Origin of the sequence: Pseudomonas frederiksbergensis (genome assembly GCF_017114915.1) — a bacterium.
GTDB lineage: Bacteria > Pseudomonadota > Gammaproteobacteria > Pseudomonadales > Pseudomonadaceae > Aquipseudomonas > Aquipseudomonas frederiksbergensis_I.
The window spans coordinates 1-54699 of record NZ_JAAUOE010000033.1 but is presented as its reverse complement, the minus strand read 5'-3'; the positions used below and the strand labels follow the sequence as shown (position 1 = coordinate 54699).

The window sequence follows — 54699 nt, the reverse complement described above, 5'->3', positions numbered from 1 at the left end:
CAACAAACAAGGCCAGAACCGAGGGGCTCTGACCTATAAAAAATTTTCGGGATATTTGCAAATGAAAATGCTCGGCAAAACATTTCGAGGCCTCAACGACAGGGCAGCCATTGCCGACCTCCCTCACCCTCCAGCCCCCGATTGATGAGCATGGCTGATCAGCTCACTGCTTGCTGGTGGCCGCAGCATCGTTGCGCATGGACAGCGCAATCCGTTCGGCGGTGCCAATCGGGATTTCACCGACCACGGTCACCATCATTTCGCCTTGCGGAGTGGTCAAGCGACGAGAGACAGCGACTGTTGGCCCCAGCTGGGTACGCGTGTCGGTGACTGTTGCCCCGTTCAATGGCTCCAGGAACACCGAGAATCGGGCCAGACCGTCGTCGAACATCAGACTGTTGACCTGGACTTTGGTATCCGGATCTTTGTGAGAGGTGCTACTGGTCAACTCGAAACCTGGTGGCAACCAGTCCGAATGCCAGACCTGCGCCGTTTTGATGGCGGAAGCCTTGTCACTATCGAGGTTAATGGGTTTGCAATCGGAACCCGCTTGCAAATCACTGTCGGAAGGCACCTCGGCAGTATCCAGCCGGGTGAACTGGAACCGTTCCAGCAGTTGCCCTTTGTCATTGAGCAACAATGACTTCAACGGCAGGCCGGTTTCTTTGTCCAGATGCAGCTCAAAACCATAGCGGTGCTGATCGCGAGGCGTCAACGAGACGATCACCGCCGCACGCCCGGCCACACGCGACTTGCCGATGACGGTAAGGTCATACCAGTTCTTTAGTTTTTGTGGATCGAGTGCACGAGCGGCGGAGTTGGGTGAGTCCCCCAGCCCTGCTATCAGCGTGCCGCTGACGCATTGAGTATGCCCATCAATGCGTACGACTTCCTGAGCCGAGCCGTCGAGCTGGAGCAAACGCTCGCGGACTTTGCCATCCTGGACGCGGTGCCAGATGTTGTGGGTAGAGAAACTACCGTTACGCTCGTAGACGAAGGTACCGTGAAAGCTCTGCGTTTGCTCGGCCTGTCCCAGACGCTTCAGCCAGTCCTGGGCCTCATCGGCGTGGGCTGGAACAACAAACCAGCCACTGAGCAGAAGCGTAAGTAGAGGTATGGCGCGCATGATCCTCCTTAACGGTTTTCCAGGCTCGCTGCACGCGCGTAAGGCAGAGCGCTCTCAGTACCTTTCAGTGCAGCCTGTTGAGCATGTTGGCGCAAGTAACCTGGCAGACGCTGATCGTGCCAGCCTGGCTGACCTTGCAATACGCCATTGGCCATGGGACCAGTGGCTTGCGAACTCTCATTGTAGCCTGCCAATACGGCAGGGCCCTTGACTTGAGGAGCGGCCAGACCTGGTTGACTCGATTGCTGAGCCAGTTCGACACCCGCGATCTCGTCCTGGTTGTACAGACGAACACCCGCCAGCACGGCAACGGTCACCGAAGCAGCGACAGCCAGACGACCCAGGCTGCGCCATGGACCACGGGAGGCTTTTGCCGGTACGGCTTCATCAGCCAGCGCAGCAGAGACTGCCGCAGCAATGTCCAGACGAGGAAGCAGCAGATCCTTGTGCATGACTGCACGGGCGATCTGGTAACGAGCCCAGGTTTCGCGGGTTTCAACATCGTCGAAGGCATTCAACACCCGACGCAATTCCAGTTCGTCCGCTTCGTTATCCATCACTGCGGACAGCGATTCCTGCAGGGCTTCACGACTCATGGCGTTCCTCTCTTGGCTGTCGCCGCTGTCTCAGTTTTCCTGCAACAACGGCTGCAGGGCTTTATCGATGGCCTCCCGGGCGCGGAAAATCCGGGAGCGCACGGTACCCACCGGACACTGCATGACGCTGGCAATGTCCTCGTAACTCAGACCATCGAATTCACGTAAAGTTAAAGCCGTACGCAAATCTTCTGGCAGTTGCTGAATGGTTCGATGGACGGTGCCTTCGATCTCATCCCGCAACAATGCACGTTCTGGCGACTCGAGATCCTTGAGGCCATGATCGCCATCGTAGAACTCTGCATCCTCGGAACTGACATCGCTATCCGGCGGCCGGCGGCCGCGTGAAACCAGATAGTTTTTCGCCGTGTTGATGGCGATACGGTAAAGCCACGTATAAAACGCGCTGTCTCCGCGAAAATTACCAAGTGCACGGTATGCCTTGATAAAGGCTTCCTGTGCGACATCCTGGGCTTCATGGGTGTCGTGCACGAAACGCACGATCAACCCGAGAATTTTGTGCTGGTATTTCAGCACGAGCAGATCGAAAGCTCGCTTGTCGCCGCGTTGAACGCGCTCGACCAGCTGCTGATCCTCTTCCTGGGTTAGCATGAACACTCCTCGATAAGCTCGGAGGAGGCTTGCATCACTGAACGACCAGACTTGCAAACATAGACTCGGGCTTCTCGCAAAAGTTCTCCCCCTCCAAGCAAGTTTCCTGCGGGCTCTGATTTGGCACGCACGAAAAGCGCAGCGCGGATTTACCCGGCTGCGCGAATAATCTTGTCATCGGATTCCGTCAGCAAGGACCCAACCGCAAGTCCCGCACCGAAGCCGACACTGTCCCTTGTTTTCAGGCACCGTCTATGATCTTGGGCCTTTGGCAAAAGTTCCATATTTATAGCCGCCCGAAACCGACATTGTGCAACCGCGCAAGGAAAAAGACTGTTAAATCCACGATACAGTCGCCTTGTTGCCCAAGCACCCAAAAAAACTTCCGACGAAGCGTCCAGTCTTTTCCGTCACAGTAGTTTCACAATGCCATGTGGGCCCGACTATTGTGCCGCTCCCCCCCTCTATATACTAGTGGGCTGTGTGGCTGTCTTGACTCGCCGATCCAGCTGTCTTGCGCCACCCCCGACCCGGGTCGCTTTGAGCGGAATCCTGAAATGAGCCAACAGTTTCAACACGATGTTCTGGTAATTGGCAGCGGTGCTGCCGGCTTGAGCCTTGCGCTGACCTTGCCCGGTCATTTGCGCATCGCCGTATTGAGCAAAGGCGACCTCGCCAATGGCTCAACCTTCTGGGCCCAGGGCGGTGTCGCCGCCGTTCTGGATGACACCGATACTGTCGAATCCCATGTCGATGACACCCTCAACGCCGGTGGCGGCCTGTGCCATGAAGACGCGGTGCGCTTTACCGTCGAGCACAGCAGGGAGGCGATTCAATGGCTGATCGACCAAGGTGTGCCCTTTACCCGCGATGAACAGTCCGCCACCGAAGATGGCGGTTTCGAGTTTCACCTGACCCGCGAAGGCGGTCACAGCCATCGGCGCATCATCCACGCCGCCGACGCGACGGGAGCGGCGATCTTCAGAACCCTGCTCGATCAGGCCATGCAGCGACCCAACATCGAATTGCTGGAGCAGCGGGTTGCAATCGATCTGATCACCGAAAAACGCCTGGGCCTTGAAGGCGACCGTTGCCTCGGCGCCTATGTCCTCAACCGCAGTACCGGTGAAGTCGACACTTACGGCGCGCGCTTCGTGATCCTCGCATCGGGCGGCGCGGCGAAGGTCTACCTCTATACCAGCAACCCTGATGGCGCCTGCGGTGATGGCATCGCCATGGCCTGGCGTTCGGGCTGCCGGGTGGCGAATCTGGAGTTCAACCAGTTCCATCCCACCTGCCTTTATCACCCGCAAGCCAAGAGTTTCCTGATCACCGAAGCCCTGCGTGGCGAAGGCGGACACCTGAAGCTGCCCAATGGCGAACGCTTCATGCAACGCTTCGACCCGCGGGCCGAACTGGCACCACGGGACATCGTCGCCCGCGCCATCGACCATGAGATGAAGCGCCTGGGTATCGATTGCGTTTACCTGGACATCAGCCACAAGCCCGATGACTTCATCAAGACTCACTTCCCGACGGTCTATGAACGCTGCCTGGAATTCTCCATCGACATCACCAGACAACCGATTCCGGTGGTGCCGGCGGCGCACTACACCTGCGGCGGCGTGATGGTCGATCAGCGGGGCCGCACCGACGTGCCGGGCCTGTATGCAATTGGTGAAACCAGCTTCACCGGCCTGCATGGCGCCAACCGCATGGCGAGCAACTCGCTGCTGGAATGTTTCGTTTACGCCCGTTCGGCGGCGGCGGACATTCTTGAGCAGTTGCCAGACGTATCGATTCCGACCGCCCTGCCCGTCTGGGATGCGAGCCAGGTCACCGATTCCGACGAAGACGTGATCATCGCGCACAACTGGGACGAACTGCGGCGATTCATGTGGGACTACGTGGGCATCGTGCGCACCAACAAGCGCCTGCAACGGGCCCAGCACCGCGTACAGTTGTTGCTGGACGAAATCGACGAGTTCTACAGCAACTACAAGGTCAGTCGGGATTTGATCGAGTTGCGTAACCTGGCGCAGGTGGCCGACCTGATGATCCGTTCAGCCATGGAACGCAAGGAAAGTCGCGGCCTGCATTACACGCTCGACTACCCGAACCTGCTGCCGGTCGCCCTGGATACTATTCTGGTGCCACCCACCTACGCCGACTGAACTTGAGCCGAACCCGCAGGCGTCGGTGTAAATCCGCCGCCTGCGAATCCCGCGGTACGCATATCGTCCGGATACGTCGCTCATCCCGCAAACGAAAACGCAGTACCACAATCAATGGCAACGCCAGGCTGTCCGGTCGTAACTGCACGGGTTGCCAGCCCAGCACCTGATTCCACAACTGCCAGCCATCGGCATCGCGACGCAAGCCGCGAAAGGCCTGCGGGTGAGTCAGCAAAATCTGTCGCGGCAATACCCAAACGCTGTGAGTCACACATAGCGCAACGCCGAGCAGGCGGGCCCAGAGCGGGATAGAGAGAAAAAACAGCGAACCCAACGCGAACAGCTGGGCGAGAAGATAGGCCGCCAGCAACTGCCGTGAGGCATGCCAGCGGCATTCGAACACGTTACTTGGGCTGGACACGATCCAGGATCATGCGAACCATGCGCTGAAGCTCCGGATCTTCCGATTCGGTGCGTTCCATGAACCAGCCGAACATGTCCTGATCCTCGCACTCCAGCAGGCGGACATACAGCGCGCGATCTACTTCGTTCAGATTCGCGTAAACCTCTTTCACGAACGGCACCAGCAGCACGTCAAGTTCCAGCATGCCGCGACGGCTGTGCCAAAAGAGGCGGTTCAGTTCAACGTTATCGACCATGGAGCGCTCCTCAAATAGACGGTAAGTATACAGCCCCAAGGCCGGTCGAACAGTCGGCTTTGGTCGCCCCCGACGATCCTTTGTGAACTACCCATTTCAAGGGCGCCCCCTTATGATGTCCCTCGGACTCTTTACCCTGCGATGACCCATGGCCGATTCTGCTTTTTTCTGCACCCTGTCTCACGAAGGCGTTCTCGCGGTACGCGGCGCGGATGCCAGCCAATTCCTGCAAGGCCAATTGACTTGCAATCTCAATTATCTGAGTGATACCCAGGCCAGCCTTGGCGCGCGCTGCACGCAGAAAGGCCGGATGCAGTCGAGCTTCCGCATTCTGCTCGAAGGTGACGGTGTGCTCATGGCGATGGCCTGCGAACTGCTGGAGCCGCAACTGGCGGACCTGAAAAAGTACGCTGTGTTCTCCAAATCGAAACTGACCGACGAAAGTGCCGGCTGGGTTCGTTTTGGCCTTGAGCATGGCGATGCGGCACTGGCCAGCCTGGGCCTGGCGCTACCGGCAGACACCGACAGCGTCGTTCGTAATGACGGCCTGATCGCCCTTCGCGTCTCGTCTGACCGCGCTGAACTGTGGGTGGGTGCCGATCAAGCCGACACCGTCAAGGGCAAGCTGTCCGCCCTGTTGGCCGAAGGCGATCTGAATCAATGGTTGCTGGGCCAGATCCGCGCCGGGATCGGTCAGGTCATGCCAAGCACCCGCGAGCTGTTCATCCCGCAGATGCTCAATCTGCAAGCCGTCGGTGGCGTGAGCTTCAAGAAGGGTTGCTACACCGGCCAGGAAATCGTCGCGCGCATGCAGTACCTGGGCAAACTCAAGCGCCGGTTGTATCGCCTGCAACTTGCGGCCAGCGAGTTGCCGGAACCCGGTACTCAACTATTCTCCCCGACTCACGGCAGCTCGATCGGTGAAGTGGTGCTGGCCGCCCGCGCCGGGCAAAACATTGAACTACTGGCCGTGTTGCAAGCCGAAGCCGCAGAAGATGGCAACCTGCACCTTGGCGCACTTGAAGGTCCGGGCCTGCATTTGCTCGACCTGCCTTACCAACTGGATCGTGATCGCGAAATCCAGCGTTAACAGCAGCATTTGTCGCAATACCCTAGAGAAAAGAAATGAGTGAGCTGGCGGATAAGGTCCAACAGGATTTGGTTGAGGCCATCGATAACGATGACCTGGTTCTGCCAACATTACCGGAAGTGGCCCTGCAGATTCGCAAGGCCGCCGAAGACCCGGAAATCAGTGTCAGCACCCTGAGCAAAGTGATCGGCCGCGATACCGCGCTGTCGGCGCGCCTGATCAAAGTGGTCAATAGCCCGCTGCTGCGTGCGACCCAGGAAGTGACTGACTTGCACACGGCCATCACCCGGCTGGGCGTCAATTACAGCAGCAACCTGGCCATCGGCCTGGTGATGGAACAGATCTTCAATGCCCGTTCCGAAGTGGTGGAACAGAAAATGCGCGAGGTCTGGCGCAAAAGCCTGGAAATCGCCGGCGTCAGCTATGCGTTGTGCCGCAGTTACACACAACTCAAGCCTGATCAAGCGGCGCTCGGCGGGCTGGTGCATCAGATTGGCGTGCTGCCGATCCTGACCTACGCCGAAGATCACTATGAATTGCTGTCTGACCCGGTCAGCCTCAACCATGTGATCGACCGCATTCATCCGCTGCTCGGCGACAAGCTGCTCAGGGTCTGGGAATTCCCGGAAATGCTGGTGCAATTGCCGGGGCTGTATCTGGATTTCCAGCGGCAATCGGAGCGGGTCGATTATGTCGATCTGGTACAAGTGGCCAGCCTGTACTGCCACAAGGACAGCGAGCATCCCCTGGCCCGTATCGACCCGTTCACCGTGCCGGCCTTCAAGAAGCTGGGAGTCGATCCGCAGGACGAGGCGATGTGCAAGGATCTGGAAGAATCGCGGTCGATGTTTTACTGATCATTGTGGCGAGGGGGCTTGCCCCCGTTCGGCTGCGAAGCAGTCGAAAAAACTGTTATGTACGATTTGCCAGACGGAACGCTGGGGACCGCTTCGCGCTCCAACGGGGGCAAGCCCCCTCGCCACAACAAGCCCCTCGCCACAGGGCGGTGTTTAGTCTCCTGCGATAAAACTCACCCGAACCTTCAACCCCGCCCGCTCGCCATCGTGCAGGCTGACCTGCGCCAGATGGGCGCGGCAGATTTCGCCGACAATCGCCAGGCCTAGTCCCGACCCGGCCACCTGCTGGTTGCGCCGGTAAAAGCGCTCGAACACCCGATCCCGCTCTTCAAGGGGAATCCCCGGGCCATCGTCCTCGACCTCCAGCACCGCCGGTGCCGTGACCCGCAGGATCACATTGCCACCCGGCGGCGTGTGGGCCAGCGCATTGTCCACCAGATTGCTCAACAGTTCGTTCAACAGCGTCGGCTCGCCGCGCAGCCACACCGGCTCGTCGGCTTCCAGCGCCAGCGCCACGCCACGTGCGTGGGCCAGCGGCGCCATGGCCATGCCCAGATCACGAGCCAACTGACTGAGGTCGAGCAACTGTGCACCGCCCTCGGCAATGGCCCGGGCGCCATTCTCGACCCGGGCCAGCGAGAGCAATTGATTGGCCAGATGGGTCAGGCGATCCGTGCCCTGGGCGGCGCTTTCCAGAGTGCTGCGCCAGGTTTCGGGGTCGTTCGAGCGCAAGCCCAGTTCGAGTCGTGCCTTGAGCGCCGCCAACGGCGTGCGCAACTCATGGGCGGCATCGGCGATGAATTGCGCCTGGCGTTCGAACTGCCCGCGCAAACGCTCGGTAAAGTGATTGAGCGCGCGCACCAGCGGCCCCAACTCGTGCTGCACTTCCACCAACGGCAAGGGCCGCAAGTCATCGGGCTGGCGCTCTTCCACCGCCGTGCGCAAACGCTCCAGCGGACGCAGCGCCGCACTGACCGCAAACCACACCAACAGCAACGCACCGATCGCCAGCATGCCCAAACGCAACAAGGTGTCGGCCATCAGGCTGCGCGCCATGCGGACCCGCGCCTCATCGGTTTCCGCCACACGGATTTCCGCCATGCCGTTCATGTTCGGCTCGCTGACCGCTTTGAGCAGGCTGACCACCCGCACGTTCTGCCCTTGATAAGTGGCGTTATAGAACCGCGCCAACGCCGGATAGTCATCGGTGCGTGGCGTTCCCGGTGGCGGTGCCGGCAGGTTTTCGTAGCCCGAAATCAGCTTCTGATTGATGTCGTTGACCAGGTAAAAAATCCGCCCGGCACTGTCGTAGGCGAATGTATCGAGAGCCACGTAGGGCACGTCGGCGCTGAGGCTGCCGTCGCGCTGGGACAGGCCGGCGGCGATGGTCCGCGCCGAGGCCAGCAAGGTCCGGTCATAAGCGGTGTCGGCGGCTTCGCGACCGTTCCAGTACGCGCTCAATCCACTGGCGAGCATCAACACCACCAGCAGCAACGCGAGGTTCCACAGCAACCGCCAACGCAGGCTGCTGAGCTTATGCATCGCGGCTTTCCAGCAAATAGCCAAGGCCGCGGAAGGTCACAATGGCCACCGGTTGGCCGTCGAGCTTCTTGCGCAAGCGGTGGACGTAGATTTCGATGGCATCGGGGCTGGCCTCCTCGTCCAGGCCGAAGACATGGGCCGCCAATTGCTCCTTGCTCATCACCCGACCGGGACGGGCGATCAGGGCTTCGAGCACCGCCTGCTCGCGGGAGGTCAGGGTCAACAATTCTTCGCCGAGGGTGAAGCGCCGGGTGTCCAGGTCATAGGCCAGCACACCGCAACGCTGCTGGCGTTCACCGCCGAGCACACTGCGGCGCAGCAAGGCTTTGACTCGCGCCTCGAGCTCAGTCAGTTCGAAAGGTTTGGCCAGGTAATCGTCGGCGCCGAGGTTCAGGCCATGGACCCGGTCCTTGACATCGCTGCGGGCGGTCAGCATCAGCACCGGCAGGTTCTTGCCCCGGGCCCGCAGGCGCGCCAGCACTTCGAAACCATCCATGCGCGGCAGGCCGACATCGAGAATCGCCATGGCGTATTCCTCGCTGCTCAAGGCCAGGTCGGCCGCCACACCGTCGTGCAGCACATCCACGGTCAGCCCGGTGCTCTTGAGCGCCTGGGCGACACTTTCGGCAAGCTGCAGATGGTCTTCGACGAGCAGAACACGCATGGATCTTTACCTCATTCAGGGATGGTCGACGCCATTCTTTGGCGCGGAGTTTACAGCCGCATCCGCCGCTGTGAAGCCCGAAAACCGTGAAAGTCAGCTGAAAGGTTAGTGAAAGGTTGGCCGGTTAGAGTCCAGCCACGGACAGTTTCGACTGCCGTTGCTGCCAACGAAAAACGCCTCGAAGCGTTTTCGTCTAATAAGAACAATAAACGGAGTACGTCACCATGCAGTCCATGCAGCTTCAGGCTTGCCCGCCTGCTCGTTTTCCCGTCTCAGTCCTACCACCCTCGCCGGCTTTTCGCCGTTCAGCCAGGCTGCCGTCCTCGAAGACAGTACGGCAACCTTCGAAACCCGCAACCTGTATTTCAACCACGACTGTCGCACCAGCGCCCAGTGCATCTGGGGCGAGCGATAGCGTTGCCCTTTGGTAATTCAGTACGTCCATAACAAAAACTCTTAAGGAGACTTGAATGAACCTATCAATGCGTAAAGTTGCTCTGGCCACCGGCATCATGCTGTTCGCCGGCCAATTGCTGGCCGAACCCAAACGCCCGGAATGCATCGCCCCGGCCTCGCCGGGCGGCGGTTTCGATCTCACCTGCAAATTGGCGCAAAGCGCGCTGGTCAACGAAAAACTGCTGACCAAACCGATGCGCGTGACCTACATGCCCGGCGGCGTCGGCGCGGTGGCGTACAACGCGGTGGTGGCTCAGCGCCCGGCCGATGCCGGTACGCTGGTGGCCTGGTCCAGCGGTTCGCTGCTGAACCTGGCCCAAGGCAAGTTCGGGCGGTTTGATGAAGGCGCGGTGCGCTGGCTGGCCGCAGTTGGAACAAGCTATGGCGCCATCGCGGTGAAAAGCGATTCGCCCTACAAGACCCTGGACGATCTGGTCAAAGCCCTGAAGAAAGATCCGAGCTCCGTGGTGATCGGCTCCGGCGGTACCGTCGGCAGTCAGGACTGGATGCAGACCGCCCTGATCGCCAAAGCGGCCGGGATCAACCCGCGCGACCTGCGTTACGTCGCCCTCGAAGGCGGCGGTGAAATCGCCACCGCCCTGCTTGGCGGCCACATCCAGGTCGGCAGCACCGACATCTCCGACTCCATGCCACACATTCAGAGTGGCGACATGCGTCTGCTCGCGGTGTTCTCCGAGAAGCGTCTGGACGAGCCGGAAATGAAAGACATTCCGACCGCTAAAGAGCAAGGCTACGACATCGTCTGGCCGGTGGTACGCGGTTTCTACCTCGGGCCAAAAGTCAGCGACGAAGATTACGCCTGGTGGAAAGACGCCTTCGACAAACTGCTGGCCTCCGAGGACTTCGCCAAGCTGCGCGATCAGCGTGAACTGTTCCCGTTCGCCATGACCGGCCCGGAGCTCGACACCTACGTGAAGAAGCAGGTCGCGGACTACAAAGTGCTGGCCAAAGAGTTCGGCCTGATCCAGTGATCGCCTCTGTCTAGCGGCTGCGGCCCCGGTTCTCGGGGTCGTGGCCCAGGAGTTTTCCATGCTCTTACAACGCATTTTTGCTTCGGTGCTGTTGCTGACCTGTGTCGGCCTGGCGCTGATGGCGTGGCCGTATCAAGCGGCTTTTTCCTACGAACCGGTCGGCCCTCGCGCCTTCCCTCTGCTGATGCTCGGCCTGATGGGCCTGGCCTTGCTGTACATGGTATTTCGGCCGGCGCCGATCGTGCACAGCGATGACGACCCGAAACTGGACCGCGAAACCCTGATCAAAATCGGCATCTGCGTGCTGCTGTTGCTGGTGTTCGCCGGGGCCTTCGAACCCCTTGGTTTCATCGTCGCCAGCATTCTGATCGGGGTCCCGATGGCACGCCTGTATGGCGGCCGCTGGCTGCCCAGCGCGGTGATCATCAGCCTGATGGCCATCGGTCTTTATCTGCTGTTCGACAAGTTGATGGACGTGCCACTGCCACTGGGCGTGCTCGACGTTCTGGAGAACTGATATGGATACTCTTGGCTATTTGGGTCAGGGCTTCGGCGTCGCGCTGAGCCCGTACAACCTGGTGACCGCATTGTGCGGCACCTTGATCGGCACCGTCGTCGGGCTGTTGCCGGGACTGGGGCCGATCAACGGCGTGGCGTTGCTGATTCCCATCGCGTTCGCCCTCGGCCTGCCACCGGAGTCGGCGCTGATCCTGCTGGCGGCGGTGTACCTGGGTTGCGAATACGGCGGCCGGATCAGCTCGATCCTGCTGAACATTCCGGGCGAAGCCTCCACCGTCATGACCACCCTCGACGGTTACCCGATGGCCCGCAAGGGTCTGGCCGGTGTAGCGCTGTCACTGTCGGCGTGGAGTTCGTTCATCGGTGCCTTCATCGCGACTTGCGGCATGGTGCTGTTCGCCCCGCTGCTGGCGAAATGGGCGATTGCCTTCGGACCGGCGGAGTATTTCGTGCTGATGGTGTTTGCGATTGTCTGTCTCGGCGGCATGGCCGGCGACCGACCGCTCAAGACCTTCATTGCAGCGCTGATCGGTCTGTTTCTGTCGAGCGTCGGGATCGACGCCAACAGCGGCGTATACCGTTTCACCGGGGATAACATTCATCTGACGGACGGCATTCAGTTCGTCGTGCTGGTGTTGGGCCTGTTCTCCATCAGCGAAATCCTCCTGCTGCTGGAAAAAACCCACCGTGGCCAGGAAGCGGTGAAAGCCACCGGGCGCATGATGTTCAACTTCAAGGAAGCCTCGGCGGTGTTCGTGGTGAACGTCCGTTGCGGTTTGCTGGGCTTTATCATGGGCGTGTTGCCGGGTGCCGGCGCGACGCTGGCCAGCGCGGTGGCCTACATGACCGAAAAACGTATCGCCGGTGCCAAGGGCACTTTCGGACAAGGCGATATGCGTGGCCTCGCGGCTCCGGAAACCGCCATCGGCGGCGCAGCCTGCGGTGCCCTGGTGCCGATGCTGACCCTCGGTGTTCCGGGCTCGGGGACCACGGCGGTGATGATCGGCGCATTGTCGCTGTACAACATCACCCCGGGCCCGCTGCTGTTCCAGCAACAACCGGACATCGTCTGGGGCCTGATCGCGTCGTTGTTCGTCGCCAACGTGATGCTGGTGATCCTCAACATCCCGATGATCCGCATCTTTACCCGCATCCTCGCCGTGCCGAACTGGGCACTGGTGCCGGTGATCGCGATCATCACCGGGATCGGCGTCTATGCAGTACACGCTACCACCTTCGACCTGTTCCTGATGATCGGCATCGGCATCTTCGGCTACATCCTGCGCAAGCTAGACTTCCCGTTGTCGCCAGTGCTGCTGGGCTTCATTCTCGGTGGGTTGATGGAACAGAATCTGCGTCGCGCCCTGTCGATTTCCAACGGTGCACTGGAGATCCTCTGGTCGAGCCCGATCACGTTCGGTTGCTGGGTGCTGACTGCAATCATGCTGCTGATGCCGCTACTGCGTATCTGGCGCAAACGTTCGGTCGCCCGACGCGTTATTGCCGATGTCTGATAGGACCCCCTTCAAAAGCTGGTGGGGAACACCGCTGGTCGGTCTGCTGGGCGGTTACCTCGCCAGCCAGATCGGCTGGCCACTGCCGTGGATGGTTGGCTCGTTGCTGGCGATCATCCTGATGCGCTGTCTGACTCCCTGGCAATTGGCGGAAATCCCTGGCGGGCGCAAGTGCGGCCAGTGGGTTGTCGGCATCGGCATCGGCCTGCACTTCACCCCGGTGGTGATGGAGCAGGTGCTGAGCCATTTCGGTCTGATCTTCTTCGGTGCATTGGTCACCAGCCTGTCCGCGGTGGTCGGGGTCTGGTTGATGCGGCGCACCGGTGAAGATCGCGCCACCGCGTTCTTTTCCAGCATGCCCGGCGGCTCCGGGGAGATGGTCAACCTCGGCGCCCGCAACGGCGCGGTGCTCAGCCGTGTCGCGGCGGGGCAGAGTTTGCGGGTGTTGGTGGTGGTACTTTGCGTGCCGGCGGCGTTCAAGTACCTGTTGGGCGACGGTGCGCCCGTCTTGCATGCAACAACCGTGGACTGGAGGTGGTTGGCGATTCTGTTCCCGGCCGGCGCCCTTGCCGCCTGGATCTGGCAGCGCCTGCGTCAACCCAACCCCTGGCTGTTCGGGCCGCTGCTGGTAAGTGCGACGGTGAGCATTGGTTGGGACCTGCACATCGGGTTGCCCAACGGCGGCAGTCAAATTGGCCAGTGGCTGATCGGCAGCGGATTGGGTTGCCACTTCAATCGGCAGTTCTTTCGGCGGGCACCGTCCTTCATGGGCCGGACCCTGCTTGGTACGGCGTTGACCATGTTGATCGCCACGCTGGCGGCGCTGGGGTTGAGTGCACTGACCCATCTGGATCTGCGCTCGCTGACGCTGGGCATGATGCCTGGCGGGATTGCCGAGATGAGCCTGACGGCGGAGACCCTGCAATTATCGGTACCGCTGGTGACGGCGATGCAGGTGATGCGATTGTTGTTTGTGTTGTTTCTGGCGGAGCCGTTGTTCAGGTATTGGAACCGGGAGCCCGATTCCGTCTGATCCGTGATCGTTCCCACGCTCTGCATGGGAACGATCATTTCAGCGCATCAAACCGGCGGCAACCGCCACTCGATCGGCGTCTCGCCATTCTGTTCCAGAAACTTGTTCGCCCGGCTGAAGTGCCCGCACCCAAGGAAGCCGCGATAGGCGGACAGCGGCGACGGGTGGACCGACGTCAGCACCAGGTGTTTAGTGGCGTCGATCAGTTTCTGCTTGCTCTGGGCATGCGCCCCCCACAACAGGAACACCAGATGTGGCTGGTGCTCGCTGACCACTTCGATAATCCGGTCGGTAAAGTGCTGCCAGCCCTTGCCCGCATGGGCGTTGGCATTCGCACGCTCCACGGTCATGGTGGTGTTGAGCATCAACACGCCCTGTTCCGCCCAACTCTGCAGGTAACCGTGATTGGGCATATCGATGTTCAGGTCGCGCTTCAACTCTTTATAGATATTCACCAGCGACGGCGGCGCCGGTACGCCCGGTTGCACCGAGAAGCACAACCCATGAGCCTGACCCGGGCCGTGGTAAGGATCCTGCCCGAGGATGACCACCTTGACCTTGTCCAGCGGCGTGGAGTTGAGCGCGTTGAAGATCAACGGTCCCGGCGGATAGATCTCCTTGCCCGCCGCGCGCTCCTGTTGCAGGAATGTGCGCAACTCTGCCATGTAGGGCTGATCGAATTCGGCACGCAGTGCCTCCTTCCAGCTCGGTTCGAGTTTGATACGGTCGTCAGCAGTCATGGTTACATCCGGCAAAAACAATGGGGCGAACCCTAGGAAAGCCCATCGCGCTTGTCAATTGATCTGACGCAGATCCGGCATTTTCCTATAGAGCGATCATACTGAACGCTCAAGTTCCCGATCGAGGTCACGATGAATCTGCACTTCGAAGAACTCACCGGCACCGATGGCGCACGCATCGGCATCGCCAGCCTGGATGCCGAAAAGTCCCTCAACGCCCTCTCCTTGCCGATGATTAACGCCTTGCGCGATCAACTGGACGCCTGGGCCAAGGAACCACAGATCGTTTGCGTGCTGTTGCGCGGCCATGGCGCCAAGGCTTTTTGCGCCGGGGGTGAGGTACGCAGTCTGGTGGAGGCGTGTCTCGCCCATCCCGGAGAAGTACCGCCGTTGGCTGCCCACTTCTTTGCGGCAGAATATCGCCTCGACTTCAGCCTGCATACCTACCCCAAACCGTTGATCTGCTGGGGTCATGGTTATGTGCTGGGCGGGGGCATGGGGCTGTTGCAAGGGGCGAGCATTCGAATTGTCACGCCAAGCAGCCGGTTGGCGATGCCGGAGATCGGCATTGGCTTATACCCGGACGTCGGCGCCAGCTGGTTTCTGTCGCGGCTGCCCGGCAAGCTCGGGTTGTTTCTCGGCCTGACCGGCGCCCGGATGAACGGTCGCGATGCAATCGATCTGGACCTCGCGGATCGCTTTTTGCTCGATCAACAACAGCAAGACCTGATCGAAGGTTTGCTGCAATTGAACTGGCAGGAACAGACCGCCATGCAACTCAACAGCCTGCTCAAGGCCTTGCAACAAGAAGCGCTCGTAAAAATGCCCGAAGCGCAGTGGCTGCCGCGACGCCAGCAGATCGACGAGTTGCTGGATGTCAGCGACGTTCGTTGTGCCTGGAAGGCCATCAGTGCGCTACGCGTTCATAAAGACCCGCTGCTCAGTCGTGCGGCCTGCACCATGATTGAAGGCTCGCCCCTGACCGCTCATCTGGTTTGGGAACAGATCGCCCGCGCCCGGCACCTGTCGCTAGCTCAAGTCTTTCAGATGGAATACACCATGAGCCTCAATTGCTGCCGTCATCCGGAATTCAGCGAGGGCGTGCGTGCGCGGTTGATCGACAAAGACCAGAAACCTCACTGGCACTGGCCGGATATCAACACGGTGCCGGAGGCGGCGGTGGAAGCGCATTTTCACAAGGTCTGGGAAGGTCGGCATCCGTTGGCGGATCTGTCGGAATACTGAAATCCGGGCACAAAAACGGCGCTTCATGCGCCGTTTTTCATGAGTGGCTTACCAGCGGCCGCCTCGGCCATCGTGATCGCCGCGACCGCGGTGATCGCCTCTTCCGTCACGATGATCCCGCCGACTGTGGCCTCGATAGCCATCGTCCCGGCCGCCTCTGTTCCGGCCGTCCCAACCGCCCCGGTTATGGCCGTCCCAACCCCTGCGGTCATGACGGTCCCATCCGTGATTCTGGTAACGGTAGTCATAATAGCGCGGTGCCGGTTGATAAACCCGCGGCTGGTAGTAATAACGCGGCGATGGCTGGTAATACCGTGCGGGGGGCGAGTAATACCGGCGCGGGGCCGTGTAATAACCACCATCGGAATAGTAGGCCCCGCCACCGGAGTAATACGGCGCTGGGGATGTGTAGACCTCGGAACGGTAGTAGCTGGCTCCTCCATCGGAATAGGGCACGCACGCACCAAGAGACAATCCTAATAGAGCAATCAGCAGAATTTGGTGGAGTTTTTTTTGACAGAGCATGGCGGCCTCCTGGACCGCGAGTGAGCCATACCAGCGACGCTGGCAGGCGACAGTCAATGGTTCGGCGACTGTCGAAATATCAGACCGTGAAATCGGGATCTGGTGCGTTTCCGCAACACGTTGAAACAAGTAGCCGATGAAAGGTTTTTCATCTTGCCCCAAAGAAAACGGCGCTCGCGCAAGCCGGACGCGCCGTTGTATTCGTGAGCCGGTTAACGGTGCCCGCGATGGTGTCCGCCGCGATGGTGATGACGGGGACCACCGAAGTAATAGTAGCGATAGCCACCGTAGAAGCGCGGACCGCCGTAGTAGTAAGGCGAGTAGTAATAACCGGGGTAGTAATAAGGTGCCGGATAAACATCGGCACCACCTACATAGTAGTAACACCCGGACAGACCCAAACCAAAAAACACACTGAGCAATATTTGGCGGAGCTTTTTTTGACAGAACATGGAGGCCTCCTGAAAGACCTGCAACAGCAGTCGAGTCACACCTGTTTGGACTTTCAAACCTGCACCGAGTGCCAGACCGCGTCGGCCTTCGGATCAGCGGCCAGCCGACGCCGGCTTGCGCACGGGTGCTTGTCGGCCGATCATGCGCAGCTCGGGCCAAGCAAACCGGCCATAACCGAATACCCTCCATGAATAAACCTGACCTCTGCCCGGCCTGCGGCGCCGCCAACGACTGCAGCCTGGCTGATCCGCGAACTGTCGATCGTGCCTGCTGGTGCTACGGCGTGAGCATCGATCCGGCGGTGCTCCAAGCGCTGCCCGCCGAGCTGCGCGACAAGTCCTGCCTGTGCCCGACCTGCGCCCGGGTCGAAACGCAGTTGCAAGCAGCCGTAGGGCCGATCACGTAAGATACGCAGCGCTCTCCCTCCGAACCCTCCCACCGAACTTTCCAACCGAACCCTGGCCATGCGTGTTGACCGTTTCCTCAGCAACCTGCCCCGCTTCAACCGTAAGCAGGTACGCCTGTTGCTGGTGGAAAAGCGCGTGAGAGTCGATGGAACCATCGTCAGCGACCCTCATGCCGAGGTGCTTGAGTTCAGCCGCGTGGAAGTCGACGACGAAGTGTTGCAGCTCGGTAAACCGGCCCGCTACTTCATGCTGCACAAACCGCCCGGCTGCGTCAGTGCCACCCGCGACCCACAACACCCGACGGTGCTCGACCTGATCCATGAACCGGACAAGAATGACCTGCACATCGCCGGTCGCCTGGACTTCAACACCACCGGCCTGATGCTGATCACCAACGATGGCAGCTGGTCGCGACGCCTGACCCAACCGCAGACCAAACTGCCCAAGGTCTATTACGTCGAAACAGAGCAGGACATCACCGCCGACTACGCGATCACGTTCGCCAAAGGCCTGTACTTCGCCTTCGAAGACCTCATCACCCAACCTGCCGAGCTGGTCGTACTCGGGGCAAAATCGGCGCGCCTGAGCATCGTCGAGGGCCGCTACCATCAGGTAAAACGGATGTTCGGCCACTTCGACAACAAGGTGTTGCGCCTGCACCGCGAACGCATGGGGCCGCTGCTGCTCGACGACGCGTTGAAGCCCGGCGAGTACCGGCCGCTGAGCGTCGAAGAGATCCGATTGATCTAAGCAGACGACCGCTCAGCAGAAGTTGTCGAAGAATTTTCGAAAGATACTTGCGCGATGACGTGACCCCTGCTTGAATCAGGACGTCGGCGCGAAACGTGACCGACGAGTCACCAAAACTACTCTAAGAAACTTTTTGCCGGCAGAGAACCCTCAGGTTCCGCCTTCCCCCGGCAAACTGCCCGCTTATAACAATACCCGTCGACCAGCGTGCAATGGATCGACATGGGCCTTCAAAAATTCCAGGCGTATGCCTACCTGTCACAAAGCTCGTGCAATCTGATTTGCGCGCATACCCGCTTGCCAGGAGTCTTATGTCATGAGGCCAGAAATCGCTGTGCTGGATATACAGGGTCAGTATCGGGTTTACACGGAGTTCTATCGCGCAGACGCCGCAGAAAAGACCATCATTCTGGTCAACGGCTCGATGTCCACGACTGCGTCGTTTGCCCAAACCGTGAAAAACCTTTATCCGCAGTTCAATGTGGTGTGCTACGACCAGCCCTACGCGGGCAAGTCCAAGGCCCACAACCTGCATGAGAAAATGCTGACCAAGGAAATCGAAGGGCAGATCCTCCTGGAGCTGATCGACCACTTCGCCGCCGAACACGTGCTGTCGTTTTCCTTTGGTGGCGCCGCCACGCTCGTCGCCCTCGCCCAACGGCCACGGCGCATCGAAAAGGCTGTGATCAGTTCGTTCTCGCCGGTGGTCAACGAGCACATGCTCGACTACCTTCAGCGCGGTGTCGATTACCTCGGCAATCGTGATGGTGACCGCGTCGGCCATCTGGTGAACAGCACCATCGGCAAACACCTGCCTTCGCTGTTCAAACGCTTCAACCACCGTCACGTCAGTTCGTTGGCCGAACACGAATACGGGCAGATGCATTTCCACATCAGCGACGTGCTCAACAGCGACCGTAACTGCTATCTGAACACGGCAAAGAAAATCAACGTGCCGGTGCTGTTCATGAACGGCGAATGGGACGAGTACACCGCCGCCGAAGATGCCAGGCTGTTCGCTGGCCATGTGGAGCGCAGCACCTTCACCACCCTTCAGGCCACCGGCCACTTTCTCGACATGGAACATAAAACTGCGTGCCAAGACAGCCGCAATGCACTGCTGGGCTTCCTGAAACCGACGCAACACGAAAGCCGACCGCGCTACCACTACGTCCAGGACCACCATGCATTGGCAATCTGAAACAGAGTCATCGCGAGCAAGCCCCGCCCTACTGTGTTGAACGCACTCCTGTAGGCGCGAGGCTTGCCCGCGAATGATCGTCAACGCGGTCCCTGCTTGTGTTTCACCCGGCGCTAAAGCCATCGCGCATAAAGAAAAACTTCAAATCCGCGCCCACATCTGGTACAAAGTCAGCCGCTCTGAGCGGGTGTCGTATAATGGCATTACTCCAGCTTCCCAAGCTGATAACGAGGGTTCGATTCCCTTCACCCGCTCCACTGATTTCAAGGCCTGTAGCTGTGTTCAGCCTGTACCGCACCCCGCTGGGGGCCGTATTGGGGGACGTTTGATCTAAACCAGTCGCAAACAGCTGCACAGCCTGACCCCAGCCCCCGTATAGGTGCCAATCCTAAAATCTGTGGGGGTCTGAAAAAAAAGTAATATTAGTAATATCCCCTCCGAAAATCGGCTACACCCCTTGCGAATCAAGGCGTCCAGCCGTTTCAGGAAAAGGCGATCTTTTAGCGATAAGAAGGCGATAGTATTACCTTTCTATAAAGCTATATTTCTATTCCTTAAAACCCAATGAATCCGGGGGTTTGGCGGAAATATTACTTTTCATATCGCTTCATATTACTTTGCCATGTAATATCTAAACGCCTTTAAAACCGGGGCTTCCAGACCCATTGGCACCCCTGTATAGCTGATATCGCTCTTTTTGAAACGACCACCACCAACTTAAGAATCAATCTCAATAAAGCGATGATTTTCATGAGGTTGGGTATGTAGCTTTCGAAGAGTGTGCCTACACTGGCAGTGCTATCCCTGTAGACACGCGAGTCCAACGCTACCGATCGAATCGCTACTCTCGCATCACTACCTTCCAGTGAGATATTCGTACGTGCCTAACATTGCCTCCATATACGCAGAGCTCTCCCCTCTTGTGTCCCCCCTATGGGAAAACATCAAGGGATTTGCGAATTCTGCCTTCACCACTTCGTTAGCCGGGGCTTTCGCCGGTGCAATAGCGGCGCAACGCATCGCGGAAAAAGGCAAATTTCGAGAGGAGTTAGTAAAAGAATTTCATCACACAAATGCAGTGATCGTGCTCGCAATAGCGACCGCGAGTGTCGCATTGGCTCTAAAAAAGCAGCACATCAAGGGCTTAAAGGAGGCCTATGATGAAGATCAAAGAAATTATCAAGCGCACAGAGAGAAAATTCTTAACCGTCAGATTGCAGCAAACACACCTTTGGTAATAAACCCTAACCTTTTGTATTTACAGGAAATATCACCTCCTATAGCGACTATTCAAGAAATCGTCTTGAGCCGCCTGTCTACCTTGGGACGGGCTATTTCCACTGTAACCGCACTCACTGATGCCGTGGCAAACTTGAATGGAGCCTTATCCATGCGAAACGAGCTTCTTGAGGTTTTTAAGAACAAACAGTTTCCGGAGGGAGCTACCCTTGAGCATATGTACCTAGGCTTACGCTATGGAGAAGGACATACAAACCAAGAGTACGGGGGATCCATACAAGCCATTTCGACGTACACCGATGACGTAATTTTCTTCTGTATTAAGCTCTGCGAGGACGTGCGAGACCACGGCGAAATTCTCAACCAACGCTTTAAATCGCGCTTGAGGGGAGATCCGCCAGAAATTTCAAGATTCGACTTTGAAGGGGCGCGTCAGGAAGGATGGATCCCGAAAGACGAGGATTACGAAAAATGGCTATCTGGTTTCGTCTCTGTCCCCCGGAATGCACCCAATTGGTGGCAGCGCATAAATCCGAGGAATTGGTTCAACTGAACATGCTTTTGCCCGGTGATTAAGCTTCTCCACCCACGCTTGGAAATCGCTGATTGCACTGACTCAACTTTTGAAATACCTCCGGTCACCTGAAAGGCTTGCAGAGCATGGCCTCCAAGGTATTTTGATATGTAGTGGAACTGCCTGAATTCGCTTCAGATGCAAGCGGTTCAGAAACTCAAAACACACGTTATTTGGCGTTTTCGAATTTTCCACTCAATGGAACCAGGCACTCCAGCGTTATCCCTTCCGTGACAGCCCCCTGCGCCGCTGTGCAACCGCGCTGCATTTCCTTTCAAAACTTTGCACTCTGTGAAATTGCCGATCGCCTGCAGAGCCCCATGGCCCGCCTGGGCTGCGGGTTCGTTTGCACTACATCCGGATTTGCACAAAAAAAGGACACAAGGCCCGTCGGCGGGAGGGGGATAAGTGCTTTTTTCGAAGTTTTTTTCTTGGCCAAACGATTTTCGTCGGCAGCGCGTTTCGCTGCCCCGTAGGTTCTTCATCGGACTGATGTAGCCAAACCATGCACCACCGATATACTGTTTATACATACAGTTTTTTTCGGATTGGCTTAGAGAGGTTATGGCGATGGTCGAGAAAAATATTGAAGCATCGCCCGATAAGGCGACTGCGCTCGCGCAATGGCAGTTGCTACTGCAGAACGATGCAGCATTACTTGCAGCCCCAGGTGCTCACCATAAAGCGCTGTTAAGGCAAGCCCATGCATTGCACCAGGAACAGGTAATCGATTGTGATGATCTCAGCGATCTCCTGGAGCAGGCAGATGGTGCGTTGGCCTATGCCGTGGAAGCACTGCTTGACCGTCAAAGTGGCGAGTAGGTAGAGGGTAGATCATGCATATGCTCGTTACTCCTATGCGGCGCAAAGGCATCGCACTCACGCCTAAGGAACGGCAACGCTATCCCGCGATCAGGGGGAATGTGATGGTGAGCTCACAGAACAGCAGTGAGCTCGGTCGTAGCGTCAACGTCGCCAGTGTCAGTGTCGGGTTGCCGAATGATCCAGATCCTTTGCCCTGGTTGCTGGATGCAACATTGGCAGGGATGGCGGTTACAGGGTTTGTGCTGAGTGGCATTGAGTACATCGACGGATGCGCCTACGCGCAGTCCTGGTGGTGCCGACTTGAGTAATAGGACACAATTTTATTAATAGAAGCCATCTTACAAAGGCCCTATATTAAACCTTTATCAATTCAAACTCAGAGGAAGCCCTGGAAATATTCTCAGCCATATAAGACTCATGATTATCAAACAAAACCCCAATATCAAAACAACTAGAAACACTATCAGTCATCTTTGACAACTCATCCATGAGCCAAGATATATGAAAGATAGACGAACCGAGAACCGCCTCAAAAGATAAATCTTTATTGATGGCACCAATGCGACCTTCAAACTCTGACATCCACTTCCGAGAGTCTTCCAATGTAACACCAATTGGAAATCCAATCCTTATCTTGTCAACTACTGCGAGCGCTGATTCATGGAGCGAGGGATGGTACTGGGCTATCCGCACGATCGGTTTATCAAGATCGTCTACCGTGCAATAACTGAGTATCCAGCCAGTACAACGTAGCCAATGGTTGATTGAATCGTCGTCCATTTTATTCACCTGAAGCGAAGATCGTTCGGAAACAATTACATCTACTATCTGATCTGTGCTTACCACTTCAGATCTGGCTATTCTGTTTTTGACCAGATCCAATAGTTCGACGGAGCCTTGACCGGTGATAAAGCCTATTTTGGTATGAACAATCTTCAAAGCTTCCTCATTTGAATAGACGATCTTTCCATCGGCGTACTCAACCATCTTTTTGTCTGCTGCAATCAGTGCAAAATTTCCATAATTAATAGCGACCAACAATGTCATATGAACCTCGCCAAATCGACTGATTACAAATCACTAATCTCCAGCATAAGGCAGCTTCCTCACATTTCCATTAAAAACATTAGATACTATTGAAAATAGCCCCTATATCAAAAAAGCCCGCATTCAGCGGGCTTTGGTTACCAGGGAAAATTCATCAAACCACAATACCGCGCCGCGCCGCGTAAGCGCGCAAATCCGCCACAGTCTTCGTCAATTCGTCGGCGGTCAACGCCACGCTGTGGTGCTGGTACACAGCAATGTCGCTGAGGCCACTGTGCGCCGCGTAGTAGCCCATGCCGATGCGCACGGTTCGGGTTGACGGTCGGCGGGGATCAACTCGCACATTAGTGGTCGACAGGTTGGCGGTGTGCGACTTGGTGGTCACACCAGTCGGCGAGATAGTCACCGAGTACAAGCCCCAATTAGTCGGAACAAGCGGACTAACCGACGTCACGGTGTTGGCGTTGCCAGCATCGTCGATACCAAAACCGGCTGTGCCCGAAACACGATCAGCGGCCGGGATGTAGATACTGACTCCGCTCACCTGCCCGCTGTTGTAAGTGCCGCAGAACATCGTGATGGCGGCCGGGTTCGCCGGGTCAAGGACCTGCCGAGCGATAACCAGCATGGTGATGCTTTCGGTTTCTTGAATCTGCGTTTGAATGTAATTGGTGTTGCCCTTCAAGCTCACATAACCGGCAGCCGGCGCAGGAGCTCCCACGATGGAACCCGCCGGCTTGCCCGCCGCATAGTTGCGGGCGCACTTCTCCAGCGAAGTGTTGGTGAAGAAAATCCCCTCAAGACCACGCCGTACCGGCGCCGCGTATTCGGTTGCGTACTGCTCAGCGTCGACGCCTTTTGCTACTACTTGAACGCCCATCGATAAATCCTCTTCTTAGAAACCAGTTTTGCGGTCGTACTGAAACATCACGCATGGGTTGTGCAGGGCAAAGGTATTGCCCAGCGGGGAGACAGCGGTGTCATACAGGCCGTGGGTGTCGCGCAGGTTGCCCCGGGCGCCGGTAGCTGGGCCTGAGTGGGCAGGATCGCTAGGACGGCCACGGCCATAGGACAGGATCGCGTCAGCGGCGGCAGGCCGCGATAGGGTCAGTCGCACAGACCCGGGAGCATTGACGGTTACACCGGTGATCAGATCTGGTACCACAGCACCAGCCTCGCGGATGTCAAAACCGAAGTTTGTGGTCAGCGCGGCCAACTCCGCGTCCAGCACCAACTCTCCCCGGGGCACGTGGAACTGGATATCCACATGATCCTGTTTCCAGTCCACGGCGATTGGCTCCAGCGGACGCCACTTGCCATTGCGGCGGATCATGGTTTCGAACATGGCGCGACTCTTGTACTCACCCAGGAGCCAGCTCGCTTCGTTGGTCAGGTGAAGATTGTCGGCGGCCACCTTGAAGATGTAGACCGGTACCGCCAAAACCACATCCTCCCGTTGCCGGCTTATCCGCCATTGGGCCAACGCGATCGGCATCGCATCCTTTCCATACTTGCGATGGGCCCCCACCTGGTAGGAGAACAGGAAGGGCCGAAACCGCTGCCCGGTAATGCCGACGACCTTTTCTGTCAGCGTTTCGAATAGGTTGAGCTGGTATTGCATGTACTGATAGGGCGACGTCTCAAACGTATCGATGTAGTTACTTTCGCCCTGTTCCCAGGCATACGCCCAGACCGAATAGCTTTTGCCCAAGCTGTCGGCAAGCGCCTTGGTGTCGGCCACGGTTTTGACCATGTTTTCAAAATCATTGCTGCTGCCCATTGGCAGCGGGGAAAGCTGTTCGACCGACCGACCGCTGCGACCTGGTGCAGTACCAACGAACACCCAGCGCGATTCGCTTTCACCGTCTGCGACTGCCCGTCGTGTGACGCCGTTACAAATCCCGGCCACAGGGGTTTCGCCCTCCCCCACGTCACCCGCCTCGACCAACGGGACGAACGCAGACGGGTTGTAACCAGGGTCCGTGGCCCGAGTACGGACACCGCTGGCCAGCATGATGTTCTGGAACGGTTGGACCAGAGAAATAGCGGGGATCGATTGCACGCCACGAGACAACGACTGACCGTAGCCAATGACTTGGATAATGTCGGTGCGCAGCTGCTGATCGAGCAGGGCGGACGGCGGGGGCAGCACAGCAGGCGCCGGTGGGGGCGGACCAAAAAACGCTTTATTGCTATCAAAGCGACCAATCACAAACCCATGATCGTCAAGAAACTCGATACCGTTGGCCTCACTCGGCTTCGTCACCAGGCCGTTGATGTTGCTTCCCGATGCACCGAGGCGCGCAAGAACAAAACCGTTGGGGTCCGCGACTTCCAGCCCGTCACCCGCATTGCGCAGCTTCGCGCTCAGCATGTCGAGCGAGCCGTCGACCAACAGTTTCATCAGGGGGAAGCGGTTTTCATCTTCAAAGGAGAACGCGGTAGATCCGCCATCGGAGAAGGAATTGATCAGCGCCTTCATTTGGGTGATGGCGGCGGCAGACGAGTACCGTTTGACCTCGACTTCAACCCCGGCATTGTTGCGGTAAAGAATCAGGAACTCGTCGCTCTCCGGACTCGGCACACTGAAGTATCGGTCGTGGGCGGTGGCCAGCAAGCCGCTCGCGATAGTTTGGTACACGCCCGCCGAGAGCTGCGCCGCGTCTGCAGCCGTTGCTGCCTGGAGTGCAGCCAATTCAGCCGCTGCTACGGACTCGCCCACGTCGTTGAACTGCACCGGAATACGAAAATCCCGATCGCCACTGACTACCCGCAGATCATACAGACCATTCGGTGCCGCGAACTGGACCAGGCCCGACGTGTCAGCGTGGAACGGGTATTCCAGCGCCACACCGTTGGCTTTCTTGGCGCCGCCGGCGGGGTTTTCGGTGCCACGCTGATACAGGTAGCACATCGCGCCTGGCAGCTTGTTGCCCTGGTCGTCCTGGGCGAAGTAGTTCTTGAGTTCCAAATTAGGCTCCGGTGATGGGCTTAAGCTGCCCAATAAGCTGTAGGCCGGTACCGGCGTTGGTGGCGAAGTTCGCAGCGTTGGTGGGGACCGGGCTGGATCCGTGCATGTGTGCGGCTATTTCGGCGTTCATCTGGGTAACCAGGTCGATCAGATCGCACAACACCTGGAGCACGTTGACCGACTCAGAGCCCAGCCAGGTCGTGGGGGCGATGCTGCGGCGGGCACCTTCGATTCGCTCGAGTAGGTCGCCTCCCACCGTCAGATTCAGTTTCTTGGCCACGACCTGGTTGAGGTCGCGGCCGCTGGCCAGATGCAGGTCATCCAGTGCGGCCAGACTGGAGGATCCGCCCGATAACAACTTGAGCGCGCCGATCGCCTCGATCGTCTTGATGCCTCCAACCGACTCGCTCGAATGGTCGTCCACCGTCACCTTGTTGCTTTGGTGGTGTTCGACGTTGGTCAGGCTCTCAACCTCTCGCTCGATCGACTTGTCCAGGATCCGGCCGTCGGTCTGGCGTAGCCAGTTGCCGTCCGCATCAATGCGTTGCTGGGCGGCTTCGCTGTGCTGCCACACCTGGTCACCCTTCGGCACCTTGGGCAGGCTTAGGCCGTGCGGCAGGATCGCCTGGATAAATGGCTTGCTCGGCAGGCCGTAGGCGAAAGACACCACCACCCTGGTTCCTTCTTCGGGAAAGGCGAAGAAACCCATCTCGTCGCCGCCCATGGGCATTGGCAGCGGGACGCCTGCCAGCACCGGCAACTCCGGATCAGGCTCGTCATCCTCGCCCAACAATTCGAGATCCACCGCGAAACGCGGACGGAAGTCGTCACAGATGCCGGCGCCGGCCGGGGCATCCGCCACACCGACCACACGGGCAAAGCGCGGCAGGTGATAGCCGCCGGTGAGTTCGGGAAATTGCCGCTCTACGCTGCGGCGGATTGCGTCTTCCATCGGATCGCCATTTGGTTGCCGGTGAGTGTCACGTTGGTGATCCGCTCGCCTTGGTTGATGGATGCACCTGGTCGCAACCCGGGAAGGGCCGCGATCATCGCGCTCTGATTGTTTTGGTAGCCATTGAACAGCTCGACGGGCAGTTGCAGCGGCGATCGGGAACCGAAGAAACTGTCAGCCCAACTGCCCACAAACACTTCGCCATCGCCCTGCTGTTGCCACATGAAGTCAGGGATCCCGAACACCCGGGCCAAGCTGTCCATCGCCTGATAGCCGGCGGCCAGGTTGTAGAAGAACGGGGCTTTTACCTTGGCGTACGCCTTGTCAGGAACTCGAAAACTCAGCCCGGTTTTCTGGTTGATTTCACCCAACACCGTGCTCAGATCCGCATGGCGCAGGTTGAGCGGTAACGGGTTGGCCAGGATCGCGGCGAGCTCGCGGCAGAACAGAACTTGCTCGATCGCGTTGGATGACGTGCAGCGCTCGACATAGCCGATGAAATGGCGCTGCAGCGGGCCGTCGTTGTAGCCGATATCCAGCGTCACCAAGCCTTTCACCGGTGCCGCCGCCTTAATGGTCAGCGTTGCACGGCCGGGGTTGCGCAGTTCCAGGCGAACGTCCTCGCTGACCAGGGGATACACCACACCGCCGATGGTCAGCACCTTGTGCAGCTTCATGCTCATGCACCACCGCCCAGGTAGTTATCCAACTTTTTCAGGGTGGCTTCAAAGCCGGTCAGCTCCTGACCTGGTGAACCGGTTTCGCCTGCACCTGGAGCAGTGACGGACTGCCCCGGCGCGCCTTGCTGTGTCACGCCCTTGCCGGCTCGGCGCGTCTCCACACGTTCGGGGTTGGAGAGCTTTTCCGACAACGTGAATTGAACGAGCCAGCCCCTCAGCGAATCGTCTTCCCGGGCGCTGACGCCGTCGGAAAACTGCACCTGGCGCACGCCAAACGCGGACGCGGTGTCGTTGACCACCCGGTAGGTTTTGAGCTGGCCACCGGTGCCGGTCGCCTCGGCCAGGCGCATCAGGTTGCGCAGGTGCGCCTCATCGACGAAGGGGATCAGCAACGTGACCGCCAGTGTCTTGGGCTTGAACCCTTTGTGTGCCGAATCGGTGTTACTGGTCTGTCCGGACAGGTCGTCGCTTTCGATTCTCAAGTTGGCAGTGACCTTGAGGTTTTTACCGCGCACCTGTTCGCCATCGAGCAATAAGGTCATAGGCCCACCAATTCCCGAACAAAACCCAATCCCTTTAGTGATCCGACTAGGAGCACGCCTGCAGACAGCCCCCATTCGTGACCGGGTGTTTCCCCCTGCAGCAGCTGGCGACGCAACTCGACGGCATTACCTGGGCCGATCAGGCACGCGCGCATGGTGTCGTCTGCAGATCCGCCGGCGAACTGCGCCTTGAGGTCGGCCAGCTTCTGAGCCTGTCCCTGGGCCTGGCTGGCTTTGCGGGCAGCCAGCTGCGCCAGATCGGCCATCGGCGAACTGTCCGCGTAGCTTTCCAGTGCCGACAGCTGACTGTTCAGGGCTTGCGTGGCGGCCTTGGTCACGGTGCAACGTTCCAGGGGCAGTGCCCCCCAGCGCGGCAGCGTGCCGGCGGTGGGCAGTTCCCACTTCTCAGCGTCCAGCGCGAACAGGTTTTTCGCTCGACGTTCGGCGCGCTGGAGGTCTGGCATCGGTAATACAGCATTGAATCGGGCCAAGGTCGCCGCAAACTTGTCGTAGCGCGTGCCCAGGAACATCACTGCCAAGGCGTACTGCGAACCCGCCGGACGACCGTCGTCACCGGTGTCCTCGAGCTTCTCGCCCAGTTGCTGCAGCAGGTTGGGTGCTGAGAGGTAACGCTGGTAACCACGCCCCTGCCCCACACCACTTTGAAAGGGCGTCACCACCAGGCAGGCCGGCACCTCGCCCAAAGCCTCGGCCAGCCCTGCACGACCGGCGGCCACGGCGGCTTCTGCAGCGGCGCCGACCGGGCCGGGTGAGGTGGTGGCCAGGTCGACCAGACCTTCCAGGCGTTGCCCGGTGCTGGACAGCTCGCTGCTGGCCAGATCCTTGGCCGCCTCGAGGTCGCTGAGCCACTGCGTCGACTGCTCCGGCCAATGCATGGTAATGGGTGCCCAGTTCATACCGGCGTGGACTCCCACACCGCGGCGTTGATCGCGTCCAGGTCTGACGCCGATCGCGCCGCTGCCAGGGCTTGCTTGAGTTCGTTCGCCTTGCGCAGACGCTGCAGCTTGAACTCGGTAAATTCGTCACCGATCTGGCGCAGCTGCTCGGCGGAGTGATCCAGGAAGGCTTTCATCCCGGCTTCATCGCGGCAGGCGTAGGCGCCATCCAACCCGCGCAGAATCATGCTGGTCAGGTTCAGCTGGTCCTCGAGCTGGGTTTCGTAGAAAAAGCGATCGCCCAACGCCACCGACCAAAACCCGCCGGTGATCTCCTGCAGACAGGCCAGGTTGACTGCCGAAAGTTGGGCCATGTAGCGCAGCTCGATCACGGCTGGAATGTCGTCGATCCAGTGGCCATTGCTCCAGATCTGGCCCGGGCCTGGTACTTCCAGCGTGTAACCGATCGGCAGCGCTCCCGCTCGCTCGATCACCAGGGCAGCGCGAGTCTCGATGTTGTAGGCCGTCAGTCCCTGGTAGGAGTCAACCAGCTGCCAGCGTCGACCGTCCCAAAACGCGGCCTTTTTTTCCGGCACGGCCGGCGGTGCGACTTCAACGCACCCGCCTGGGATCAGCCAAACATCCAGTTCCAGCGGCGAGCGATCGGCTATGGTTTCGCCGGTAAAGATTCCCAGGTGATCTGTTTGATAGACGATTTTCGTGTCCATGGAATGGCCTCAGTACTTGATGCAAGCGAGGAACGCGATGTTGTGAGGCCGGGTTTCGCCTCCACCGGTCGCGTTGATCGTGATGACGTGGGAGTGGTCAGCCACTCCGTTGACGGTGATGTTGTGCGCGTGCGCGCCATCGGTAGACGTCGATGAATAGGAGCCGGCGACTTGAGTGACGTCATCACCGGAAGCCAGAACCTCACCGCCAGGCATGCTGGGAACGGTTGACCCCTCTTTCACCTGGTGCGCGTGTGAGCCTTGTGAATCGCTATAGGCGGAGTGGGTGTGACCGCCGGCTGCGCTGGAACTGCCAGTGTGGGTGTGACTGCGGATGTCGTCGGTTTGAGAGCTCCCCAGCAACCGGCCGACGTCGATACCCCGGCCATCGTCCAGGACACGGATGAACTTGCCGCGAGGGTCTGGCAGGTTGAACGTATTGACACCATCACCGGCGCCATAAGTGGTGCCGATCTTGGCGAATAACGCGGCATACACCGTGCGCGACACCGCTGCGCCGTTGGCCCGAAACCATCCGGGCGGTGGCGTGGCCATGGCAAAGGTGCCGATGCGGCCGACCTCTGAGTCATCAATGATCTTGCGCAGCGCGTTCAGCGCCTTGGTGGTTGCCAGAACGTCGCTGCTGTCCGTGTCCGGGTCATCGCTTTTGGCGTTGGGCAGCTCGCCCAGGTCCACGTCCTCCTTGGTGGTAGCACGGGCGCGCAGATTCTCGTAGTCGCCGTTGCGCAGTGCGAATTGCTTCACCAGGGCGCCGTTGACGGGCTCGCTTTGGCGTAGATCAATGATGGTTTCTGATGCGTCTACGCTGGCCAGCTCCACCAGGTAATGGGCTGTGCCGTTGCTGTCGACGTAGTCCGTCTTCACGGCACCGAATACCACCTTCCAGACGGCGACCGCGTCACTGCCTTCGCGGGCCAGCGCGACGTCCAGCCAGGCTTTGGCCGGTAGCGCCGGCAACTGCACCTGGACAGGTTCGGCCAGTTCGACGCGAATCCCTTCGACGTAGGCAATCCCCGCCTTAATCTGGTACAGCCCGAAACTGCGCTCCATCTGCAGGCTGTTGGCCAGGTAGCAGACGCGGCCGAAGACGTCGCGATTGCTCAAGCGCTCACGCAGATCAATACCGTTCAGGCGTACCGTGAAGTCGTGCTGCCAGGTACTGGCGTCGACGGTGATGCCCGTCAGTGCCTGGGCACCGTTGAACTCCACCAGGAAGTTGCGGGTGACGTTGTTACCGATCTGCAGCGGCGGGATGTTCTTGCGCTTCTGCTGTACCGGCACCGTCGCGACCGCCAGCAACACGCCCTCGGCGGCTTCCAGACCGATCCAGTTGAAGTCCCAGTCACCCACGTCCGAGCCCACCATCAGGCTGTAGATCACCTGATTGGGGCTGACGTAGCCTTTGCGGTCATAGGCTTTGGTGAAGACGATCTGATCTGCAGGTGGCTTGCCAGCTGCTCGATCAACCGGGGCGTTCGGATCAAGACCAGGAACAAGGGCCAGAACGAAGCGAGCAACCTCAAGCCTCTCCTGAGCACCTTGTTTTTGGGCGATCAGACTCTCGCCGGCAAGGGTAATGCTAGCTCCCATGGGTGCTCCTAAATGGGTCGTTCAAGAAGGTGAGCAATGCGAGCTCGTTGATCACGACCAGGCGACTGGCGCTGTGGTCCAGCGTGGCAATCAGGGTCTGTTGGTCGTCGTTGAAGTCGGCCACGCCGATGTTCAGCTTCACGGGGGTGATCGTGACGAAGTCGTATCGCCGGCAGGTGCGGCCGTATTGCTGCATCAAGACGCGCAGCAACACCGGGTTTTCGCTCAGCTGGGTGTCGGATAGGTGCAGTAGGACCACGTCCCAATCCAGATCCGGCAAGCGCTCCTGGATCTCCACATAACCCACGCCCAGGCGTTCGAAAATGCGGACCATGCCGGCCGTGCTGCCCGCGTCGACAGCATTGATGAAGGCGTACTTCACGCGCAGGCGATACAGCCCTTCCGGCTCGCCATGGAAGCGCTGGATGTCTCGCTGCCAGGCCAGCAGATCGAGCACGCTCAGGTGGCAGGTTTCGGCGTCGAGCTGCAGCAACGGCCAATGCAGCCAGTTCTCGACCTTGCCCCACCAGGCTTGCGCGGCGGCCTTGAGCTTGGCCAGCTCCGGCCCGTCGAGCCAGAAAGGGAGGCTCAACTTAAGCATTCAACGCAACCTCAACCCCGGACAAGCGCGGGATGGTCAGCTGAGAAATGATGTCGTCGTTGTCGAAGTCCAGGGAATCGATCCCTGGAAACTGCTGGTGCAGCTCTTCGCCCAAACGGCTGAAGGAAAAACGGGACTGTGGGTGAGTCAGCGTCGGCTGGTAGTCGCTGGCAGTGCTCTCGCGAAACGCGGCGCGGATGTACAGCTCGATATCTGACTTCAACTTCGAGTAACGCTCGGCACCTACTTCCGCCTTGGGCCAGACCGTCAAGCTGACGGCGTGCAGCGTGGCGGGCATTTCCAGCACCAGCAGGTCGTCGCCGTGGCCATGGTTGCCTTGGTCGCGGATGTAGCTATTGATTTCAGCCAGGAAGGTGTCCGCCGGCGAATCAGCCTCGAACAGTACAAAGGCATTGGCACTGCCGGGGCCTCGGGGCGCGTTGTGTTCAAAGTAAACGCCGTCGGGCTGCACGCCCGGGAATGCGGCGATCATGGCGCGATACACCGCGTCGGTGTGCCACTGGTTGACCGCTGAAAACTGATTGCGCACTCGCAAACGCAGCTCGTCGTCGGGCTCAGTGTCCGCGCCTGGCTGGCTCAGCCAGCCGTCAGCGTTCACCACCTGGACAACCCCGGGCACGGGCTCCGGCAAAATTGAAAAGTAACCTGGTGCGAGATTGAATCCACTGCCTGCCTGCTTGGCCTGGGCCAACACCCTGATCTGGGATTCGCCATCAGCAAAGCTGGCCGCAGCAATCGTCACCAGTTCGTACACGTTGCCGTTGATCGCGATCGACTGCACACGGGTACCGGCCGGGATTTCCAGCAAACCGGCCAACGCGCTGCGGGTGAACAGCAACAACCCCTCGGCCTTGGTCGCCGGTTTGCGGGTGACGTTGACCGCCCAGGCCAACATGTCCAGCCAGGCGCCGATGGCAGTCTTCACGAAGAAGTTCGGCAAGACGGTGCCGGCGATGAAGTCGATCAGCCACATGACAGGCTTGGTAACCAACGCGGTGATCACCCGCCAGAACGGTGACCAGGCGCTCGTGTTACTCAACTTGCTGCCCTGGGCGACGACTTCAAATTCCCAGGCGGCGCGCAGCTTGGCCTCGGTGGTCGGGATTCCGGCGTCACTCAACGCCTGTTTGAAATCTACGTCACTCACAGCACTACCTCGACAGATCCGAATTCCACGGTTTTGGCCGTGACCAGGTACAGGCCCTTCCCTTGTTCAAGGATTCGGACGGTGCCTGGTACCAGGCGCACGTCATCCTCAACCAACAGTTCCAGCTGCTGGATGCAGTCGGCCTGACGAAAGCGATCGCGCTCGGCCACCAGCGTTACCAGGAGGCCGCTTTCGCGGATCATGTGACCGATGTCCTGGGCAATGCTGGCCCGATCGTCCACCAGCAGGGGCTGGCTCGATGGGTCCAGGGTCAGGTCGTTATTGGTGATCAACAGATCGATGTAGAGGCTCATCCGCCGACTCCCATCGCCACCATGTTTTCCAGCTCCAATGGGGTCATTGGCTTGGCGGTGTGAATGTTCACGTTCTCGACGTGCGTGCCCTTGTTCTGGCTGCTGGAGTTCTGAATGCTGGTCAGCAGACCACCCGGAGGCACCGCAGAGGCCCGCGACGGGGAAAGGCTGGGGATGGCCGCGTTGATGGTTTGCTGGGCTTTCTGCCCGGTGCCGGCGGTATTGGCCGCGTTCACCGCAGCGTCGACACCCGGCACTTCTGGCATGCCGCCAAACCGCGCTTCGATGTTTACGCCCGGGATGCTGTTGATCATCTCGATCAGGCTGTTAATCGCCTTGTAAAAGACGCTGACGATGCTGTCCCACGCGCCTTTGGCCATGGCTGACCACCCGCCCATGGAGTTAAACCAGTCGGACAAGGTCTTGAACTGATCGCTGACCCACTTGAAGGCGTCGCTGTTGAGCAGCGCCGTGGTCCATTCGTCCCAGTAATAGACTGCAGCGACCACCGCCGCGACCAAGGCCACGATCCCGACAATGATCCACGTGATCGGGTTGGCCAGCAGCGCGCCGTTCACGAGCCAGATTGCGGCTTGCCAGGCAAGCATTCCGACTTTGACCAGGCCCATCCAGCTGTACATCAGGATCAGGCCGGCAACGAAGGCGATAGTCATGACCGTGTGGAAGAGGAACATGGCGATACTGCGGTAGCCCGTCCAGGTCAGGAGCTTCCAGACGGTCAGCATCCCCAGCCACACCATTTTTGACATACCAACAGCCAGGGTCAGCAAGGACATGCCGGCGATGATGCCGAAGATGGTCAGCGTGGTGATGCCGATCACGCGGGTGATGTTGGGAAAGAGGGTGACCCAGCGCATCAGCGTCTTGCCGATCGCCACCATTTTTTCCATAAACGGGGCCAAGACTGGAATCAGCACCTGACCAAACAGGGCGCGCATGCTTTCCACCAGGGACGCCCATTGCGCCCAGGGATCCACCATGGCCTTTGCCATCTGCTCGGCGTTCTCCAGGCCGCGAACTTTGCCCAACTGATCCATGCCAATGCGCAGCCGATCGGTGTCCTTGGCCAGTGCCGTGATCACGCGGGCGCCCTCGCCGCCGAAGGCTTCGATCAGCTTGGCGCCGGCGCTTGCACTGTTCAAATCACCGAACTTGCCCTCCAGCTTGCCGAGAATGTCGATCATCGGCAGCAACTTGCCGTTCTGGTCGACGAACTTCATCCCCAGCTTTTCCGAGGCGCTGCCGATGTTCTCGAAGAACGATTTGTAGATGCCGCCGGCGTCGCCGCCTTCCATGGTGCTGCTGAGCGAGCCGATCACCGCGAACTGCTCGGCCAGGTCCACGCCGGCCGTGGTGGCGATCGACCCCACTTCCTTGAAGGCGTCCTTCAACTGCGCGCCGTCGGTGCGGAATAGCTTCACCGCCAGCGCCGTCTGCCCACCCAACCTCTCGATCCACTCGGTTTTGCCGAAGGCGTCAGCCTGGCCCTTGAACAGGTTGTACATGGTGCCCACGTAGGCGCTGGTGGTTTCCGTATCGGCCTTGGTCGCCTTGGCCAGCACGTTGCTGGTGTTGGTGATCGAGGTCAGCTGGCTGGCAGACAAGCCTTTGATGGCGCCGTCGATCGTGGCCGCTGACGCCACAAAATCCCGGGCGTTGGCGGCATAGTCGACGGAGAATTCCAACGCCTTTTGATTGAGCGCAGTCAGAGCGTCTTCAGCCACACCCAACGACCTGACCTCGCCCAAGGCGCGATTCATCTCCAGGGCAGGCGCCAAAGACTGGGTGATCGCCACGCCGGCGCCGACCATACCGCCCAACCCCAGGCCCATCGTCTTGATGTTTTTTTCGCTCTGCTCGGCAAGGTCGGAGAATCCCATTTTCACCTTGCTCAGGGGCGCGGTGACCTTGTCGGTCAGGCTCAAGATGAAGGCCAGGCGGGCAGCGCGGTCAGCCATGTGTATTTATCCGTTCAGTGCATGGGCGATGCCGTTAGCCACGGCGATTTCCATACGTTTCCAGTGTTCGTCCTCCAGCCACTTGGCCGTGCCCATCACCTCGGGTGTGGGCTCTTGACCAGGTAGCCAGCGACTGGACAAGGCCATCAGTTGACCTAGTCCGTCCTCGTTCAGGCGCTCAGCGTGGTCGAGTGCTTTTTTACGATGATTTCAACGTCCGGCGCGTACTCCTCGAGCAGGGCACCGGCGATCTGCATCGTCATCACTGGGTTAGCCAGCAGAGAGCGCAGATCAGTGCGCTGATCGGCCGTTACGGTATTGCTCAGCAGGTTGTGGGACGGCGCGACCTTGTTGTTGGCGGTCATGGCGTTGAAGTACTTGGTCACGTCCTGTGGGGTCATGGAGAAGGTAAATTCCTTGTCGCCAACTTCCAGGGTGATTTCGCGTTTATCGGTCATCGTGTTTTTCCATTCAGATTGAAGGGTGATGGTCAGCGCAGGCAGATCCGGCGCACGTGGTCCTGCAGACCCAGGATCATTTGCCGACTGAGGGCGAGTTGATCTCTGAGGGTGAAATAATCCGATCGAGCGTCTGCTGTGAGTTCGGCGGTTCCTGCATCAGCCACGCTGCCGGCGCCGGCTTGAGAGGGCTTTGCGGCGCTGCAGGTGGCGGCGAAGCGCAACCGCTGACGGCCGTCGTTAACATCGCGGCGCAAGCCATCGTTTTGATTGAGCACATCGCTCAGCTCCTGAGTACGTTGAAGATCGATCTCTTCGCGTGCGGCCAACATTTCGCCGCTGATTCGGGCCGCTTCGCGCAGGCCGGTGACCTCGGACTGGGCGAGATCGCGTTCATGGCGGGCGGTGTCGCGGTCTTGGACGACCTGGATGAACCAAAACAGCGGAATCAAGCCGGTCAGAGCCACCGCGAGAAAAACGCGCAACGGGGTAATGATCATTTCGCGCACAGCTCCGCTTCTGCCACACGCCGCGCATGCAGACCGCGCACGAGCTGTTTGCGGCCCTGGCCGTCGGTAACGAATGCCCACACCGGTGTTTTGCCATCCGGGGCCCAGGCGATCGCTTTGCAGCCGTCAGCGACATGTCCGGCATTGATCAGGCCGACCGCTCGACTGGCGCAAGTACTCGGCACACCGAAGTTGTGCGCATGGCTACTCAGCGCATCGAAGGTGTTCTGCCCCACCTGCTGATTGGTGATGCAGTCGGCCAGCTGCAGCTGCCCTTTCTCGATCACCAGCTGCTCCACCTGGTCACAGCGAGCGTCTGACCAGTAGTCACCGATCACGACCGGATAAGGGCTGGTATGTCGGGTGATACCTTTGCAAACGGTCGGCAGTCCCCGGGCCAGCTTGTCGGCGTAGACGACGTTCTGGCCGTTGCCTTCCCAAGTGCCCAGGAACAGCACCAACCCCGAACTGCAGAGGGCGATTGCGCCGCCAGCGATCTTGGCACGCAGGCTCATGGGAACCACACTCGCAGCAGGGCCGGAACAATCATCTGCAGAGCGGCACCCAGCAAAGTCAGGATGGTTAACAACCGGGTCACCTTCGAGCCGATGTCCGTCACTGCTACAGTCAGCTTGTGCTGGCCCTCATTGAGGTCCGATAGCTGACCGGCCATGTGTTCGAACTGCTGCTCCAACTTGGTCACCCGCGTCGGTACGGTTTCGTGCCGCTCTTCTATTTGGTTAACACGGTGTTCAACCACAGCCATTTTTCGCTCTAACCGCCCGAGGCGGTCGGCACCAGTAGCCGGCTCGGCGGGTTGTCCAATAGTCATCATCGGTGGTTACTCCGCTCGTGTTCGGTCTGGCAAAGGACACAACGAGTTTTTCCGCCCAGCGCCTGGCGCGCAGCAGGGATCTCGTTGTCGCAGTCTTCGCAATGGGATCGGCTCGGCCCCGTTGGCCGCGGTTTGGCGAGCTGGGCAGCGATTAAACGCTCACGCTCCAACTCCTCGATCGCCTTGGCGTTGTCGAGCCAATCCCCCATCAGCGCAGGCCCTCGATCTCTTTGGCGGCCAGGTACGGCACACCGTTGATGCGGATGAAGTCCGGGCTGGTGACGTCAAACGGCACCTTGTGTTTGGACTTTTCACCGCCTTTCGGATCGATGCTCAGCAGACTGGAAACCTTCAATTTGCAGCCGAAAGCCTCGATACGCAGTTCCTCTTCGCCGGCCTTGGCGAAGAAAACAGAGTCGAAAGGTTCGAGCTCGCGAAAACTGCCGGCAGTGCGTGCGGCTTCAATCAGGAGGTTGAAGTTACTGGTGTCGAACTCCATCTCCCCGCTGGCCGCGACATCACCGTCAACGTGTCCATTGGGGACGCCCCCGCTCTGCGCCACAGCCGTGTTGTCCGTGATATCCAGGGTGCAGCTTTCGACGTGAACCAGCAGATCGCCCAGGTTCACGTCAAAGTTCTTGCCGCCAATACGTGACATAGGGGATTACTCCGAATCGTCGTTGGAAAGGTCGAGGGCGATGTTGGCCGTCAGGTCTTTCGGGCAGTTGAGCGGCCGGATCTTGATGTAGAGCTCGACCTTGGTTTTGCTGAGCCACACCAGGACGATGTCGCCGTCCTTTGGCGCCTCGATCTCCCCCGGGAATACCTGGCCGGCGAATGTGGCGGACTTGGCCATCTGGCGCAGTGGCTTCATCAGCGCACTGATCGCGGCGGCCATGCTGTTGGGGGTGTTGTTGAGTCGGCGATCGGCCACGCGGCGGATCAGCAGCGGGCGCACCTGGCGAGCGGCTTTGTCAGCCAGGCGCAAGTACTCCACCACCTGGAAGTCACTCGCCGGCGCATCGAGCATGTTGCCGTCGCCCCAGAACACACCTGGATAATCCGGGTAGGTCTGCGACACGGAGAAACGCGCTTTATCCAGCTCGGTACGGATCGCCGATGGCAGCGGCACGCCTTCGACGTCGGCGGGCACAGCGCCCAAGCCCAACACCGCACCGGAAGCCACGCGCATCGGGCTGTCGGCAATACTCACGGCCGCATTCGCCAGGCGACCGGCCAACACGCCCAGGTCATTGCCGTGTAGCTGAGGCACGACCAGGACGCGCGGCGCGGCCAGTGCTGCAGTGACCGCTCGCTGCTCGAGCAGGTATTGATCCCACGTCTGCAGCGCGGTGATGCCGGCACTCGCCGCCATCACAAAAGCCCGACGGCCGTAGACGTTGTTCAGCGAGATAGCCGCGTCATGCATGGCCGACAGTTGCGCTGCAGTAGTCACCGGTTTGGTGATCACCACCGCCTCGACCGAAAAACCCTGCTGCTGGGCATTTTCGAGTGCTTCGGACCATTCACCATCCGCCGCGATCGGGGCAGCTAGGCAGGCCCAGCGATCGCCGCCGTTCAGGCGGGCTGCAGTGATCTGGGTTTTCAGGTCGCTGGCCGGAATGCCCAGTGCGCTGTCCAGATCGCTGTCGGTGTTCAATGGAATCAGCTGACCGATGCTCTTCGCGCCGGGGCCGATGAATAGAAAATAGCGTTCGATCTCAGTCACGGCACCCTGGCCCAGATTGAGATTGTTTACGCTGACTTTGCCGAGTGCCATGCAGTGCCTCGCTAGCGGGGTGAATTAAGGATTTGTTGGAGCACCTGGTTCAGCAGCAAGCCAGTGTCTCGTTCGGTGCTGACGCCGATGAATTGGCGCTTGGGCAAGGTGATTTCCCAGCTCTGCGCGCCGCTGCTCTCGGCTTTTTCATCGCCCAGGATTCGGATCAGCAGCCCCGCCTTGGCGTAATTCACATGTTCTTGAATCCAGGCCACTGATGGCCGGGACAAAGATTTTTTGCCTTCCTGGCGAACCTTGAAGCCCAGGCGACGTAGGCGCTTTGCCTGCTTTTCCGTGGCCGCCAGACCTTGGGGAACGGTGCTCCAGCGCTTCATCTGCGCGGCAGTGCGGCGCTCGCTGACGCCGTTGTGCTGCTGCGCCGCGACCCAACTGGTCAGGGCGTTACGCCATCCAAGCTCGGCTTCATCGGCACTTACGCGAGTGACCAACATCAACTTGGCCAGCCCCGCTTCCATCTTCTTTTTGCCCTTCCCTTCCCCTTTGCGCGCTTCAAACGGCGAGCCGTCGAGGTTCTGCTGATCGCGCACACGCTTGCGGCTCATGGTCCGCACGCGCTTGGTTACGTTGTTCAGCAGACGCCGGCGCAGCTGCGGCGGCAGGCTGAGCAACGCCAGTTGCTCACGCACGCCCAGATAGCCCCGGGCATCGAGTTCGAAGGTGCTACGCCCCGCCATGGCTCGACACCTCGCCGTGCTCGGCAATCCACAAGTCAAACGGGACAAATGCCCAGGTCTTGCCGAAAGCCTCGATCTCGCCGGCGGGATCCTCGGCCAGGTACTGCGGTTCGTTGAATTCGAGGGTGATGTCCACGTCGGCCAGGTCGTTGTCGAGCATGGTGATGTCGAACTTCGGCGCCGGCAGTTCGTCGCGGTCTTGGTCGTTGCCCTCCAGCCAACTGCCCACCAATGCCATCAGGCGCCCCGGGTGATCGGCGAAACGCTCGAGGGCGATCGTGGCGGTGTAACGCATGTCACCCATGTGCAGGCCGCCGACGTCGGGCTTCCAGATCAGTTCCAGGTTCACCTGGTTGGTCCAGCTGTCGAGCTGTTCCGGCAGCACCAGATGGCGCTCGATCAGGTACGTGGTGAGGGCGCGAAGTTTGATCACAGCAGCACCGCCGTAATGCGACCACGGCCCTGCAGCGACCGGATGGCCTGCTGGCTGAACTCCAGGAAGGTTTCGCCACGCTCGGGCAGTTCTTTGCCGTTGTTCTCCGCACTTTCACGGCGGGTTACGGTGGCGAATTGAGTCAGCAAGCTGGCCTTGGCGCGGCAATAAACGGCGCGCTTGTACGTCGCTGCGTGAAATGTGCGCTCGGGCAGCACCATAGGGTCAGCAGATTCCACGGAGGTGATGCCTACGGACTGCCATTGGCTTTTCCGTTTGGCCAGGTCGTTATTGACCTCGATCATCGCCGTGGTCAGATCAGTGACCAGCATGTCTACCAGGTACTCCGCCGGCAGGCGGTAACCCTTCTGGAACTCGGTCACGGAGAGGTTCGGCCAAAAGCCGTCGTTCTCGATCGCCTGCTCCACAAAGGTCGTGGGTTTCCCGGAAAAGCTCATTGCTGGGCACTCGAATAGGGGCGGGAAAACTGTTTCAGTGGGTCAGGTCCATAAATGGTTGGCTCACATCCACAGTTTCTCGCCGGGGGGGTAGTCGGGTTATTCGGCGGCTTTGTTAGCCAGTTCTTTTGCCAGCGCCTTGCGTGCGCCTATCAGGCGTGTGCCGACGCCAATACCGTCGTGAAGGGCTTCGGCTCGCTCGAAGTGAGTGATGGCCTTCGTCCACTCCCTGGCGTCCAGGGCGCGTATCCCGATCAACTTGTGGTATTTGGCCGGGATCTGCTCGGTTAGCTTCCACTCGTCATCGACACGCGGCAGAAGGTCGGACAGGTATGGCTCAGGACTGCGTCCAGCCTTCTGCTCCGCCTCGGCCCACTCGATCACCGCATCCGCGACAAAGGTCTGAACATTGCGCTTGAAGCGCTCGGGCATCGGCTGGCCTTGTTCCATGGCGAAGTTCGCCAGGTCCAACCCCGCGTCGAATTTCTCGGTGTCGAACAGCCAGACCAGAACCTGCATCACCACCGAGTTCGGGAAACTCAATCCGGAATCGCGGTAGCGCTGCACGTAATCCAGGTACTTGGGCAGCAGCTCGTCACGCTTGAGGAGCTGGCGCAACCCGTGGTTGTCGATCGCGCCAAGACGCTCGAGGTCCTGCGCCATTGCGTCTTCCATCAGCTTCAAATGCTTTTGCGCATTCGCAGGGCTGGAGAGTGCAGCGGCCGGCGAGTAGCCCCCCGCTGCGGCACCGGCGACAGCCATCGCTGGGCCTTGTGCAAGTACGCGCCGCTTGTGCGCCAGTGCCAGACTCATCAGACCAGCTCCACGTTTTCAGTCATCGCGAACTTCTCCAGCTGCTCGATCACATAGCCTTCGTTGCGGCTGTTGTAATCCTCGACGCGGGAGCGTTTCGGGTTGTCGATGGTCTGCTTGCGCCAGCTGGAGTCCTGGAAGTAGATCGACAGGTTGTCGAAGCTGGTGACCACCACGGCATTGACCGGGAAGAACGGCACGCTGAAGCTCGGCAAACCGCCATAAGTCGCGATGACCTGGGCGTCTTCGATGCGTTCTTTCTCGGTCGGGACATCGCCCTGCTTGGCGTACAGCTTGGCTTTATCAGCAGCCAGCAGGTCACTGCCGATGATCGCGATCAGGTCGCCACCGTCGCGCAGACGCTCGTCGACCATCTGCTTGGTGTCATGCACCAGGGCATCAAGGTTCGCGTAGTCGCCGCCCTCGCCCAGCTCGACCTTGCCGGCATTCAAGCCTTGCGACATGACCTGCTGCGGGATCTGTTCGCGGGCAATCTGCAGCCAGCCTTTGTTAACGTCCTGCAGCATCGGATGGGCGACGATATCGGTCTGAACAGCAGCACTGGTACCGTGGAAGCCGACCATGATGCGGTCCAGGGCGATTTGCTTCTGCACGGCCGCGGAATAGCGCTGATGGAAGTCCGGGAATTTGGCCCAGGCATCGATCTTGGCGTATGGCAGGCTGACGTCGGATTCGGTCGAAAACAGCTCGTAGGTGCTGTCATCCAACGCCGACGCATCCTTGGCTTCGCGGTCGGTGGTCTTGGTGTTGGTGCGACCCGTCACAGGACCGGAAACGCCCAGGAACACCTTCTGACCCTTGATCTCGCTCACGCCGATGACGTTGATGCGCTGCAGGAAGTCAGACTTGGCAGTGATCGCGTCGTTCAGCTCTTGAGCGATGGTCGGCTCGACGCTGAACATCTTGGACGACAGCTCGACACCGTAGCTTTCAGCGATGTCCAGCTGCATCTGGGCGTACATCTTGGCGCCCAAAGTACTCAGGGATTGAGCCATATCAGAGCACCCGCGCTTTCTTTTGATCGGCGGCACCAGTAGTGCGCGGCAGATCACGTCCTTTCGGAGTGTTCACCAGCGTGTTGAACTGCTTTTGCAGCTCAGCCAGGCTTTTGAGAACGGCTTTGTTGGAGTTGCCTTGACGACTGAACTCACGCTCCTGCTCGGCAGTCGTCACGATGTCGTCAACGGCGCTTTGCACGTCATCGATCGGCGCCTGGTCAGGCTCTGGGGCTTCTTCGGCGGCAGGCTCAATCACTGCCTGAATGCCGGCAGCGACAACAAGCAGTTGAGCCAGCAAGGCCTTCAAAGCCGTAGCTGTAGCTTCATCCATTGGGGGTTTGCTCTCGGTTGGGGTGTCGGTGGTGTCGGAGGCTGCTGGCTGCTCGACGGCGAAGCGCTTGAACAGACTGGTGATCATCGTTGCCAGCTTGGCCAGTTCGCCTTGGGGCTTCTCTTCGTTCAGCGCGCCCAGCTCGACAGAGGCGGCGTAATAAGTGGCTTTGTTGGTGCGCTGCGAGAAGTACAGTTCCTGGGTGCCGAGGCTGGCAGGTTGGTCAGTCACAGCCAGGCCGGTCAGGTAGGCTTTGCCGGTACCGGCGAAGTTCGGCCAGATTTCGATGCTGGAGAACAGCTTCTCGCCTTGGTCATTGAGCCAAAGCAGTTTTTGATTCGGTTTGAGCTGGGCTTCCAATGCAATTTGACCAGGCTCCAGATCGTCAGCCTCTTCAACGAGGCGCACGGCGAAGACGGTGCCGTGGGAGCCGCTCCAGCGTTCATGCTCGCACCAGATAACGGCGGTGTACTTGGATGGTGCATAGGTCTCGGCGATATCGCGCAGTTCCTGGGGAAGGATTTCGCGACCATCAACGGTCGGGCCGCTGGTGGCGACACGTTTCCAATACGAAACTAGGGAACGGGGCATGGGCGTTAACTGCGCTCAATCGGTGATTTGAGGCCCCACGATATGGACCGATTGCCCATCTAACAAACGGTTGTCCTGCGCGCTTCTCCTACAATCACGATGTAGGTTATTCGCGGAAATTAACCCCGCGTTTCAAGCGTTTTCGCCGCATAGACTGCGGCCCATGTATTACTCAACCGAAGTCAAAGAAGCCGCCAAACGCCTTTTCCTGCGCCGCTGCAAAGCGAAGGAAATTCAGGCGCAACTCAACCTGCCCAACATTCGGATCGTCTATTACTGGATCCGTCAGGGCAGCTGGGAGGACATGCTTTCGGACGAGGAACCGCTGACGGCCGTCAGCAGGCGTATCACTCTGCTATTGGAAAAACAGGCCACGCTGACCAAGGGCGAACTGGACGAGCTGGACCGCCTGACCACGATCCGCGAGCGCCTGGCAAAACAATGCGCAAAACAGACTCCAGTGGCGCCCAGCGAGCCGCAAGAAGACGGAGGCCAACGTCATGATGATCAACGCAGCAATCGCCGTGAGCGTGGTGACCGGGACGGCAAAGGTGGGAAGAAGCGGGAAAAGAAGGTCAAGAACGACGTCAGCGACCTGACCGAGTCAGACTTCCTCGACAAGTTCATCAGCAAAATGTACGGCTATCAGAAGGAGCTGTTTGCCGCCAAACAGAACCCGCTGACGGCGCGGATTCGCAACATCCTGAAAAGTCGTCAAGTGGGTCTGACGTACTACTTCGCTGGCGAAGCATTCATGGATGCAGTGCTGACCGGTGACAACCAGGTATTCCTCTCAGCCAGCCGCGCCCAGTCCGAGATTTTCCGCAGTTACATCATCTCGTTTGCCCAAGAGTGGTTTGGTCTGGAGCTGACCGGCAACCCGATCGTGCTTAACAAGGACGGCAAGCCCTGGGCTGAACTGCGCTTTCTCAGCACCAACAGCAGCACGGCGCAGGGACACCACGGCCACGTCTACGTCGACGAATACTTCTGGATTCAGAATTTCGAGAAACTGAATACCGTTGCCAGCGCCATGGCGACACACAAAAAGTGGCGCAAGACCTACTTTTCAACGCCCAGCGCGGTGTCACACCAAGCCTATCCGTTCTGGACGGGCGAAGGATTCCGCAACAGCAAGCGCAAGAAGGCGAAAGAGCCTTGGCCGAGCGACCAGCACATTGCCGCCGGAGCACTCTGCCCCGATGGCCAGTGGCGCAAGATCATCACCATCCTCGACGCCATGGCAGGCGGCTGTGATCTATTCGACCTGGAACAGCTGCAGCTGGAGTACGACGAGGACAAGTTTGAACAGCTGTTCATGTGCAAATTCATCGACAGCACACAGAGCGCGTTTTCCCTGGCAGATCTGGAGCGCTGCTATTCGGATTTGTCGCTGTGGACCGACTACGACCCGGAAGACGATCGACCATTTGGCAACAGCCCGGTCTGGATCGGCTACGACCCCAGCCGCACCCGCGACGACGCAACTTGCGTGGTCATCGCCCCGCCACTGGAGACTGGCGGCAAGTTCCGGATCCTGGAGAAATACAGCTGGCGCGGTCAGTCGTTCAAGTACCAGGCGGAACAGGTCAAGCGGCTCACCGAGCGGTTCAACGTGCAGCACATCGGCATCGACACCACTGGCATCGGCTACGGCGTGTTCGACCTGGTGCGCGACTTCTACCCGCGCACGACGGCGATCCATTACAGCCTCGAAACCAAGAACACCTTGGTGCTCAAGGCACAGGACACTATCCAACAAAGCCGCATCGAGTGGGACGCCGGCTGGAGCGATATCGCCCAGGCATTCCTGACCATCAAACGCGGCACAACTGGCAGCGGACAGGTTACCTACAGCGCATCACGCACTGATGCCACCGGCCACGCAGACGTCGCCTGGTCGATCATGCACGCGCTGGCCAATGAACCCCTTAACACCAACAAGTCGCGGCGCAGCCGCTACTCACTCACCGGATCCGGAACCCATGGAACGACGCAAAACAGAACAGCCCAAACCACCGGCACCAGGGCCAACGCGCATGTTTTCGTTCGGTGCACCCGAGCCGGTCCTGTCGGAGAACATCGCGCAGTACCTCGGCGTGTTCGTCAGTCACGACGGACGCATCTACACTCCACCGGTATCGCGCCAAGGCTTGGCCAAGCTGCTCAAGGCAAACGCTCACCACGGCGCGATCCCGGGGTTCAAACGCAACCTGTTGCTGCGTGAATTCATCCCATCGCTGGGCCTGTCCACCGCCACCATGAGTCGTGCGGCGCTGGATTTCATGGTGTTTGGCGAAACGTACCTGTATCGCAAGCCCAATGCGTTTGGCCAAGTCATCGAAATGGAGCACCTGCCAGCCATCAACATGCGGGTGAAGCTCGGCGGTGGGTTCCTGCAGCTGCTGCCGGACGGCAAGGAAGTAGAGTTCGACCAGGAAGAGATCGAACACGTCTTCAACTACGACGTAGAACAGAACATCTATGGCGTTCCGGACTATCTGGGTGGCCTGCAGGCGCTGTTGCTCAACGAAGCCGCCACCCTGTTCCGCCGGCGCTACTACAGTAACGGCGCACACGCGGGCTACATCTTCTACACCAATGACCCGAACCTGAGTGACGACGACGAGGCCGAGCTGAAGGCTCAGATCACCGCCAGCAAGGGCGTGGGCAACTTCAGATCAATGTTCGTGAACATCCCGGGCGGCGCCGAGAAGGCGATTCAGATCATCCCGGTGGGTGACTTCCAGGCGAAGGATGAGCTGGAAAAGGTCAAGAACATCACGCGCAATGACGTCATCGCCGCGTGGAGAATGAACCCCGCACTGGCCGGGATCATTCCGGAAAACAGCGCCGGTTTTGGCGATATCGAGAAGATCGATCGGGTGTACACAAGCAACGAAATCAGACCCATCTGTCAACTTTTCGAGCAGGTGAATAACACGCTGCGGCCGGACAGGCGGATTGCCTGGAGAGAGACGCCGTCGATAGGAGAAACAACTGCGTAACGCGCCCACAAAGGAGAAAATATCTGCATCTTGCGATAGGATGGTGGCAATTTGATGCACCCTGGGGAGGGATATATGCGAGTAACTTGCAAGTGTGGTCACAAGGGCAGGATTGCGTCCCGTGAGGCGCTGTCGACAGATTTCGCAAAGCTCTATTGCCAATGCCTGGATGCTAAATGTGGGCACACCTGGGTAGCTAACCTGACGTTTTCACACACGCTCAGCCCATCAGCTCAGACCTTCGACAGGATGCTATTCGACCGCCTGAGGGACATGCCAAAAGCGCAGCAGCGCGAGCTGTTTGAAAAACTCGGACCACAGGCCGTCGCGTGATGCAAACCGCCGACCTGGTAGAGCCGGCGGCATCGGAATCATTCGCCCTCGAATTGTTCCGGATGAGCCCCCAGCGCCTCAGTCAGTCTGCGCAGATGATCCTGTTCCCGGGTGTTCAACTGGCGATAAAAATCAATCAGTCGCCGTTCGAGATGCGAAAGCTCATCCAACGCAGATGCAGACATTTCAACGGTGCCGACAACGGCGTTCATACGATCCAACATGCTAACTACTCCATACAGTGCATTGCTGAATCGGCTTTATTGGGGCGGGAATCGCGAACAGGTAAAAGGGGCTCCGAATGATCGGCATGTTTTGTTACGAGCTACTTCGTTCTAGCTTCTGCGGCAGCAACATCTGCCAACGCTTTCAGATAACGGCGTATAGCCCTCTGGTCGTCCTCTGGAAGGCTCCGATACTGCTTAACCACCACGTCCTCTGCCTGACTCAGCGCGTCGCTGGCCAGCGTGGTTCTCTCGCCGGTGAGTATGTAAGCAACGTCAAAATTGAGTTTGCTTGCGACCCCACTCAGGTAAGACGCCGTCGCATCACTCGATCCCGCTTCCCAGTTCGCCTGTGTCCGTTTGGCGATTCCAAGCGCGTCAGCGACTTGAAGTTGCGTCAATCCACATCGCTTCCGCTCTTCTTGCAGCCGGGAGCCAATCTCTTGAGAAAGATGCACCTTTTTTCATCCTTACTATTTACAAGTGCACCTAAGTGCATCATTGTGCATCTCACACCACATGAAATTGCACGGATCTGCACTATGCCCAACTCAAGCATCACCGAGCAAGCCCGCCAGAAAGCGCGTGAAGCGTTGGAAAAGCGAGGACAGTCAGCCAAAGACTTTGCTGTTCAACATCAACTGAACCCCAGCACGGTTTACGCCGTACTGAGTGGCCAAAGCCAATGTCGCCGTGGGGAGGCACATCGAGCCGCCGTACTACTCGGCATCAAAGACGGCGTGATCGAACAGTAATAGCACTGAGCCACAGGGAACAGCAGAAGATGAAGAACCCAGTTCTAAAGACTCGGCGACAGGTAGTTAGCGCAATTATTTGTGCTTATCCAGGTGGACGCGAATGTGCGGCGGCACGAATCGGTCTGGCCCTCAAGAAGTTCGATAACCACGCCTACGAAAACAACAGCAGTCGCCCGCTGACTGATGCGCAGATCTACCAGCTTGAGCTCGAGGCAAAAACAACCTATTTGCCTGAGTACATCGCAGCCATGTACGGCGGGATGTTCGTTCCCGTTGCTGAGCCTGAGTCGTTGGATAACGTCGAGATGTACGCAAGGTGCGTGCTGTCAGCAGCCAAGAAGGGAAGCGTTGACCAGATCATCGCCAAGGCACTGGAAGACGGTTCCATTAACGAAGCCGAGGCCGAGGCAATCCTTCACGCAGACAGCCTGCATTTAGCAGCCAGACACGCCGAAGTTCTCGCACTTATTCAACTGCACGCTTCGAAGTCGGAGAAATCCAAATGATCGGTCCGTCTGCAGTACTTGAATACCAGGACATGCTCCAAGCCGCCGCGCTTGTGTTCCTAGAACGCCACCAATGCGAACACCTGGGCGATGATCGACAGTTGTTCGATCGCGCAGTGCTGCACCTGGTTAGCGACTATGACGTTTTGACTCAGACCGCTGAAAAGCTTGTGCACCTGGCCTGCAGCGACATGTCAGCGGTACGCGATCGACAACGCCTGGACATCGTCAGCAGCACCTCGACACACACCGTCATCATCGACCCTGCCACAGGTAACGCTTGGGCAGTGCCAGTCAGCTTGATCTACGAACGCATTCTCAACACCCCGGACAACGGTCGTTTCCGCGTAACTGCACCGTAATCCCCGACCAATAAACCGCCTATCCCACTCCCGTGGGTTTGGGTGAGCTGCGCCCGAAATTGAGGTTTGACGATGGAAAACGCCATGAACATCAACGCAAAACTGACACCAGTTGAGGCCCAAGCGCTCTTGGCCAACCTGCGCGAGCAATACCGTCTCAGCCTCAATGACCTTTGGTACGCAGACCAGTATCGATTGATTCCTGATGGCCTACGCCACGGATCGATTCTCGCCAACAGCCCGGTGATGGCAGCTCAGAAACATCTGATCGGCGCCCTCACCCAAAGCCTTGGCCTCAGCCTTAAAGCAGTGAAGCAATCATGAGAGACGACCTACGTCACGACGTCCTGCAGCGCCTGGAATCCGACTACGGCCTCAAGCACCGTACCGGTACCGAGTACATGCGCGGTGGCGAATGTCCCAAGTGTCACAAACGCGAGCTGTACTCCCGACACGACAAACCTTGGCTGGTGATCTGCGGCCGCTCGGAGAAGTGCGGCCACACCATGCACGTCAAAGAGATCTACGACGATCTGTTCGAAGATTGGAGCAAGCGTGCTCCGGCAACTGATAACGCTCCAACGGCTACAGCCCGGGCGTACCTGGAGTTCGGCCGCGGCTTCAATATCGAGCTGATTGCAGGCTGGTTTACCCAGGAGACGTACTACTCGGCCCAGCAAAACGCCGGCAGCGCGACAGTGCGCTTCGCCCTGGAGAAAGGTGGCTACTGGGAACGCCTGATCGATAAGCCTGCACGCTTCGGCAAGATGAAGGCGCGCTTCGCGCCGGGTGATAGCTATCGCGGAGTGTGGTGGTGCCCGCCATGCGTCGATGTACTTGAGGCGAAGGAGATCTGGATTGTCGAGGGCATCTTCGACGCCATCGCCCTGGTGCACCACAACATTGCCGCCGTGTCGGCAATGTCTTCAAACGCCTTCCCGGCTGACTCTCTGAAAGCGTTGGTAGAAGCTCGTCCGGGCAACCTCCCAAAGCTGGTTTGGGCGCTTGATAATGAACCAGGTGCACACGCTTACACCAAGCGCTGGGTTCGTATGGCCCGCGAGCTGGGCTTCACCTGCGAAGCAGCCCAGATCCCCCAACGGGATAACAGAAAGGTCGATTGGAACGATCTGCACCAGCGTTGGCAATTCCTGGACGAAGGCGAGAAGCGGGATACTCAGTTCGACAAAGACATCACCACTGCACGGCACCACGGTGCCCTGTTGATCGCTGAGAACGCCACTGAGAAGGCCATGGTGATGTTCGATTGGAAGCGCCGTAGCGAATTCCACCTGGAGTACGGCAACCGTCTGTACTGGTTCAAGCTCGACCTAGAGAAGTACAACAAAGCGATTCAGGAGCTCGAGGACAGCGACCACCACGACGACCAGTTGCTGAACAACAAGCAGATGCGAACCAAGGCCATGCAGCAGTGTGGCGCGCTGCAGCGCATCGCCACCTGTAACCCAAAGGCCCTGTATTACCAGGAGAACAAGCTTACCGACGAGTCCTGGTACTACTTCCGGATCACGTTCGCCCACGACGCTGCGCCAATCAAGAACACCTTCACCAGCTCGCAGATCGCCTCGTCTGCAGAGTTTAAGAAGCGCCTGCTCGGCATTGCCCCGGGCGGGATGTTCACCGGTACCACCCAACAGCTAGACGCCTTCATTGAGGAGCAAACCGATGCCCTCAAGACCGTTCAGACCATTGACTTCACCGGCTACACCCGTGAGCACAGCGCGTACGTCTACGGCGAGGTAGCGGTCCGCGATGGGAAAGTGTTCAAGCTGAACGAAGAGGACTTCTTCGACATGGACCGGCTGAGCATCAAAACCCTCAGCCAGTCGGTGATCCTCAACCTGAACACGGACCTAGAGAAGTTCGGCATCGAGTGGCTGGACATCATCTGGCAATGCTTCGGTGCCAAGGGTCTGGTCGCGCTCGCATTCTGGTTCGGGTCACTGTTTGCCGAGCAGATCCGCCAGCACCAGAAGAGCTACCCCTTCGCCGAGATCATCGGTGAGCCCGGCGCCGGTAAGTCAACGCTGATCGAGTTCCTGTGGAAGCTGTGCGGTCGCATCGACTATGAGGGCTTCGACCCAACCAAGGGCACCCCTGTTGCTCGAGCACGGAACTTCGCCCAAGTCGGCAATCTGCCAGTGGTACTCATCGAGTCAGAGCGAGAAAAGACTGATGGCAGCCAGACCAAGCAGTACGACTGGGACGAACTCAAAACTGCCTACAACGGCCGGAGTGTTCGCTCCACCGGCGTAAAGAACAACGGCAACGACACCCGTGAACCTCCATTCCGAGGGGCCGTGGTGATCGGCCAGAACCATGCGGTGAATGCTTCCGAGCCAATCCTGCAGCGCTTGGTGCACATCGCCATGACGAAGGACGGCCAGACGCCGCAGACCAAGTTACTGGTGGAAAAGCTCGAGCGCATGCCGGTCGATCGCGTGAGCGGGTTCTTGGTGAAGGCGACGATGAAGGAAAGCATTGTGATGCACACCGTCCGCGAAAAAGTGCCCGTCTATGAGCAGAAACTTCTCGCCCTGCCGGAGATCCGCACCGTCCGGATCGCGAAGAATCACGCTCAGTTGCACGCCTTGGTCGACGCGCTGGTTCACGTGGTCCCGCTGAAAAATCACCAAGTGGAAGCAGCGCATAACGAGATCCAGAGCATGGCCAAGGAGCGCCAGCTGGCCATCAACGCTGATCACCCAATAGTCGTCGAGTTCTGGGAGCTGTACGAGTACTTGAACAGCACCGCAGGCGGGCTCAACCACTCACGAAATAACGGCCTGATCGCGGTAAACCTAAACGACTTCGCCAAGGAAGCCGCAGAGAAACGGCAAAAAGTACCGGATCTGACCGAGCTAAAACGCCACCTTAAAACCAGCAAGTGCCCCAAGTTCGTGGAGACCAACAGGAACGTCTGCTCCGCATGGGATACCGATGCCGCCAACAAACCCAAAACTGTGCGGTGCTGGATCTTCCAAGCCGCCTGAACACGAGAGTTAACCGAAGTGAGACAGTTGGACCGATTCCTGAAGGAGAGAGAGGTGATCGAGGTGACCACGCTTTCGCATGCAACCCTATGGCGTGAGGTGAAAAAGGGAGCATTCCCGAAGCCGGTAAGGATTTCACCTGGGCGGGTTGGATGGCGAGAATCAGCCATAGCAAACTGGCAACAAAACCCTGAGTGTTGGAAAGCCACCGAGGTCGCATAAGCGGTCTCACTATTCAGGCTATCACTGGATCTAGCCAATCGGTTGGAGCTCGACTTGGCTAACAGCTATCACAGGTTTAGTAGGCCGAGACGGCGCATAGCGGACAGTGGACGTACTCCTTGTGCCGGGCTACCTTGAGGCCGGTCTCTGCATCTTGGATACAAGGGCGATGAACCATCACAATTTGAAAATTTGAGTTCGTTATGGAAAACAACACGATTAAAGATGATGGCTATTTTTGGTGGCGAGACACGCCTATTCCAGAGGGAAGTGTTGCGCCAGAGTCTGCAATTGCTGGCGTTCTGACCATTACTACTGATGGAAAAATAAGCCTTGAACTGCATGGTTATTTAACATCAGAGGAAGACCTAGTCCCGAGACTTTTCAACGAATTGGGTAGCGCTTGCCCCGATATACTGGGAAGACTCAAAAACACAAGCGAATACGTGCTACTTAGCGACGTTTACAACAACGGCGGAAGAGCAGCGTTTGGTGGAATATCTTTTGAGAAGTATGGCGCAACAAGCTGCCTAATTGGCGCTCAGGAATTCCCCTCAGATAGAGAAGAAATACAATACGACAGCCTCCGCATCCCGTTGACCGGCTTCGAGGATTGGTTATGCATTAGTTCCATCGACACTATTAGAACCAAAAGAAAACTTACATCCACCTACAAAACTCAAAAGAACATCCAATACCCCCTGGATGATGGAAGCAAACTTTCCATAGAGTTCGATCTACTAGGACCATATTTTGGGCATAGCAATAGTCACAGTGTAAAAATCACCGAAAAAATCTACCTAAAATATTTGACCAAGGACAAACAATCGTCAGCAGACATGCAAAAATGTTTCTCATCCATTTCAGACCTTTTCTTGGTGTTAACTGGTTCAGACTTCAGCATGGAGTGGCCTTTTATAACAATTGAAGGAAAAAAAAATACGTTAAGAACGTATAAGCTTTACTTCCTAAGGTCCCGAACCTCGGCGGCTCCACCCGCTCACTATAGTAGCTGGCTAATATTCCCACATATCCGCGAAAACTTTGGTCAGATCTTTCAGCAATGGCAGAAAAAACGGAAGGACTTGGGCCCCGGGATGAGTCTGTATTTAGGAACGCGTCGCGGCATTCAGCTATACGTTGAGCATCGGTTTGTGAACCTTATATGGGGACTAGAATCATTACACCGCACATTAAATAAAGACGCCCCGCCAACAAAGCTAGAAGAAAAGGTTCAACGTATTATTGCGCAAATCGCAGCCACCAAGGACAAGAGATGGTTAGAAGGCAAGCTAGAGCATTCTGCTGAGCCCTCACTAGCAGAGCGCTTGGTTGATTGCATTAAAAAACTACCACTACAAATCGCGCCAAGCGAAATTAATACGTTCTGCATAGAGTGCGCGGATAGGCGCAACGACATTTCACACTTTGGTGGGCAGCGCACCCCCGGGAGCTATGATGCTTTTCTTCAAAAAATCCACTCTCTAAACAATGCGCTCACGTACCTTTACCCTGCTATTCTTTTAAAAGAATGTGGTTTTGATGACAAATTACTAAATGATGTATTCACTAAAGGTCTAATGGCCGGAAGAATTCAACGTATCCTCCAGGAGGTAGGACTCCAACTCACATCCAATCAAGCCAAATAGAGCCCGATTGAATTGAATAGATGCCCTAGTCCGGAACAGCGCACAACATGTGCAGAACTTACTACTCGGATAACTCGGCTGTGATGACGTTTTCCCACAGCCAGTTACCCCACCTTTCGAGCCCAATCTGTTTTTCTTTGAAATAGTCGTATCGATCGTAGTGCTTGGACGATACGTCGCTGAAAGCATGGCCCTGTATTCTGTCCTTCAGTTCCTTTTCAATGCCAGCAACTCCCATGAGAGTTTTGCAGGTTCGTCGGATATCACGGAGTGTGAACGGCCCTTCAAACTTATCGGCGTGCCGGCTATACAGCTTTGTCACTGCTCTGGACAGAGAGTTGGCGTGTAGCGATTTGCCCTCGGCTTTCCCCTCGAACGGGAAGGCGCTGGTCTCACTGACTTCTTTCATGGCGTGCAAACAATCAAGCATCAGCTCGTTATAGGGGACCGTGTGAATAACCGGCCTACCATCCTTCGTCTTCTTATTCCTGATCAGCAGGTGGTCGTCGTAATACTGCTTTCTTGGCACGGCCAGGAGCTGCTCGGGACGCTGGCCACCAGAAGCAACTAGGAACTTAATTAGTTCGGATGTCACCAGCGACAAATGCTCGGGTAGCATCTGCCACAGGATAGCCAGCTCCTTCTGCGTCAACGCACGCTCACCTGGGTTCTCCCAGTCACTCTGTACGGGCACGCTGGCAACAGGGTTACTCACCAAGCCGAACTTCGTTGCGCTTTGCTGATAGCTCCGAGGGTTGAACTCTTGCTCAAGCCCCATCTGGAACGCAGCGTGTAGACGTGCTCGAACACGATTGCAGTAGGTGGTGATGCCAGCGCCGATCATCTTCGCAATGATGTTCCGAATCTCGGCAGGGCCGATCAACGCAACAGGCCGCTCGGCAAGGTCAGGGAATGGCTCGGTGACATAATGCTTGAAGGACCACGCCACATCTTCGGCTGAGGTTGCCTCCTGCTCGCGCAGTTTGGTGACGTATGCGTCCATCAGGTTCTGCAATGTACCTGGTGCAACAATAACCTCCTTCTTCACCCGGCACAGATCCCGCGCCTCAGCCAACCCCAGAGCGGGCCAGTTGCCGAGCTTGACCTTGGGTTTCTTGCCGTTGACTCGCCGGCGGAAAAAGAACTCCTTCGCGCCGTTAGGCCGTACCCGGAGGATGAGAACACCCTCTCCTTTCGCTGAGCGGCCGTCAGAAACTTCGTATTCTTTCTCGGTGGGCTTCAGTGCCCGAATTTGTTTTTCCGTAAGCATTAGGGGGACGTTCCAGGGGGACATTCGACTGAACTATGATCATTTTGGCTGGTACAGCATGAAATCGCCGATAAGCCCTAAGCCCCTGATTCTACGAGGCTTACCGGATGTTTGGAAACGGATAGAGCTGGTTAGGTACTACAGGCATC

The 54699-nt window shown here is 58.4% G+C and carries 63 protein-coding genes, 1 tRNA gene and 1 pseudogene; 26 read left to right on the top strand and 39 right to left on the bottom strand.

The features are described from left to right. Positions 1-163: 163 nt before the first annotated feature. From HCU66_RS20850 to rpoE, 3 genes are read right to left on the bottom strand one after another with little or no spacing between them, the layout of a single operon-like run. Positions 164-1126 (bottom strand): MucB/RseB C-terminal domain-containing protein, encoded by a 963-nt coding sequence (locus HCU66_RS20850; RefSeq protein ID WP_205890362.1) that lies wholly within the window; start codon positions 1124-1126, stop codon positions 164-166. Positions 1127-1134: 8 nt separating this feature from the next. Further along, a complete protein-coding gene (locus HCU66_RS20845) occupies positions 1135-1722 on the bottom strand; it encodes a sigma-E factor negative regulatory protein (protein WP_205890361.1) in 588 nt (195 codons plus the stop codon). Between the two features lie 30 nt (positions 1723-1752). Continuing rightward, positions 1753-2334 carry an RNA polymerase sigma factor RpoE/AlgU gene (gene rpoE / locus HCU66_RS20840; RefSeq protein WP_003172477.1) on the bottom strand — a complete coding sequence of 194 codons (582 nt, stop codon included), beginning with the start codon at positions 2332-2334 and terminating at the stop codon, positions 1753-1755. A 557-nt stretch (positions 2335-2891) separates the two neighbouring features. Here rpoE and nadB point away from each other — a divergent pair. Next, positions 2892-4508: an L-aspartate oxidase gene (gene nadB / locus HCU66_RS20835; RefSeq protein WP_205890360.1), complete on the top strand. Its 1617-nt coding sequence runs from the start codon at positions 2892-2894 to the stop codon at positions 4506-4508. Here the strand turns inward: nadB and HCU66_RS20830 are convergent. Both HCU66_RS20830 and HCU66_RS20825 read right to left on the bottom strand, forming a co-directional pair. Continuing rightward, positions 4477-4929 (bottom strand): protein YgfX, encoded by a 453-nt coding sequence (locus HCU66_RS20830; RefSeq protein ID WP_205890359.1) that lies wholly within the window; start codon positions 4927-4929, stop codon positions 4477-4479. The genes nadB and HCU66_RS20830 overlap by 32 nt on opposite strands. Beyond that, complete coding sequence (locus HCU66_RS20825; RefSeq protein WP_205890358.1) at positions 4913-5167, bottom strand: FAD assembly factor SdhE; 255 nt, start codon at positions 5165-5167, stop codon at positions 4913-4915. The genes HCU66_RS20830 and HCU66_RS20825 overlap by 17 nt, the downstream gene beginning before the upstream one ends. A gap of 148 nt (positions 5168-5315) precedes the next feature. On the opposite strand from HCU66_RS20825, the gene ygfZ reads away from it, so the two are divergent. After that, the gene (gene ygfZ, locus HCU66_RS20820) at positions 5316-6257 is read left to right on the top strand and encodes a CAF17-like 4Fe-4S cluster assembly/insertion protein YgfZ (protein ID WP_205890357.1); all 942 of its coding nucleotides are present in this window, start codon (positions 5316-5318) and stop codon (positions 6255-6257) included. 35 nt (positions 6258-6292) lie between these two features. Beyond that, positions 6293-7114 carry an HDOD domain-containing protein gene (locus tag HCU66_RS20815; protein WP_205890356.1) on the top strand — a complete coding sequence of 274 codons (822 nt, stop codon included), beginning with the start codon at positions 6293-6295 and terminating at the stop codon, positions 7112-7114. 153 nt (positions 7115-7267) lie between these two features. On the opposite strand, the gene HCU66_RS20810 is transcribed toward HCU66_RS20815, so the two are convergent. Further along, entirely contained in the window at positions 7268-8656 is a 1389-nt protein-coding gene (locus tag HCU66_RS20810) for a sensor histidine kinase (RefSeq protein ID WP_205890355.1), read from the bottom strand. Then, positions 8649-9320 (bottom strand): response regulator, encoded by a 672-nt coding sequence (locus HCU66_RS20805; RefSeq protein ID WP_205890354.1) that lies wholly within the window; start codon positions 9318-9320, stop codon positions 8649-8651. Before HCU66_RS20805 ends, HCU66_RS20810 begins: the two co-directional genes overlap by 8 nt. 224 nt (positions 9321-9544) lie before the next feature. On the opposite strand from HCU66_RS20805, the pseudogene HCU66_RS27160 reads away from it, so the two are divergent. The 5 genes and pseudogenes from HCU66_RS27160 to HCU66_RS20785 form a co-directional block, all read left to right on the top strand. Beyond that, positions 9545-9714: pseudogene (locus HCU66_RS27160) on the top strand (outer membrane porin, OprD family); the annotation flags it as partial. 76 nt (positions 9715-9790) lie between these two features. Beyond that, positions 9791-10768, top strand: coding sequence for a Bug family tripartite tricarboxylate transporter substrate binding protein (locus HCU66_RS20800; RefSeq protein WP_205890353.1), 978 nt, complete (start codon positions 9791-9793; stop codon positions 10766-10768). A gap of 58 nt (positions 10769-10826) precedes the next feature. Continuing rightward, the gene (locus tag HCU66_RS20795) at positions 10827-11285 is read left to right on the top strand and encodes a tripartite tricarboxylate transporter TctB family protein (protein WP_205890352.1); all 459 of its coding nucleotides are present in this window, start codon (positions 10827-10829) and stop codon (positions 11283-11285) included. Position 11286: 1 nt separating this feature from the next. Beyond that, positions 11287-12801 carry a tripartite tricarboxylate transporter permease gene (locus tag HCU66_RS20790; protein WP_205890351.1) on the top strand — a complete coding sequence of 505 codons (1515 nt, stop codon included), beginning with the start codon at positions 11287-11289 and terminating at the stop codon, positions 12799-12801. Then, the gene (locus HCU66_RS20785; RefSeq protein ID WP_205890350.1) at positions 12794-13834 is read left to right on the top strand and encodes an AbrB family transcriptional regulator; all 1041 of its coding nucleotides are present in this window, start codon (positions 12794-12796) and stop codon (positions 13832-13834) included. Before HCU66_RS20790 ends, HCU66_RS20785 begins: the two co-directional genes overlap by 8 nt. Before the next feature lie 47 nt (positions 13835-13881). Here the strand turns inward: HCU66_RS20785 and ung are convergent, their stop codons facing one another. Beyond that, the gene (gene ung / locus HCU66_RS20780) at positions 13882-14574 is read right to left on the bottom strand and encodes a uracil-DNA glycosylase (protein ID WP_205890349.1); all 693 of its coding nucleotides are present in this window, start codon (positions 14572-14574) and stop codon (positions 13882-13884) included. A 132-nt stretch (positions 14575-14706) separates the two neighbouring features. Between ung and HCU66_RS20775 the strand changes: the two genes are divergently transcribed. Further along, positions 14707-15819 carry an enoyl-CoA hydratase/isomerase family protein gene (locus HCU66_RS20775; protein ID WP_205890348.1) on the top strand — a complete coding sequence of 371 codons (1113 nt, stop codon included), beginning with the start codon at positions 14707-14709 and terminating at the stop codon, positions 15817-15819. Positions 15820-15867: 48 nt separating this feature from the next. On the opposite strand, the gene HCU66_RS27155 is transcribed toward HCU66_RS20775, so the two are convergent. Beyond that, complete coding sequence (locus HCU66_RS27155; protein ID WP_241015600.1) at positions 15868-16344, bottom strand: hypothetical protein; 477 nt, start codon at positions 16342-16344, stop codon at positions 15868-15870. Positions 16345-16556: 212 nt separating this feature from the next. Further along, positions 16557-16796: a hypothetical protein gene (locus HCU66_RS20770; RefSeq protein ID WP_205890347.1), complete on the bottom strand. Its 240-nt coding sequence runs from the start codon at positions 16794-16796 to the stop codon at positions 16557-16559. 188 nt (positions 16797-16984) lie between these two features. Here HCU66_RS20770 and HCU66_RS20765 point away from each other — a divergent pair, with 188 nt between their 5' ends. The 7 genes from HCU66_RS20765 (at position 16985) to HCU66_RS20735 (ending at position 22101) form a co-directional block, all read left to right on the top strand. After that, complete coding sequence (locus tag HCU66_RS20765; protein ID WP_205890346.1) at positions 16985-17203, top strand: cysteine-rich CWC family protein; 219 nt, start codon at positions 16985-16987, stop codon at positions 17201-17203. Positions 17204-17261: 58 nt separating this feature from the next. Next, entirely contained in the window at positions 17262-17954 is a 693-nt protein-coding gene (locus tag HCU66_RS20760; RefSeq protein WP_205890345.1) for a pseudouridine synthase, read from the top strand. Positions 17955-18270: 316 nt separating this feature from the next. Then, on the top strand, positions 18271-19155 hold the full coding sequence (locus HCU66_RS20755; protein ID WP_205890344.1) for an alpha/beta fold hydrolase: 885 nt from the start codon (positions 18271-18273) through the stop codon (positions 19153-19155). Between the two features lie 183 nt (positions 19156-19338). Beyond that, positions 19339-19412 (top strand) — tRNA-Gly (locus HCU66_RS20750). Between the two features lie 623 nt (positions 19413-20035). Further along, positions 20036-20947, top strand: coding sequence for a hypothetical protein (locus tag HCU66_RS20745; RefSeq protein ID WP_205890343.1), 912 nt, complete (start codon positions 20036-20038; stop codon positions 20945-20947). Between the two features lie 585 nt (positions 20948-21532). Then, on the top strand, positions 21533-21790 hold the full coding sequence (locus tag HCU66_RS20740; RefSeq protein ID WP_420908068.1) for a hypothetical protein: 258 nt from the start codon (positions 21533-21535) through the stop codon (positions 21788-21790). A 14-nt stretch (positions 21791-21804) separates the two neighbouring features. Beyond that, on the top strand, positions 21805-22101 hold the full coding sequence (locus HCU66_RS20735) for a hypothetical protein (RefSeq protein WP_205890342.1): 297 nt from the start codon (positions 21805-21807) through the stop codon (positions 22099-22101). Between the two features lie 46 nt (positions 22102-22147). Here HCU66_RS20735 and HCU66_RS20730 read toward each other — a convergent pair whose 3' ends face one another. The 27 genes from HCU66_RS20730 to HCU66_RS20600 form a co-directional block, all read right to left on the bottom strand. Further along, positions 22148-22840: a hypothetical protein gene (locus tag HCU66_RS20730; protein ID WP_205890341.1), complete on the bottom strand. Its 693-nt coding sequence runs from the start codon at positions 22838-22840 to the stop codon at positions 22148-22150. Between the two features lie 154 nt (positions 22841-22994). Further along, a complete protein-coding gene (locus HCU66_RS20725) occupies positions 22995-23720 on the bottom strand; it encodes a hypothetical protein (protein WP_205890340.1) in 726 nt (241 codons plus the stop codon). Between the two features lie 15 nt (positions 23721-23735). Further along, positions 23736-25811 (bottom strand): hypothetical protein, encoded by a 2076-nt coding sequence (locus HCU66_RS20720; RefSeq protein WP_205890339.1) that lies wholly within the window; start codon positions 25809-25811, stop codon positions 23736-23738. Position 25812: 1 nt separating this feature from the next. Next, positions 25813-26763, bottom strand: coding sequence for a hypothetical protein (locus HCU66_RS20715; protein WP_205890338.1), 951 nt, complete (start codon positions 26761-26763; stop codon positions 25813-25815). After that, a complete protein-coding gene (locus HCU66_RS20710; RefSeq protein WP_205890337.1) occupies positions 26736-27446 on the bottom strand; it encodes a hypothetical protein in 711 nt (236 codons plus the stop codon). The genes HCU66_RS20715 and HCU66_RS20710 overlap by 28 nt, the downstream gene beginning before the upstream one ends. Beyond that, positions 27443-27985, bottom strand: coding sequence for a baseplate complex protein (locus HCU66_RS20705; RefSeq protein ID WP_205890336.1), 543 nt, complete (start codon positions 27983-27985; stop codon positions 27443-27445). Before HCU66_RS20705 ends, HCU66_RS20710 begins: the two co-directional genes overlap by 4 nt. Then, positions 27982-28902 carry a hypothetical protein gene (locus tag HCU66_RS20700; protein WP_205890335.1) on the bottom strand — a complete coding sequence of 307 codons (921 nt, stop codon included), beginning with the start codon at positions 28900-28902 and terminating at the stop codon, positions 27982-27984. Before HCU66_RS20700 ends, HCU66_RS20705 begins: the two co-directional genes overlap by 4 nt. Then, positions 28899-29609, bottom strand: a complete 711-nt coding sequence (locus HCU66_RS20695) for a DUF4376 domain-containing protein (protein WP_205890334.1) — start codon at positions 29607-29609, stop codon at positions 28899-28901. Before HCU66_RS20695 ends, HCU66_RS20700 begins: the two co-directional genes overlap by 4 nt. A gap of 9 nt (positions 29610-29618) precedes the next feature. Beyond that, complete coding sequence (locus tag HCU66_RS20690) at positions 29619-31220, bottom strand: phage tail-collar fiber domain-containing protein (protein WP_205890333.1); 1602 nt, start codon at positions 31218-31220, stop codon at positions 29619-29621. Beyond that, positions 31210-31821, bottom strand: coding sequence for a phage tail protein (locus tag HCU66_RS20685; protein WP_205890332.1), 612 nt, complete (start codon positions 31819-31821; stop codon positions 31210-31212). Before HCU66_RS20685 ends, HCU66_RS20690 begins: the two co-directional genes overlap by 11 nt. Further along, a complete protein-coding gene (locus HCU66_RS20680; RefSeq protein ID WP_205890331.1) occupies positions 31814-32989 on the bottom strand; it encodes a baseplate J/gp47 family protein in 1176 nt (391 codons plus the stop codon). The genes HCU66_RS20685 and HCU66_RS20680 overlap by 8 nt, the downstream gene beginning before the upstream one ends. Then, complete coding sequence (locus HCU66_RS20675; protein ID WP_205890330.1) at positions 32986-33303, bottom strand: DUF2590 family protein; 318 nt, start codon at positions 33301-33303, stop codon at positions 32986-32988. The genes HCU66_RS20680 and HCU66_RS20675 overlap by 4 nt, the downstream gene beginning before the upstream one ends. Beyond that, positions 33300-35282: a phage tail tape measure protein gene (locus HCU66_RS20670; protein ID WP_205890329.1), complete on the bottom strand. Its 1983-nt coding sequence runs from the start codon at positions 35280-35282 to the stop codon at positions 33300-33302. The genes HCU66_RS20675 and HCU66_RS20670 overlap by 4 nt, the downstream gene beginning before the upstream one ends. 6 nt (positions 35283-35288) lie before the next feature. Beyond that, positions 35289-35429: a DUF6890 family protein gene (locus tag HCU66_RS20665; RefSeq protein WP_033043937.1), complete on the bottom strand. Its 141-nt coding sequence runs from the start codon at positions 35427-35429 to the stop codon at positions 35289-35291. A gap of 23 nt (positions 35430-35452) precedes the next feature. Beyond that, entirely contained in the window at positions 35453-35740 is a 288-nt protein-coding gene (locus HCU66_RS20660; RefSeq protein ID WP_205890328.1) for a putative phage tail assembly chaperone, read from the bottom strand. A gap of 32 nt (positions 35741-35772) precedes the next feature. After that, positions 35773-36240: a lysis protein gene (locus tag HCU66_RS20655; protein ID WP_205890327.1), complete on the bottom strand. Its 468-nt coding sequence runs from the start codon at positions 36238-36240 to the stop codon at positions 35773-35775. Further along, positions 36237-36764: a lysozyme gene (locus HCU66_RS20650; protein WP_205890326.1), complete on the bottom strand. Its 528-nt coding sequence runs from the start codon at positions 36762-36764 to the stop codon at positions 36237-36239. The genes HCU66_RS20655 and HCU66_RS20650 overlap by 4 nt, the downstream gene beginning before the upstream one ends. Beyond that, positions 36761-37084 carry a hypothetical protein gene (locus tag HCU66_RS20645; RefSeq protein WP_241015596.1) on the bottom strand — a complete coding sequence of 108 codons (324 nt, stop codon included), beginning with the start codon at positions 37082-37084 and terminating at the stop codon, positions 36761-36763. The genes HCU66_RS20650 and HCU66_RS20645 overlap by 4 nt, the downstream gene beginning before the upstream one ends. After that, positions 37081-37293: a TraR/DksA C4-type zinc finger protein gene (locus HCU66_RS20640; RefSeq protein WP_205890325.1), complete on the bottom strand. Its 213-nt coding sequence runs from the start codon at positions 37291-37293 to the stop codon at positions 37081-37083. The genes HCU66_RS20645 and HCU66_RS20640 overlap by 4 nt, the downstream gene beginning before the upstream one ends. After that, entirely contained in the window at positions 37293-37742 is a 450-nt protein-coding gene (locus HCU66_RS20635) for a DUF2597 family protein (RefSeq protein ID WP_205890324.1), read from the bottom strand. The genes HCU66_RS20640 and HCU66_RS20635 overlap by 1 nt, the downstream gene beginning before the upstream one ends. A 6-nt stretch (positions 37743-37748) precedes the next feature. Continuing rightward, positions 37749-38864: a DUF2586 domain-containing protein gene (locus tag HCU66_RS20630; protein WP_205890323.1), complete on the bottom strand. Its 1116-nt coding sequence runs from the start codon at positions 38862-38864 to the stop codon at positions 37749-37751. Between the two features lie 11 nt (positions 38865-38875). Further along, positions 38876-39559 (bottom strand): phage virion morphogenesis protein, encoded by a 684-nt coding sequence (locus HCU66_RS20625; protein WP_205890322.1) that lies wholly within the window; start codon positions 39557-39559, stop codon positions 38876-38878. Beyond that, positions 39546-39992, bottom strand: coding sequence for a phage tail protein (locus HCU66_RS20620; RefSeq protein WP_205890321.1), 447 nt, complete (start codon positions 39990-39992; stop codon positions 39546-39548). Before HCU66_RS20620 ends, HCU66_RS20625 begins: the two co-directional genes overlap by 14 nt. Beyond that, the gene (locus tag HCU66_RS20615) at positions 39989-40450 is read right to left on the bottom strand and encodes a head completion/stabilization protein (RefSeq protein WP_205890320.1); all 462 of its coding nucleotides are present in this window, start codon (positions 40448-40450) and stop codon (positions 39989-39991) included. The genes HCU66_RS20620 and HCU66_RS20615 overlap by 4 nt, the downstream gene beginning before the upstream one ends. Before the next feature lie 99 nt (positions 40451-40549). Further along, a complete protein-coding gene (gpM, locus tag HCU66_RS20610; RefSeq protein ID WP_205890319.1) occupies positions 40550-41263 on the bottom strand; it encodes a phage terminase small subunit in 714 nt (237 codons plus the stop codon). Beyond that, positions 41263-42279 (bottom strand): phage major capsid protein, P2 family, encoded by a 1017-nt coding sequence (locus HCU66_RS20605; protein WP_205890318.1) that lies wholly within the window; start codon positions 42277-42279, stop codon positions 41263-41265. Before HCU66_RS20605 ends, gpM begins: the two co-directional genes overlap by 1 nt. A gap of 1 nt (position 42280) precedes the next feature. Next, positions 42281-43204, bottom strand: coding sequence for a GPO family capsid scaffolding protein (locus HCU66_RS20600; protein WP_205890317.1), 924 nt, complete (start codon positions 43202-43204; stop codon positions 42281-42283). 163 nt (positions 43205-43367) lie between these two features. On the opposite strand from HCU66_RS20600, the gene HCU66_RS20595 reads away from it, so the two are divergent. The 3 genes from HCU66_RS20595 to HCU66_RS20585 all read left to right on the top strand — a co-directional run bounded on the left by HCU66_RS20595 (position 43368) and on the right by HCU66_RS20585 (position 46545). Continuing rightward, positions 43368-45431, top strand: coding sequence for a terminase large subunit domain-containing protein (locus HCU66_RS20595; protein ID WP_205890370.1), 2064 nt, complete (start codon positions 43368-43370; stop codon positions 45429-45431). Then, a complete protein-coding gene (locus tag HCU66_RS20590) occupies positions 45358-46212 on the top strand; it encodes a phage portal protein (protein WP_205890316.1) in 855 nt (284 codons plus the stop codon). The genes HCU66_RS20595 and HCU66_RS20590 overlap by 74 nt, the downstream gene beginning before the upstream one ends. 75 nt (positions 46213-46287) lie before the next feature. Then, positions 46288-46545, top strand: a complete 258-nt coding sequence (locus HCU66_RS20585) for an Ogr/Delta-like zinc finger protein (RefSeq protein WP_205890315.1) — start codon at positions 46288-46290, stop codon at positions 46543-46545. A gap of 38 nt (positions 46546-46583) precedes the next feature. Here HCU66_RS20585 and HCU66_RS20580 read toward each other — a convergent pair whose 3' ends face one another. Further along, entirely contained in the window at positions 46584-46769 is a 186-nt protein-coding gene (locus HCU66_RS20580) for a hypothetical protein (RefSeq protein ID WP_205890314.1), read from the bottom strand. Positions 46770-47311: 542 nt separating this feature from the next. On the opposite strand from HCU66_RS20580, the gene HCU66_RS20570 reads away from it, so the two are divergent. The 7 genes from HCU66_RS20570 (at position 47312) to HCU66_RS20540 (ending at position 53280) form a co-directional block, all read left to right on the top strand. Further along, positions 47312-47524, top strand: coding sequence for a helix-turn-helix domain-containing protein (locus HCU66_RS20570; RefSeq protein ID WP_205890312.1), 213 nt, complete (start codon positions 47312-47314; stop codon positions 47522-47524). 29 nt (positions 47525-47553) lie between these two features. After that, complete coding sequence (locus tag HCU66_RS20565; protein WP_205890311.1) at positions 47554-48033, top strand: YmfL family putative regulatory protein; 480 nt, start codon at positions 47554-47556, stop codon at positions 48031-48033. Then, positions 48030-48395 carry a hypothetical protein gene (locus HCU66_RS20560; protein WP_205890310.1) on the top strand — a complete coding sequence of 122 codons (366 nt, stop codon included), beginning with the start codon at positions 48030-48032 and terminating at the stop codon, positions 48393-48395. The genes HCU66_RS20565 and HCU66_RS20560 overlap by 4 nt, the downstream gene beginning before the upstream one ends. A 72-nt stretch (positions 48396-48467) precedes the next feature. Beyond that, positions 48468-48719, top strand: coding sequence for a hypothetical protein (locus HCU66_RS20555; protein WP_205890309.1), 252 nt, complete (start codon positions 48468-48470; stop codon positions 48717-48719). Next, positions 48716-51409, top strand: a complete 2694-nt coding sequence (locus tag HCU66_RS20550) for a toprim domain-containing protein (protein ID WP_205890308.1) — start codon at positions 48716-48718, stop codon at positions 51407-51409. Before HCU66_RS20555 ends, HCU66_RS20550 begins: the two co-directional genes overlap by 4 nt. A gap of 18 nt (positions 51410-51427) precedes the next feature. Next, positions 51428-51631: an AlpA family phage regulatory protein gene (locus HCU66_RS20545; protein WP_205890307.1), complete on the top strand. Its 204-nt coding sequence runs from the start codon at positions 51428-51430 to the stop codon at positions 51629-51631. 203 nt (positions 51632-51834) lie between these two features. Continuing rightward, a complete protein-coding gene (locus HCU66_RS20540) occupies positions 51835-53280 on the top strand; it encodes an ApeA N-terminal domain 1-containing protein (RefSeq protein WP_205890306.1) in 1446 nt (481 codons plus the stop codon). A gap of 61 nt (positions 53281-53341) precedes the next feature. Here HCU66_RS20540 and HCU66_RS20535 read toward each other — a convergent pair whose 3' ends face one another. Next, positions 53342-54550, bottom strand: coding sequence for a tyrosine-type recombinase/integrase (locus HCU66_RS20535; protein ID WP_205890305.1), 1209 nt, complete (start codon positions 54548-54550; stop codon positions 53342-53344). Positions 54551-54699: the final 149 nt, after the last annotated feature.

What these genes read in the sequence shown, in the direction of transcription:
- HCU66_RS20850 (WP_205890362.1), bottom strand. Translation starts at nt 1,126, where the DNA reads ATGCGCGCCATACCTCTACTTACGCTTCTGCTCAGTGGCTGGTTTGTT.
- HCU66_RS20845 (WP_205890361.1), bottom strand. Translation starts at nt 1,722, where the DNA reads ATGAGTCGTGAAGCCCTGCAGGAATCGCTGTCCGCAGTGATGGATAAC.
- rpoE (WP_003172477.1), bottom strand. Translation starts at nt 2,334, where the DNA reads ATGCTAACCCAGGAAGAGGATCAGCAGCTGGTCGAGCGCGTTCAACGC.
- nadB (WP_205890360.1), top strand. Translation starts at nt 2,892, where the DNA reads ATGAGCCAACAGTTTCAACACGATGTTCTGGTAATTGGCAGCGGTGCT.
- HCU66_RS20825 (WP_205890358.1), bottom strand. Translation starts at nt 5,167, where the DNA reads ATGGTCGATAACGTTGAACTGAACCGCCTCTTTTGGCACAGCCGTCGC.
- ygfZ (WP_205890357.1), top strand. Translation starts at nt 5,316, where the DNA reads ATGGCCGATTCTGCTTTTTTCTGCACCCTGTCTCACGAAGGCGTTCTC.
- HCU66_RS20815 (WP_205890356.1), top strand. Translation starts at nt 6,293, where the DNA reads ATGAGTGAGCTGGCGGATAAGGTCCAACAGGATTTGGTTGAGGCCATC.
- HCU66_RS20810 (WP_205890355.1), bottom strand. Translation starts at nt 8,656, where the DNA reads ATGCATAAGCTCAGCAGCCTGCGTTGGCGGTTGCTGTGGAACCTCGCG.
- HCU66_RS20805 (WP_205890354.1), bottom strand. Translation starts at nt 9,320, where the DNA reads ATGCGTGTTCTGCTCGTCGAAGACCATCTGCAGCTTGCCGAAAGTGTC.
- HCU66_RS20800 (WP_205890353.1), top strand. Translation starts at nt 9,791, where the DNA reads ATGAACCTATCAATGCGTAAAGTTGCTCTGGCCACCGGCATCATGCTG.
- HCU66_RS20795 (WP_205890352.1), top strand. Translation starts at nt 10,827, where the DNA reads ATGCTCTTACAACGCATTTTTGCTTCGGTGCTGTTGCTGACCTGTGTC.
- HCU66_RS20790 (WP_205890351.1), top strand. Translation starts at nt 11,287, where the DNA reads ATGGATACTCTTGGCTATTTGGGTCAGGGCTTCGGCGTCGCGCTGAGC.
- HCU66_RS20785 (WP_205890350.1), top strand. Translation starts at nt 12,794, where the DNA reads ATGTCTGATAGGACCCCCTTCAAAAGCTGGTGGGGAACACCGCTGGTC.
- ung (WP_205890349.1), bottom strand. Translation starts at nt 14,574, where the DNA reads ATGACTGCTGACGACCGTATCAAACTCGAACCGAGCTGGAAGGAGGCA.
- HCU66_RS20775 (WP_205890348.1), top strand. Translation starts at nt 14,707, where the DNA reads ATGAATCTGCACTTCGAAGAACTCACCGGCACCGATGGCGCACGCATC.
- HCU66_RS27155 (WP_241015600.1), bottom strand. Translation starts at nt 16,344, where the DNA reads ATGCTCTGTCAAAAAAAACTCCACCAAATTCTGCTGATTGCTCTATTA.
- HCU66_RS20770 (WP_205890347.1), bottom strand. Translation starts at nt 16,796, where the DNA reads ATGTTCTGTCAAAAAAAGCTCCGCCAAATATTGCTCAGTGTGTTTTTT.
- HCU66_RS20765 (WP_205890346.1), top strand. Translation starts at nt 16,985, where the DNA reads ATGAATAAACCTGACCTCTGCCCGGCCTGCGGCGCCGCCAACGACTGC.
- HCU66_RS20760 (WP_205890345.1), top strand. Translation starts at nt 17,262, where the DNA reads ATGCGTGTTGACCGTTTCCTCAGCAACCTGCCCCGCTTCAACCGTAAG.
- HCU66_RS20755 (WP_205890344.1), top strand. Translation starts at nt 18,271, where the DNA reads ATGAGGCCAGAAATCGCTGTGCTGGATATACAGGGTCAGTATCGGGTT.
- HCU66_RS20740 (WP_420908068.1), top strand. Translation starts at nt 21,533, where the DNA reads ATGGCGATGGTCGAGAAAAATATTGAAGCATCGCCCGATAAGGCGACT.
- HCU66_RS20735 (WP_205890342.1), top strand. Translation starts at nt 21,805, where the DNA reads ATGCATATGCTCGTTACTCCTATGCGGCGCAAAGGCATCGCACTCACG.
- HCU66_RS20730 (WP_205890341.1), bottom strand. Translation starts at nt 22,840, where the DNA reads ATGACATTGTTGGTCGCTATTAATTATGGAAATTTTGCACTGATTGCA.
- HCU66_RS20725 (WP_205890340.1), bottom strand. Translation starts at nt 23,720, where the DNA reads ATGGGCGTTCAAGTAGTAGCAAAAGGCGTCGACGCTGAGCAGTACGCA.
- HCU66_RS20715 (WP_205890338.1), bottom strand. Translation starts at nt 26,763, where the DNA reads ATGGAAGACGCAATCCGCCGCAGCGTAGAGCGGCAATTTCCCGAACTC.
- HCU66_RS20710 (WP_205890337.1), bottom strand. Translation starts at nt 27,446, where the DNA reads ATGAGCATGAAGCTGCACAAGGTGCTGACCATCGGCGGTGTGGTGTAT.
- HCU66_RS20705 (WP_205890336.1), bottom strand. Translation starts at nt 27,985, where the DNA reads ATGACCTTATTGCTCGATGGCGAACAGGTGCGCGGTAAAAACCTCAAG.
- HCU66_RS20700 (WP_205890335.1), bottom strand. Translation starts at nt 28,902, where the DNA reads ATGAACTGGGCACCCATTACCATGCATTGGCCGGAGCAGTCGACGCAG.
- HCU66_RS20695 (WP_205890334.1), bottom strand. Translation starts at nt 29,609, where the DNA reads ATGGACACGAAAATCGTCTATCAAACAGATCACCTGGGAATCTTTACC.
- HCU66_RS20690 (WP_205890333.1), bottom strand. Translation starts at nt 31,220, where the DNA reads ATGGGAGCTAGCATTACCCTTGCCGGCGAGAGTCTGATCGCCCAAAAA.
- HCU66_RS20685 (WP_205890332.1), bottom strand. Translation starts at nt 31,821, where the DNA reads ATGCTTAAGTTGAGCCTCCCTTTCTGGCTCGACGGGCCGGAGCTGGCC.
- HCU66_RS20675 (WP_205890330.1), bottom strand. Translation starts at nt 33,303, where the DNA reads ATGAGCCTCTACATCGATCTGTTGATCACCAATAACGACCTGACCCTG.
- HCU66_RS20670 (WP_205890329.1), bottom strand. Translation starts at nt 35,282, where the DNA reads ATGGCTGACCGCGCTGCCCGCCTGGCCTTCATCTTGAGCCTGACCGAC.
- HCU66_RS20665 (WP_033043937.1), bottom strand. Translation starts at nt 35,429, where the DNA reads ATGGCCTTGTCCAGTCGCTGGCTACCTGGTCAAGAGCCCACACCCGAG.
- HCU66_RS20660 (WP_205890328.1), bottom strand. Translation starts at nt 35,740, where the DNA reads ATGACCGATAAACGCGAAATCACCCTGGAAGTTGGCGACAAGGAATTT.
- HCU66_RS20655 (WP_205890327.1), bottom strand. Translation starts at nt 36,240, where the DNA reads ATGATCATTACCCCGTTGCGCGTTTTTCTCGCGGTGGCTCTGACCGGC.
- HCU66_RS20650 (WP_205890326.1), bottom strand. Translation starts at nt 36,764, where the DNA reads ATGAGCCTGCGTGCCAAGATCGCTGGCGGCGCAATCGCCCTCTGCAGT.
- HCU66_RS20645 (WP_241015596.1), bottom strand. Translation starts at nt 37,084, where the DNA reads ATGATGACTATTGGACAACCCGCCGAGCCGGCTACTGGTGCCGACCGC.
- HCU66_RS20640 (WP_205890325.1), bottom strand. Translation starts at nt 37,293, where the DNA reads ATGGGGGATTGGCTCGACAACGCCAAGGCGATCGAGGAGTTGGAGCGT.
- HCU66_RS20635 (WP_205890324.1), bottom strand. Translation starts at nt 37,742, where the DNA reads ATGTCACGTATTGGCGGCAAGAACTTTGACGTGAACCTGGGCGATCTG.
- HCU66_RS20630 (WP_205890323.1), bottom strand. Translation starts at nt 38,864, where the DNA reads ATGGCACTCGGCAAAGTCAGCGTAAACAATCTCAATCTGGGCCAGGGT.
- HCU66_RS20625 (WP_205890322.1), bottom strand. Translation starts at nt 39,559, where the DNA reads ATGGCGGGGCGTAGCACCTTCGAACTCGATGCCCGGGGCTATCTGGGC.
- HCU66_RS20615 (WP_205890320.1), bottom strand. Translation starts at nt 40,450, where the DNA reads ATGAGCTTTTCCGGGAAACCCACGACCTTTGTGGAGCAGGCGATCGAG.
- gpM (WP_205890319.1), bottom strand. Translation starts at nt 41,263, where the DNA reads ATGAGTCTGGCACTGGCGCACAAGCGGCGCGTACTTGCACAAGGCCCA.
- HCU66_RS20605 (WP_205890318.1), bottom strand. Translation starts at nt 42,279, where the DNA reads ATGGCTCAATCCCTGAGTACTTTGGGCGCCAAGATGTACGCCCAGATG.
- HCU66_RS20600 (WP_205890317.1), bottom strand. Translation starts at nt 43,204, where the DNA reads ATGCCCCGTTCCCTAGTTTCGTATTGGAAACGTGTCGCCACCAGCGGC.
- HCU66_RS20595 (WP_205890370.1), top strand. Translation starts at nt 43,368, where the DNA reads ATGTATTACTCAACCGAAGTCAAAGAAGCCGCCAAACGCCTTTTCCTG.
- HCU66_RS20585 (WP_205890315.1), top strand. Translation starts at nt 46,288, where the DNA reads ATGCGAGTAACTTGCAAGTGTGGTCACAAGGGCAGGATTGCGTCCCGT.
- HCU66_RS20580 (WP_205890314.1), bottom strand. Translation starts at nt 46,769, where the DNA reads ATGTTGGATCGTATGAACGCCGTTGTCGGCACCGTTGAAATGTCTGCA.
- HCU66_RS20570 (WP_205890312.1), top strand. Translation starts at nt 47,312, where the DNA reads ATGCCCAACTCAAGCATCACCGAGCAAGCCCGCCAGAAAGCGCGTGAA.
- HCU66_RS20565 (WP_205890311.1), top strand. Translation starts at nt 47,554, where the DNA reads ATGAAGAACCCAGTTCTAAAGACTCGGCGACAGGTAGTTAGCGCAATT.
- HCU66_RS20560 (WP_205890310.1), top strand. Translation starts at nt 48,030, where the DNA reads ATGATCGGTCCGTCTGCAGTACTTGAATACCAGGACATGCTCCAAGCC.
- HCU66_RS20555 (WP_205890309.1), top strand. Translation starts at nt 48,468, where the DNA reads ATGGAAAACGCCATGAACATCAACGCAAAACTGACACCAGTTGAGGCC.
- HCU66_RS20550 (WP_205890308.1), top strand. Translation starts at nt 48,716, where the DNA reads ATGAGAGACGACCTACGTCACGACGTCCTGCAGCGCCTGGAATCCGAC.
- HCU66_RS20540 (WP_205890306.1), top strand. Translation starts at nt 51,835, where the DNA reads ATGGAAAACAACACGATTAAAGATGATGGCTATTTTTGGTGGCGAGAC.
- HCU66_RS20535 (WP_205890305.1), bottom strand. Translation starts at nt 54,550, where the DNA reads ATGCTTACGGAAAAACAAATTCGGGCACTGAAGCCCACCGAGAAAGAA.